The organism is Streptomyces cyaneofuscatus (assembly GCF_033109485.1).
Taxonomy (GTDB): Bacteria; Actinomycetota; Actinomycetes; order Streptomycetales; family Streptomycetaceae; genus Streptomyces; species Streptomyces cyaneofuscatus.
In genome coordinates, this window is record NZ_CP137002.1 from 6,815,343 (window position 1) to 6,870,737 (window position 55,395).

54 protein-coding genes and 1 tRNA gene (2 of these 55 running past the window's edge) are annotated in these 55,395 nt (G+C 71.9%); 34 read left to right on the plus strand and 21 right to left on the minus strand.

The annotated features are described in order from the left end of the window. From R2B67_RS30040 to hmgA, 3 genes are all read right to left on the minus strand, one after another. On the minus strand, positions 1 to 1,294 hold the 5' portion of the coding sequence (locus R2B67_RS30040) for a type ISP restriction/modification enzyme (protein WP_317822394.1). Its footprint begins 29 nt before the window's first position; 1,294 of the gene's 1,323 nt are visible here — the first part of the coding sequence; its start codon is at positions 1,292 to 1,294; its stop codon lies beyond the left edge, outside the window. A gap of 71 nt (positions 1,295 to 1,365) precedes the next feature. Then, a complete protein-coding gene (locus R2B67_RS30045; protein WP_317822395.1) occupies positions 1,366 to 2,220 on the minus strand; it encodes a GntR family transcriptional regulator in 855 nt (284 codons plus the stop codon). Positions 2,221 to 2,297: 77 nt separating this feature from the next. After that, the gene (gene hmgA, locus R2B67_RS30050) at positions 2,298 to 3,617 is read right to left on the minus strand and encodes a homogentisate 1,2-dioxygenase (protein WP_317822399.1); all 1,320 of its coding nucleotides are present in this window, start codon (positions 3,615 to 3,617) and stop codon (positions 2,298 to 2,300) included. A gap of 229 nt (positions 3,618 to 3,846) precedes the next feature. Between hmgA and R2B67_RS30055 the strand changes: the two genes are divergently transcribed. The 7 genes from R2B67_RS30055 to R2B67_RS30085 all read left to right on the plus strand — a co-directional run bounded on the left by R2B67_RS30055 (position 3,847) and on the right by R2B67_RS30085 (position 13,937). Then, positions 3,847 to 4,467, plus strand: a complete 621-nt coding sequence (locus R2B67_RS30055; protein WP_030570011.1) for a TetR/AcrR family transcriptional regulator — start codon at positions 3,847 to 3,849, stop codon at positions 4,465 to 4,467. Between the two features lie 129 nt (positions 4,468 to 4,596). After that, complete coding sequence (locus tag R2B67_RS30060; protein ID WP_317822400.1) at positions 4,597 to 6,780, plus strand: molybdopterin-dependent oxidoreductase; 2,184 nt, start codon at positions 4,597 to 4,599, stop codon at positions 6,778 to 6,780. Positions 6,781 to 6,955: 175 nt separating this feature from the next. Then, positions 6,956 to 8,377: a CitMHS family transporter gene (locus R2B67_RS30065; protein ID WP_317822401.1), complete on the plus strand. Its 1,422-nt coding sequence runs from the start codon at positions 6,956 to 6,958 to the stop codon at positions 8,375 to 8,377. Then, entirely contained in the window at positions 8,377 to 9,660 is a 1,284-nt protein-coding gene (locus R2B67_RS30070) for an MFS transporter (protein WP_317822403.1), read from the plus strand. The genes R2B67_RS30065 and R2B67_RS30070 overlap by 1 nt, the downstream gene beginning before the upstream one ends. Before the next feature lie 166 nt (positions 9,661 to 9,826). Next, positions 9,827 to 11,200 carry an ABC transporter ATP-binding protein gene (locus R2B67_RS30075; RefSeq protein WP_317822405.1) on the plus strand — a complete coding sequence of 458 codons (1,374 nt, stop codon included), beginning with the start codon at positions 9,827 to 9,829 and terminating at the stop codon, positions 11,198 to 11,200. Positions 11,201 to 11,422: 222 nt separating this feature from the next. Then, positions 11,423 to 12,817 (plus strand): aldehyde dehydrogenase family protein, encoded by a 1,395-nt coding sequence (locus R2B67_RS30080; RefSeq protein WP_317822407.1) that lies wholly within the window; start codon positions 11,423 to 11,425, stop codon positions 12,815 to 12,817. 40 nt (positions 12,818 to 12,857) lie between these two features. After that, positions 12,858 to 13,937, plus strand: a complete 1,080-nt coding sequence (locus R2B67_RS30085; protein ID WP_317822409.1) for a Zn-dependent alcohol dehydrogenase — start codon at positions 12,858 to 12,860, stop codon at positions 13,935 to 13,937. A gap of 64 nt (positions 13,938 to 14,001) precedes the next feature. On the opposite strand, the gene R2B67_RS30090 is transcribed toward R2B67_RS30085, so the two are convergent. Together R2B67_RS30090 and R2B67_RS30095 are read right to left on the minus strand one after the other, a co-directional pair. Then, on the minus strand, positions 14,002 to 14,979 hold the full coding sequence (locus R2B67_RS30090) for a DMT family transporter (RefSeq protein ID WP_317822411.1): 978 nt from the start codon (positions 14,977 to 14,979) through the stop codon (positions 14,002 to 14,004). A gap of 274 nt (positions 14,980 to 15,253) precedes the next feature. Next, positions 15,254 to 15,931 carry a TetR/AcrR family transcriptional regulator gene (locus R2B67_RS30095; RefSeq protein WP_317822412.1) on the minus strand — a complete coding sequence of 226 codons (678 nt, stop codon included), beginning with the start codon at positions 15,929 to 15,931 and terminating at the stop codon, positions 15,254 to 15,256. A 92-nt stretch (positions 15,932 to 16,023) separates the two neighbouring features. Between R2B67_RS30095 and R2B67_RS30100 the strand changes: the two genes are divergently transcribed. The 4 genes from R2B67_RS30100 to R2B67_RS30115 all read left to right on the plus strand — a co-directional run bounded on the left by R2B67_RS30100 (position 16,024) and on the right by R2B67_RS30115 (position 19,453). After that, positions 16,024 to 17,175, plus strand: a complete 1,152-nt coding sequence (locus R2B67_RS30100) for an acyl-CoA dehydrogenase family protein (protein WP_317822413.1) — start codon at positions 16,024 to 16,026, stop codon at positions 17,173 to 17,175. 98 nt (positions 17,176 to 17,273) lie between these two features. Further along, positions 17,274 to 17,564, plus strand: a complete 291-nt coding sequence (locus R2B67_RS30105) for a YiaA/YiaB family inner membrane protein (protein ID WP_010070249.1) — start codon at positions 17,274 to 17,276, stop codon at positions 17,562 to 17,564. An 88-nt stretch (positions 17,565 to 17,652) separates the two neighbouring features. Further along, a complete protein-coding gene (locus R2B67_RS30110) occupies positions 17,653 to 18,282 on the plus strand; it encodes a TetR/AcrR family transcriptional regulator (RefSeq protein ID WP_018515422.1) in 630 nt (209 codons plus the stop codon). A 43-nt stretch (positions 18,283 to 18,325) separates the two neighbouring features. Next, the gene (locus tag R2B67_RS30115; RefSeq protein WP_317822418.1) at positions 18,326 to 19,453 is read left to right on the plus strand and encodes a substrate-binding domain-containing protein; all 1,128 of its coding nucleotides are present in this window, start codon (positions 18,326 to 18,328) and stop codon (positions 19,451 to 19,453) included. On the opposite strand, the gene R2B67_RS30120 is transcribed toward R2B67_RS30115, so the two are convergent. Beyond that, complete coding sequence (locus R2B67_RS30120) at positions 19,410 to 19,895, minus strand: MarR family winged helix-turn-helix transcriptional regulator (RefSeq protein ID WP_317822419.1); 486 nt, start codon at positions 19,893 to 19,895, stop codon at positions 19,410 to 19,412. The two genes, R2B67_RS30115 and R2B67_RS30120, sit on opposite strands and share 44 nt — an antisense overlap. 401 nt (positions 19,896 to 20,296) lie before the next feature. Between R2B67_RS30120 and urtA the strand changes: the two genes are divergently transcribed. From urtA to urtE, 5 genes are read left to right on the plus strand one after another with little or no spacing between them, the layout of a single operon-like run. After that, positions 20,297 to 21,544: an urea ABC transporter substrate-binding protein gene (urtA, locus tag R2B67_RS30125; protein WP_317822421.1), complete on the plus strand. Its 1,248-nt coding sequence runs from the start codon at positions 20,297 to 20,299 to the stop codon at positions 21,542 to 21,544. Beyond that, complete coding sequence (gene urtB, locus R2B67_RS30130; protein ID WP_018515418.1) at positions 21,541 to 22,425, plus strand: urea ABC transporter permease subunit UrtB; 885 nt, start codon at positions 21,541 to 21,543, stop codon at positions 22,423 to 22,425. The genes urtA and urtB overlap by 4 nt, the downstream gene beginning before the upstream one ends. Continuing rightward, entirely contained in the window at positions 22,422 to 23,585 is a 1,164-nt protein-coding gene (gene urtC / locus R2B67_RS30135) for an urea ABC transporter permease subunit UrtC (RefSeq protein ID WP_317822423.1), read from the plus strand. Before urtB ends, urtC begins: the two co-directional genes overlap by 4 nt. Further along, the gene (gene urtD, locus R2B67_RS30140) at positions 23,582 to 24,385 is read left to right on the plus strand and encodes an urea ABC transporter ATP-binding protein UrtD (RefSeq protein WP_317822424.1); all 804 of its coding nucleotides are present in this window, start codon (positions 23,582 to 23,584) and stop codon (positions 24,383 to 24,385) included. The genes urtC and urtD overlap by 4 nt, the downstream gene beginning before the upstream one ends. Before the next feature lie 5 nt (positions 24,386 to 24,390). Further along, a complete protein-coding gene (gene urtE, locus R2B67_RS30145) occupies positions 24,391 to 25,089 on the plus strand; it encodes an urea ABC transporter ATP-binding subunit UrtE (RefSeq protein ID WP_317822426.1) in 699 nt (232 codons plus the stop codon). A gap of 84 nt (positions 25,090 to 25,173) precedes the next feature. On the opposite strand, the gene R2B67_RS30150 is transcribed toward urtE, so the two are convergent. Continuing rightward, a complete protein-coding gene (locus tag R2B67_RS30150) occupies positions 25,174 to 25,635 on the minus strand; it encodes a MaoC family dehydratase (protein ID WP_026242090.1) in 462 nt (153 codons plus the stop codon). 135 nt (positions 25,636 to 25,770) lie between these two features. On the opposite strand from R2B67_RS30150, the gene soxR reads away from it, so the two are divergent. Further along, positions 25,771 to 26,259, plus strand: a complete 489-nt coding sequence (gene soxR / locus R2B67_RS30155; RefSeq protein WP_018515413.1) for a redox-sensitive transcriptional activator SoxR — start codon at positions 25,771 to 25,773, stop codon at positions 26,257 to 26,259. A 21-nt stretch (positions 26,260 to 26,280) separates the two neighbouring features. On the opposite strand, the gene R2B67_RS30160 is transcribed toward soxR, so the two are convergent. Together R2B67_RS30160 and R2B67_RS30165 are read right to left on the minus strand one after the other, a co-directional pair. Beyond that, positions 26,281 to 27,003 (minus strand): 3-keto-5-aminohexanoate cleavage protein, encoded by a 723-nt coding sequence (locus tag R2B67_RS30160; protein WP_317822427.1) that lies wholly within the window; start codon positions 27,001 to 27,003, stop codon positions 26,281 to 26,283. 63 nt (positions 27,004 to 27,066) lie between these two features. Further along, positions 27,067 to 27,690, minus strand: a complete 624-nt coding sequence (locus R2B67_RS30165; RefSeq protein WP_317822429.1) for a hypothetical protein — start codon at positions 27,688 to 27,690, stop codon at positions 27,067 to 27,069. A 279-nt stretch (positions 27,691 to 27,969) separates the two neighbouring features. Here R2B67_RS30165 and R2B67_RS30170 point away from each other — a divergent pair, with 279 nt between their 5' ends. Beyond that, the gene (locus R2B67_RS30170; RefSeq protein ID WP_317822430.1) at positions 27,970 to 28,452 is read left to right on the plus strand and encodes a GNAT family N-acetyltransferase; all 483 of its coding nucleotides are present in this window, start codon (positions 27,970 to 27,972) and stop codon (positions 28,450 to 28,452) included. A 77-nt stretch (positions 28,453 to 28,529) separates the two neighbouring features. Here R2B67_RS30170 and R2B67_RS30175 read toward each other — a convergent pair whose 3' ends face one another. Further along, on the minus strand, positions 28,530 to 29,795 hold the full coding sequence (locus tag R2B67_RS30175) for an exo-beta-N-acetylmuramidase NamZ family protein (RefSeq protein WP_317822431.1): 1,266 nt from the start codon (positions 29,793 to 29,795) through the stop codon (positions 28,530 to 28,532). A gap of 199 nt (positions 29,796 to 29,994) precedes the next feature. Between R2B67_RS30175 and R2B67_RS30180 the strand changes: the two genes are divergently transcribed. The 4 genes from R2B67_RS30180 to R2B67_RS30195 all read left to right on the plus strand — a co-directional run bounded on the left by R2B67_RS30180 (position 29,995) and on the right by R2B67_RS30195 (position 34,711). Further along, positions 29,995 to 30,768: an SDR family oxidoreductase gene (locus R2B67_RS30180; RefSeq protein WP_317822433.1), complete on the plus strand. Its 774-nt coding sequence runs from the start codon at positions 29,995 to 29,997 to the stop codon at positions 30,766 to 30,768. After that, positions 30,765 to 32,450 carry an AMP-binding protein gene (locus R2B67_RS30185; protein WP_317822435.1) on the plus strand — a complete coding sequence of 562 codons (1,686 nt, stop codon included), beginning with the start codon at positions 30,765 to 30,767 and terminating at the stop codon, positions 32,448 to 32,450. Before R2B67_RS30180 ends, R2B67_RS30185 begins: the two co-directional genes overlap by 4 nt. A gap of 49 nt (positions 32,451 to 32,499) precedes the next feature. Continuing rightward, entirely contained in the window at positions 32,500 to 33,093 is a 594-nt protein-coding gene (locus R2B67_RS30190) for a TetR/AcrR family transcriptional regulator (RefSeq protein WP_018515406.1), read from the plus strand. Between the two features lie 280 nt (positions 33,094 to 33,373). Beyond that, positions 33,374 to 34,711 (plus strand): M28 family metallopeptidase, encoded by a 1,338-nt coding sequence (locus R2B67_RS30195; protein WP_317822436.1) that lies wholly within the window; start codon positions 33,374 to 33,376, stop codon positions 34,709 to 34,711. Positions 34,712 to 34,766: 55 nt separating this feature from the next. On the opposite strand, the gene R2B67_RS30200 is transcribed toward R2B67_RS30195, so the two are convergent. After that, positions 34,767 to 35,981, minus strand: coding sequence for an acyl-CoA dehydrogenase family protein (locus tag R2B67_RS30200; protein ID WP_317822438.1), 1,215 nt, complete (start codon positions 35,979 to 35,981; stop codon positions 34,767 to 34,769). Between the two features lie 6 nt (positions 35,982 to 35,987). Next, positions 35,988 to 37,010: a phosphotransferase family protein gene (locus R2B67_RS30205; RefSeq protein ID WP_317822439.1), complete on the minus strand. Its 1,023-nt coding sequence runs from the start codon at positions 37,008 to 37,010 to the stop codon at positions 35,988 to 35,990. A 144-nt stretch (positions 37,011 to 37,154) separates the two neighbouring features. Between R2B67_RS30205 and R2B67_RS30210 the strand changes: the two genes are divergently transcribed. Next, entirely contained in the window at positions 37,155 to 38,447 is a 1,293-nt protein-coding gene (locus tag R2B67_RS30210) for a glucarate dehydratase family protein (RefSeq protein ID WP_317822440.1), read from the plus strand. A gap of 56 nt (positions 38,448 to 38,503) precedes the next feature. Beyond that, the gene (locus R2B67_RS30215) at positions 38,504 to 39,439 is read left to right on the plus strand and encodes an NADP-dependent oxidoreductase (protein WP_317822441.1); all 936 of its coding nucleotides are present in this window, start codon (positions 38,504 to 38,506) and stop codon (positions 39,437 to 39,439) included. A 17-nt stretch (positions 39,440 to 39,456) separates the two neighbouring features. Here R2B67_RS30215 and R2B67_RS30220 read toward each other — a convergent pair whose 3' ends face one another. Genes R2B67_RS30220 through R2B67_RS30230 form a run of 3 tightly spaced genes read right to left on the minus strand, consistent with a single transcriptional unit; the run spans position 39,457 to position 40,694 of the window. Continuing rightward, positions 39,457 to 39,774: a DUF202 domain-containing protein gene (locus R2B67_RS30220; protein ID WP_317822442.1), complete on the minus strand. Its 318-nt coding sequence runs from the start codon at positions 39,772 to 39,774 to the stop codon at positions 39,457 to 39,459. Then, positions 39,771 to 40,166 (minus strand): YidH family protein, encoded by a 396-nt coding sequence (locus tag R2B67_RS30225; protein ID WP_018515399.1) that lies wholly within the window; start codon positions 40,164 to 40,166, stop codon positions 39,771 to 39,773. Before R2B67_RS30225 ends, R2B67_RS30220 begins: the two co-directional genes overlap by 4 nt. A gap of 18 nt (positions 40,167 to 40,184) precedes the next feature. After that, positions 40,185 to 40,694 (minus strand): NUDIX hydrolase, encoded by a 510-nt coding sequence (locus R2B67_RS30230; RefSeq protein ID WP_317822445.1) that lies wholly within the window; start codon positions 40,692 to 40,694, stop codon positions 40,185 to 40,187. Positions 40,695 to 40,813: 119 nt separating this feature from the next. Here R2B67_RS30230 and R2B67_RS30235 point away from each other — a divergent pair, with 119 nt between their 5' ends. After that, positions 40,814 to 42,466 carry an FAD-binding dehydrogenase gene (locus R2B67_RS30235; RefSeq protein ID WP_317822446.1) on the plus strand — a complete coding sequence of 551 codons (1,653 nt, stop codon included), beginning with the start codon at positions 40,814 to 40,816 and terminating at the stop codon, positions 42,464 to 42,466. Positions 42,467 to 42,571: 105 nt separating this feature from the next. Here the strand turns inward: R2B67_RS30235 and R2B67_RS30240 are convergent, their stop codons facing one another. Next, positions 42,572 to 43,015, minus strand: coding sequence for an ASCH domain-containing protein (locus R2B67_RS30240; RefSeq protein ID WP_317822447.1), 444 nt, complete (start codon positions 43,013 to 43,015; stop codon positions 42,572 to 42,574). A gap of 204 nt (positions 43,016 to 43,219) precedes the next feature. Between R2B67_RS30240 and R2B67_RS30245 the strand changes: the two genes are divergently transcribed. Next, positions 43,220 to 44,191, plus strand: a complete 972-nt coding sequence (locus R2B67_RS30245; RefSeq protein WP_237325058.1) for a hypothetical protein — start codon at positions 43,220 to 43,222, stop codon at positions 44,189 to 44,191. Positions 44,192 to 44,243: 52 nt separating this feature from the next. After that, entirely contained in the window at positions 44,244 to 45,824 is a 1,581-nt protein-coding gene (locus R2B67_RS30250; RefSeq protein ID WP_317822448.1) for an APC family permease, read from the plus strand. Positions 45,825 to 45,902: 78 nt separating this feature from the next. On the opposite strand, the gene R2B67_RS30255 is transcribed toward R2B67_RS30250, so the two are convergent. Then, a complete protein-coding gene (locus R2B67_RS30255) occupies positions 45,903 to 47,300 on the minus strand; it encodes a GntP family permease (protein WP_317822449.1) in 1,398 nt (465 codons plus the stop codon). An 11-nt stretch (positions 47,301 to 47,311) separates the two neighbouring features. Further along, on the minus strand, positions 47,312 to 47,821 hold the full coding sequence (locus R2B67_RS30260; RefSeq protein WP_317822450.1) for a gluconokinase: 510 nt from the start codon (positions 47,819 to 47,821) through the stop codon (positions 47,312 to 47,314). 139 nt (positions 47,822 to 47,960) lie between these two features. Here R2B67_RS30260 and R2B67_RS30265 point away from each other — a divergent pair, with 139 nt between their 5' ends. From R2B67_RS30265 to R2B67_RS30275, 3 genes are all read left to right on the plus strand, one after another. Continuing rightward, positions 47,961 to 48,662: a FadR/GntR family transcriptional regulator gene (locus R2B67_RS30265; RefSeq protein WP_026242087.1), complete on the plus strand. Its 702-nt coding sequence runs from the start codon at positions 47,961 to 47,963 to the stop codon at positions 48,660 to 48,662. Positions 48,663 to 48,732: 70 nt separating this feature from the next. Next, positions 48,733 to 49,818 (plus strand): S-(hydroxymethyl)mycothiol dehydrogenase, encoded by a 1,086-nt coding sequence (locus R2B67_RS30270; protein WP_317822451.1) that lies wholly within the window; start codon positions 48,733 to 48,735, stop codon positions 49,816 to 49,818. Next, positions 49,818 to 50,447: an MBL fold metallo-hydrolase gene (locus tag R2B67_RS30275; RefSeq protein WP_317822452.1), complete on the plus strand. Its 630-nt coding sequence runs from the start codon at positions 49,818 to 49,820 to the stop codon at positions 50,445 to 50,447. Before R2B67_RS30270 ends, R2B67_RS30275 begins: the two co-directional genes overlap by 1 nt. A 12-nt stretch (positions 50,448 to 50,459) precedes the next feature. On the opposite strand, the gene R2B67_RS30280 is transcribed toward R2B67_RS30275, so the two are convergent. Beyond that, a complete protein-coding gene (locus R2B67_RS30280; RefSeq protein WP_317822453.1) occupies positions 50,460 to 51,404 on the minus strand; it encodes an RluA family pseudouridine synthase in 945 nt (314 codons plus the stop codon). A gap of 62 nt (positions 51,405 to 51,466) precedes the next feature. Further along, positions 51,467 to 51,554: transfer RNA gene (locus R2B67_RS30285), tRNA-Leu, on the minus strand. Positions 51,555 to 51,737: 183 nt separating this feature from the next. On the opposite strand from R2B67_RS30285, the gene R2B67_RS30290 reads away from it, so the two are divergent. From R2B67_RS30290 to R2B67_RS30300, 3 genes are all read left to right on the plus strand, one after another. Continuing rightward, on the plus strand, positions 51,738 to 53,072 hold the full coding sequence (locus tag R2B67_RS30290) for a M20/M25/M40 family metallo-hydrolase (protein ID WP_317822454.1): 1,335 nt from the start codon (positions 51,738 to 51,740) through the stop codon (positions 53,070 to 53,072). A 165-nt stretch (positions 53,073 to 53,237) separates the two neighbouring features. Beyond that, entirely contained in the window at positions 53,238 to 53,471 is a 234-nt protein-coding gene (chpH, locus tag R2B67_RS30295) for a chaplin ChpH (RefSeq protein ID WP_015607544.1), read from the plus strand. Between the two features lie 140 nt (positions 53,472 to 53,611). After that, a complete protein-coding gene (locus R2B67_RS30300; protein ID WP_317822457.1) occupies positions 53,612 to 54,427 on the plus strand; it encodes a chaplin in 816 nt (271 codons plus the stop codon). Positions 54,428 to 54,536: 109 nt separating this feature from the next. On the opposite strand, the gene R2B67_RS30305 is transcribed toward R2B67_RS30300, so the two are convergent. Further along, complete coding sequence (locus tag R2B67_RS30305) at positions 54,537 to 54,725, minus strand: DUF5703 family protein (protein WP_109977076.1); 189 nt, start codon at positions 54,723 to 54,725, stop codon at positions 54,537 to 54,539. Between the two features lie 47 nt (positions 54,726 to 54,772). On the opposite strand from R2B67_RS30305, the gene R2B67_RS30310 reads away from it, so the two are divergent. After that, positions 54,773 to 55,395 carry the 5' portion of a hypothetical protein gene (locus tag R2B67_RS30310; RefSeq protein WP_018515381.1) on the plus strand. 40 nt of this gene lie beyond the right edge of the window, so 623 of the gene's 663 nt are visible here — the first part of the coding sequence; the start codon lies at positions 54,773 to 54,775; the stop codon falls past the right edge of the window.

Consider the following 55,395-nt stretch of genomic DNA (forward strand, 5'->3'; position numbering starts at 1 on the left):
CCTCCTCCTGGTGGCCGAGGACCGAGGCGGGCCGCCGGAGGGACGCCGGGACCGGCAGCACCCCCGCCGCCCGCAGCTCGTCCCGGGAGATCAGGGGCGCCCGCTCCAGCCGGGCCCGCAACGCCTCCTGCCGGGGCCGCAGCCCGTCCAGGAGCGCCAGTACGGTGATGAGCTCCAGCAGCTCCGAGGTCCACTCCGGGGTCCACCCGCGCGCCCCGACCACCTCCAGCCCGTCCGCCTCCGCGCCCTCGGGAATCCCGCCCTCGGGAACCGCGCCCACCGCCGCCGCCGCCCGGCGGCCGAACCAGAGCTCCAGCACCCGTACACCGCTCACCGTGAACTCCCAGGCCCCCGCGGGCACCGGCGAGATCCGGCCATCGCCGATGACCAGGGCCTCGGCCTCCGCGTCGTACACGATCCCCGTGGGCCGGGCCGGGAGCGCCGCCCGCACATAGGGCCTGCGCCCGCCCGGCAGCCGGGGCCGCTCCCCGCCCCGGGCGCCCCGCAGCTGCACCCGCACCAGCTCCCGGCCGAGCTCCACCCCGGCCGCCCACACCTCGGCGTCGGCGGGCAGCGGGACCCGGCAGCCGGACGGGGAGGGCAGGGCGGCGGCCAGGATCCAGGCCAGCACGGACTCGGGGCCGGCCTCCTGAGGCCCCAGCCGCGTACGCACCACGTCCAGCAACCCCGGTGCCAGGTTGGGGTCGGTGGCGCCGGGCCGCCGGTACAGCGGCCGGATCCGGCCCGGCCGCCCGGCGGGGGAGTGGCCGTCGGGGAGCAGGTGGGTCACCGACAGGGCGGGCCCGGCGGCGGCCTGGGGCACGTAACCGTGCTCGACCGCGAAGAGCTGCCGCTCGTCGCCGACCCGCCACAGCTCCGGGCGGGCCGCGTCGATCAACCGGTGGTCGGGGAGCAGCCACTGCTCGTCGAACGGGCCGTGCAGGATGCGTACGGGGTCGGGGCAGGCACCCGGTTCGCGGGCGAAGCGTCCGGTGCCGGCGGCGGCACCGGCACCGGACGTGGACCGGCCGGGCAGTGCGGCGACCGGGGTGTGCGGCGTACGGGAGCGGCTCGGGCGGAACAGCCGCTCCTGCTCGGGGCCCTCGGCGGCGGCCAGCCGCTCCCAACGGGCCCGGAGGGCGGCGGGGTCGGGGCCGCTCACCCAGGAGCGTCCGGTTCTCAGCGGCCGGACCGACCAGGGCATCAGCTCGTCCAGCTCCAGGGACGTCGAGTCCTCGCCCGATCCGGCCGCCGTCGTCGCCGTCGCCGCCGCTGCGGTCCTGCGCGCTGCCACCGAGCCGTCCCTCCCCTGTCCGCCGTGACCGTTCGCATCGTAACGGCGGGCGGTCTTCCCGTGGGGCCGGGTCAGTGGGCCTCCACCGTCACCGAGAACGAGAACCGGTCGCCCCGGTAGCGGATCCGGGCCACATCCACGACGCGGCCCTCATCGTCGTACGTCACGCCCGTGTAGTGCAGGATCGGGCTGAGCAGCGGGACCTGGAGGAGCTCGGCGGTGACCGGGTCGGCGAGCCGGGCCTCCACCGTGTCGGTGATCCGGGAGATCCTGACCCCGACGCCGTCACGCAGCACCTTGGTCATCGGCCAGCGTTCGAGGTCGGCCACGTCGATCCGGGCGGCGATGTCGGGGCGTACCGCGTTCTCCGCCCAGTTGGTCGGCTCGTCGCTCTCGCCGTCACGGCGCAGCCGCCGGTAGCTGACGACCTCGCCGCAGTCCGGGAAGAACTCCGCGAGGTCACCCGGCACCGGCACCGCCCCGTGGCCGAGAACCGTCGTCGCCTCCCCGGACTGCTGGGCGACGATCGCGTCGACCGAGCCCAGCAGCCGGACCGGGGAGACCCGCCGGGCGCGCGGCTCGATGAACGTGCCGCGCCGCCGGTGCCGGCTGATCAGCCCCTCCGTCTCCAGCTCCTTCAGCGCCTGGCGCATCGTGAGCACGCTGACCCCGTAGTGCCCGGCGAGCTGTTCCTCGGTGGGCAGCCGGAGGGAGGCGTCCTGGGGGCGGCCGAGTATGGAGGCCCGCAGGGACTGGGAGACCTGGTACCAGAGCGGCAGCTTCCGGTTGAGGACGAGCGAGTCGGGGGCGAAGGCGGGCGGGTGCGCCCGGCCGGCGGAGCTCACCCCCGCCCGCTCCGCCGCGTCCCCGGCCGTCCCTGCCCCGGCAGCCCTCGCCTCGGTCGTCGTCTCATGGCTCTCTGTCATGTCGTCGTCCCCGTCCCGTCCCTCCGGGCCCCTCCGGCCGCCCGGCCCGTCTCCCCGCCCGTCTCCGCAGCGGCTCGCTACGGCCGGAAGTTGCGGCTCAGACCCTGCCACACGTCGTCGTAACCGCGCTGCAGATGGCCGGCTCCGGCCGCCTGCGGGGTCGCGATGATCGGCCAGCGGGTCTCGAACATGAAGGCCAGGCCGTCGTCGATCTTCTGCGGCTTCAGCTCCGCCGCGCTCGCCCGGACGAAGGTCTCCCGGTCCGGTCCGTGCGCCGACATCATGTTGTGCAGCGAGCCGCCCCCGGGGACGAAGCCGTCCGCCTTCGCGTCGTACGCGCCGTCGATCAGTCCCATGTACTCGCTCATCACGTTCCGGTGGAAGTACGGCGGCCGGAACGTGTCCTCGCCGACCAGCCAGCGCGGCGCGAAGACCACGAAGTCGACACCGGCCAGGCCGGGGGTGTCGGACGGCGAGGTCAGCACCGTGAAGATCGACGGGTCGGGGTGGTCGTAGCTGATCGACCCGATGACGTTGAACCGGTGCAGGTCGTAGACGTACGGCGTGTGGTTCCCGTGCCAGGCGACCACGTCGAGCGGTGAGTGGTCGTACGTCGCCGACCAGAGGTTCCCGCAGAACTTGTTGACCACCTCCACCGGCCGGTCCTCGTCCTCGTACGCGGCGACGGGGGCCAGGAAGTCCCGGGCGTGCGCCAGCCCGTTGGCGCCGATCGGCCCGAGGTCCGGGAGCACGAACGGGCGGCCGTAGTTCTCACAGACGTACCCGCGCGCGGTCTCCTCCAGCAGCTCCACCCGGAAGCGGACACCGCGCGGGATCAGCGCGACGTGGCCCGGTTCGGCGCGCAGCAGGCCCAGTTCGGTGCGGAGCAGCAGCCCGCCGTGGACCGGGACGATCAGCAGTTCACCGTCCGAGTCGCTGAACACCCGGTCGGTCATGGAGGAGTTGGCGTGGTAGAGGTGCACCGCCATACCCGTGCGCTGAGCGGCGTCACCGTTGCCGCCCAGGGTCCACAGCCCGCTGACGAAGTCCGTGCCGGGCGCCGGCTCGGGGAGCGGGTTCCAGCGGAGCCGGTTCGGGTCCGGCACGCTCTCGGTGAAGGGCGCGGTGCGCAGATCGCCGTTGTCGGTCCGGGTGAAGGCCGGGTGTACGGCGGAGGGGCGGATCCGGTAGAGCCAGGAGCGGCGGTTGTCGGCGCGGGGCTCGGTGAAGGCGGAGCCGCTCAGCTGCTCCGCGTAGAGGCCGAGGGGGGCGCGCTGGGGGGAGTTACGGCCGTGCGGCAGGGCCCCCGGCACCGCCTCCGAGCTGTGTTCGTTGCCGAAACCGGAGGAGTACGCCAGTCCCTCCGCCGTCTTCCTCGCCTGCTCGATGCCGCTCATCCCGCACTCCCGGTGACCGTGAAGCCCTTGGATCCGCCGGACAACGAATCCTATGGGACACCGTAGGAATAGGAGGCGGGCGCGTCAACGGCCTGGATCACGCCATTCGGGGGGTCCGGGCGCCGATCCCGGAGCGTGGGGTGGCATCCGGAGGGCGTGGAGTGGCTTCCGGGGGTGTGAAGTGGCTTCCGAGGGGCTTGCGGAGGGCGCCCGGGACGTGCACGGCATCATGGGTCCCGTGCCCCACCCGAACCCGAACCTCCGCCGCGCCCCCGTACAGCAGCGCAGCGCCGACCGGCTCGCCCGGATACTCGACGCCTGCGCCGGACTGCTCGACGAGACCGGCTACGAGCAGCTCTCCACCCGTGACGTCGCGTTGCGCGCCGAGGTGCCCATCGGCTCCGTCTACCGCTTCTTCTCCAACAAGCGGGCCCTGGTCGACGCCCTGGCGCTGCGCAATCTGGACCTCTACGCCGAGCGCATCACCGCCCGGCTCGGCTCCCTCCCCGCCGACGACTGGCGCGGGGCGATCGACGCGGTGCTGGACGAGTACCTGGCGATGAAGCGGACCGTGCCCGGCTTCGCCCTGGTCGACTTCGGGCCCCCGTCGCCCGCCGAGGACGCGTCGGACGACGCCAACCGCCGCCTCGCGGGCCGGCTCACCGACCTCCTCGCCGGACACCTCGGCCGCCATCCCGGCCCGGAGCTGCTGCGGGCCATCCTGGTGAGCGTCGAGGCGGCGGACGCGCTGCTCCAGCTCGCCTTCCGTACGGACCCGTCGGGTGACCCGGCGATCGTCGCCGAGACCCGGACGCTGGTACGGGCGTACCTCGCGCAGATCCTGGACTGAGGGCGCCGGGGGCCTCGCGGCGGCGGGCGTCACGTGCCCGCCGTCGACCCCCTCCCCGACATGCCTACCGGTCGGTATGCTCGCGGTGCCGTCCGAGTGCTGCCACCGCCGTCGCCCCGGGGAGGGCCCATGTCCCACGCATCCCGTACCGCACCGCGTATCTGCCCCCTCTGCGAAGCCACCTGCGGCCTCACCCTCACCATCGAGGGGGCCACCGTCACCGGTGCGCGCGGCGACCGCGACGACATCTTCAGCCGGGGCTTCATCTGCCCCAAGGGGGCGTCCTTCGGCGGCCTGGACGCCGACCCCGACCGGCTGCGCGTCCCGCTCGTGCGCGGGGAGGACGGGGAGCTGCGGGAGGCGACCTGGGACGAGGCGTTCGACCGGATCGCCGCCCGCGTACCGGCCCTCGTCGAGGCCCACGGTCCGCAGGCCGTCGGCGTCGTCCTCGGCAACCCCAACGTCCACACCATGGCGGGCTCCCTCTATCCGCCCCTGCTCCTCGCCGCCCTCCGTACCCGCAACGTCTTCACGGCCAGCACCCTGGACCAGATGCCCAAACACGTCTCCAGCGGGCTGCTCTTCGGGGACGCCAACGCCATCCCCGTACCGGATCTCGACCGCACCGACCACCTCCTCCTGATCGGCGCCAACCCGCTGGAGTCCAACGGCAGCCTCTGTACCGCCCCCGACTTCCCCGGCCGGCTCAGGGCGCTGCGGCGGCGCGGCGGCACCCTCACCGTCATCGACCCGCGCCGCACCCGGACCGCCCGCCTCGCCGACCGGCATGTGGCGATCCGGCCGGGAGCGGATGCGTTGTTGCTCGCCGCGATGGCCCACGTCCTGCTGGAGGAGAAGCTCACCGACCCCGGTGTGCTCGCCGAGCACCTGGAAGGGGCGGATGAACTCGCCTTCGCCCTCGCCGACTTCACCCCGGACGCGGTCGCCGCCGCCTGCGATGTGGACGCGGCCACCATCACCGCGCTCGCCCGCGAGCTGGCCGCGGCTCCGACCGCCGCCGTGTACGGGCGGATCGGCAGCTGCACCGTGGAGCACGGCACGCTCGCCAGCTGGCTGGTCGACGTCCTCAACATCCTCACCGGCAACCTCGACCGCCCCGGCGGCGCGCTGTTCCCGCTCTCCGCGACGGCCCGCGCACCGCGCGGAGCCGCCCCCGGCAAGGGCTTCGCGCTGGGCCGCTGGACGTCCCGGGTCTCCGGCCACCCCGAGGCCAAGGGCGAACTTCCCAGCGCCGCCCTGGCCGAGGAGATCGAGACCCCGGGCGAGGGCCGCATCCGCGCCCTGATCGTGCTCGCCGCCAACCCCGTCCTCTCCGCGCCCGACGGCGACCGGCTGGACGCGGCGCTCGCCGGGCACCTCGACTTCATGGTCAGCGTCGACCCGTACCTCAACGAGACCTCCCGCCACGCGGACGTCGTCCTGCCCCCGCCGCCCCCCTCGCAGAGCGCCCACTTCGACTTCGCGTTCAACTCCTTCGCCGTGCACAACCAGGTCCGCTACACCCGCGCCCCCATCCCCCTGGAGGACGGGCGGATGGACGAGAGCGAGATCCACGCCCGGCTGATCCTCGCGGTGAGCGGCATGCACGGCGCCCCGCCCTCCGCCGTCGACGACCTGGCCATCGCCACCGCGATCACCAAGGCGGGCGCCCCGAAGGAGCTGGCCGACGAGCTCACCGGCCGCAGTGGCCCCGAACGCCGCCTCGACCTCATGCTGCGGCTCGGCCCGTACGGGCTGACGCTGGAGCGGCTCCTCGCCCACCCGCACGGCATCGACCTCGGCCCGCTGAAGCCGCGCGTCCCGGAGATCCTGCGCACCCGCTCCGGCCGCATCGAACTGCTCCCCGCTCCGATCGCCGCCGACCTGCCGCGCCTGCGCCGGGCGCTGGGCGACCGCCCCGCCCCGCTCGTCCTCGTCGGCCGCCGCCATCTGCGTTCCAACAACAGCTGGATGCACAACGTCGTCTCGCTCAGCGGCGGTTCCAACGTCTGTACCCTCCAGGTCCACCCCGACGACGCGGCCCGGCTCGGGCTCGTGGACGGGGCCACCGTACGGATCGAGTCGGCGGGCGGCGGGATCGAGGCCCCCGCCGAGATCACGGACACCGTACGCAGCGGAGTGGTGAGCCTTCCGCACGGCTGGGGCCACAGCCGCCCCGGGACCCGGATGGCGGTCGCCGCCGCCCACCCGGGTGCCAATGTGAACCAGCTGCTGGACGGCACGCTGCTCGACCCGCTGTCCGGTACGGCCGTGCTGAACGCCATTCCGGTGACGGTGACCCCGTCCCCGTAGCTCTCCCCGTAGCGCACGCCGTAGCCCTCCCTGTAACACCACCGCGTTGACCTGGGGTTTTGCTCGTATTGCTCACGCGTCAACGTCTTGTTAACTCTTCGAGAGGGCCCCTAACGTCGTCCGGACCGACCGCCGAGACCGGTGGGAGTTCAAGGATGAACGTTAGGTATCCCCCATGCTGACAATCCTCGGCTTCGCCATGATCGCGACCTTCCTGGTCCTGATCATGACGAAGAAGATGTCGCCGATCGCGGCGCTGGTACTGATCCCCGCACTGTTCTGTGTCGCCGTCGGGCAGGGAGCGAAGCTCGGCGACTACGTCATCGAAGGCGTCGGCAACCTGGCGCCGACCGCCGCCATGCTGATGTTCGCCATCGTCTACTTCGGCGTGATGATCGATGTCGGCCTCTTCGACCCGATCGTCCGGGGCATCCTGCGGTTCTGCAAGGCGGACCCGATGCGGATCGTCGTCGGTACGGCGGTGCTCGCCGCGATCGTCTCGCTCGACGGCGACGGCTCCACCACCTTCATGATCACCGTCTCGGCGATGTATCCGCTCTACAAACGCCTCAAGATGAGCCTCGTCGTCATGACCGGTGTGGCGGCCACGGCGAACGGCGTCATGAACACCCTGCCCTGGGGCGGCCCCACCGCCCGCGCCGCGACCGCGCTCAAGCTGGACGCCTCCGAGATCTTCGTCCCCATGATCCCGGCGCTGGCCGTCGGCCTGCTCGCCGTCTTCCTGCTCTCGTACGTGCTGGGTCTGCGCGAGCGCAAGCGCCTGGGCACGCTCACGCTGGACGAGGCGCTGGTACGGGAGCCGGAGCAGGAGACCGTCCTGGCAGGGGCGGGCGGTCCGGGCGAGGACCGGCTGCGCAAGGGCCCCGGCGGCACGGGCTCGGCGGACCTCACGCGGGACGGTGACGATGACGAGGACGGCGAGGACGAGGAGGAGTTCAAGGGCCTCGACCCCAACCGCTCCACCCTGCGGCCCAAGCTCTACTGGTTCAACGCCGGTCTGACCATCGCCCTGCTGACCGCGATGATCATGGAACTGATGCCGATCCCGGTCCTCTTCCTCCTCGGCGCCGCCCTCGCGCTCACGGTCAACTTCCCCCACATGCCTGACCAGCGGGCCCGGATCGCCGCCCACGCCGACAACGTCCTCAACGTCTCCGGCATGGTCTTCGCCGCCGCCGTCTTCACCGGCGTCCTCACCGGCACCGGTATGGTCGAGAACATGGCCGACTGGGTGGTCGGGGCCGTCCCCGACGCGATGGGCCCGCACATGGCCATCGTCACCGGGCTGCTCAGCCTGCCGCTCACCTACTTCATGTCGAACGACGGCTTCTACTTCGGCGTCGTCCCCGTCCTCGCCGAAGCCGGCGCGGCCCACGGCGTCTCCCCGCTGGAGATCGCCCGCGCCTCCCTGGCCGGCCAGGCGCTGCACATGTCCTCGCCGCTGGTGCCCGCCGTGTACGTGCTCGTGGGCATGGCGAAGGTGGAGTTCGGCGACCACACCCGGTTCACCGTCAAGTGGGCGGTGCTGACCTCGCTGGTGGTGCTCGGGGCGGGCATCCTGTTCGGCACGATCTGATGTCACGCGCGCGAGGGCCCGGGGCCGGGCCCGGCAGGGGCTGGCTGCTGCGCCTCGTCATCGCCTTCGCCTTCGCGCAGGGGGCGGTGTCGATGGCGCGGCCCGCCGTCTCCTACCGGGCCCTCGCGCTGGGCGCGGACGAGACCGCCGTCGGCGTCATCGCCGGGGTCTACGCGCTGCTGCCGCTGTTCGCGGCCGTCCCGCTCGGCCGCCGCACCGACCACGGCCGGTGCGCGCCCCTGCTGCCGCTCGGCGTGGTGCTGATCTCCGGCGGCTGCGCGCTCAGCGGGGTCGTCTCCTCGCTGCCCGCGATGGCCGCCTGGAGCGGGGTGATGGGCCTCGGCCACCTCTGCTTCGTGATCGGCGCGCAGTCGATCGTGGCGCGGCAGTCCGCCCCGGCCGAACAGGACCGCAACTTCGGCCACTTCACCATCGGCGCCTCGCTCGGCCAGCTGGGCGGCCCGATCGCGGCGGGAGCGCTGATCTCCGGTGAGAGCGGTGCTCTGGGGCGTACGAGCGCCCTCGCGCTCCTCGTCTCGGCAGGGGTCTGCGCGGTCGCGCTCACCTCGCTGTGGCGCATCGAGCACCGGCGTACGCCGGGCTCCCGTGCCGTGAAGCAGTCCGCCAAGGTCCCGGTCACCAGGATCCTCGGCGCTCGGGGCGTCCCGGCCGGGATCTTCATCAGCATGGCGGTCCTGTCCTCCACCGACATCCTCACCGCCTATCTGCCGGTGGTCGGCGAGCACCGGGGGATCGCCCCCGCCACGGTCGGGCTGCTGCTCAGCCTGCGGGCCGCCGCCACCATCGCCTGCCGTCTGGTGATGACCCCGATGCTGCGGCTCCTCGGCCGGACGGCCTTGCTGACCACCAGCTGCCTGCTGGCCGGCCTGCTCTGCGCGGGGATGGTCCTCCCGGTCCCCGTCCCGGTGCTCGCCGTCATGCTGGCCGCCCTCGGGTTCTGCCTCGGCGCCGGCCAGCCGCTGTCGATGACCACGGTGGTCCAGGCCGCCCCCGCCGAGGCCCGGTCCACCGCACTGGCCCTGCGCCTCACCGGCAACCGGCTGGGCCAGGCCGCCGCCCCCGCCGCCGCGGGCCTGATCGCGGGTACGGCGGGGGCGGCGGCCCCGTTCGCCCTGCTCGGGGCCCTGCTGCTGGCGGCGGCGGGGCTGGGCCTGCGCGGCGGACGGGCGCCCCGGGCCTCCTCCGTACCGCCGGAGCCCACGCCCGTACGCGACCGGGAGCAGGATGACAGCATGCCCCTGGCCGACCGGAACCGCTCCTGAGGTACCGGCCCCACCCAACCCCGTACGCCCCACACATCCCCCACGTCTCCCACGTCCCAACCTTCGCGCGAGTCATTCCCTCACCCCGCCCGGTGGGCTAACTTCCCTCCACAGCCGCTCCCCACCGCGACGTACACCTCGTACACCTTGATCCCGGGGACACCTCATGACGCGCGCCATCTCCCTGCACCACGTCAGCAAGAGCTACGGCCGGGACCGGCGGGCCGTCGACCGGTTCACGCTCTCCATCGAACCCGGCGAGTTCGTCGTTCTGCTCGGCCCCTCCGGCTGCGGCAAGTCGACCGTGCTGCGCATGATCGCGGGCCTGGAGGAGATCAGCGAGGGTGAGCTGCTGCTCGACGGCGAGTTCGCCAACCACATCCCGCCGCGGGAACGCGGCATGGCGATGGTGTTCCAGAACTTCGCGCTGTACCCGAGCATGACGAACCGCGCCAACATCGGCTTCCCGCTGAAGCTGGAGAACCCGCGCGAGGACAACAGCGCACGGATCGAGGCCACGGCCCGGATGCTCGGCATCGAGCACGTACTCGACCGCTACCCCGCTCAGCTCTCCGGCGGTGAGCGCCAGCGGGTGGCGATGGGCCGGGCCATCTCCCGCAGGCCCTCCGTCTTCCTGATGGACGAGCCGCTCTCCAACCTGGACGCCAAGCTCCGCAGCCATCTGCGCGCCGAGATCGCCCTGCTGACGAAAGAACTCGGCGTCACGACTGTCTATGTGACGCATGATCAGGCCGAGGCGATGTCCCTCGGGGACCGGGTGGCGGTGATGCGCGGCGGCGTCCTGCAACAGGTCAGCCCGCCCCGGGAGGTCTACGCGCTGCCGGAGAACGTCTTCGTGGCCGCGTTCATCGGCACCCCGCGGATCAACCTCCTCCAGGCCGTCGTCCACGCCCCGCTGGAGGGGCGGATGTCGATCGACCTCGGCCGCCAGCGGCTCGCCCTGCCCGAACCCCTCAGCCCCGACCACCAGTTGCTCCGTATCCAGCAGGGCCGCCGGATCATCGTCGGGCTGCGTTCGGAGGCGGTCCGGATCGCTCCGCCCAGCCATGCCCGCCCCGGTGAGGTGGCGCTCAGCGGGATCGTGGAGCACGTCGAGTACCAGGGGCACGAGGCGCTGGTGCACCTCAACACCGGTTCGCGGCCCGCCGTCGTCCCGGACCTCGAATCGGCCCAGCCCCGGCCCATGCCCCGCCGCCGCCGAGCTGCCGCGGGCCGCACCGGAGGCAGCACACAAGGCGCGCTCGGCGTCCTGGACCGGCTGAAGGGGCGGGCCGGTGCGCGGATCAGCGGCCCGGTCGTCACCCTCGACGACCCCGCCCCGGACCCCACGGCGGTCCGCACCCCGGACCGGCCCTCCGTCATCTCCGGCGACCTGGTGGTGCGCACCGGCCCCGACATGCGGCTGCGGACCGGCGGCCAGGTGCCGCTGCTGGTGGACCTGGCGCACCTGTACGTCTTCGACCACTACGGCCGCCGCATCTGCCCGCTGCCGCAGGACGTGCCCGGGCTGGACGGCTGAGGGTCCTGGGCTCTCCCGGGCTGGACGGACGCGGGTCCTGGGCTCTCCCGGGCTGGACGGCCGAGCCTTTCCCCTTCGGCCCCGGCGCACGCCTCCCGGCGTGACCGGCGTCTCCGGAAGCTCCCTGGCGCCGGAAAACTAACGGCGCTAGTTTGGGGCGGGGTGCGAGGGCGCCTCGCACCCGCCAGAGCGCCGGCACAGCCCGTCCGGGAGGAAACAGCCATGAAGGCCCACGACCAGATGTACATCGGCGGCGCGTGGCGGCCCGCCGTCGGCCAGGACACGATCGCGGTCGTGAACCCGGCCGACGAGCAGCTCATCGGCCACGTGCCGGCGGGCACGGCCGAGGACGTCGACGCGGCGGTGAAGGCCGCGCGCGCCGCGTTCCCCGGCTGGGCCGCCACCCCGCCCGCCGAGCGCGCCGCCCGGCTCTCCGCGCTGAGCGACGCGCTGGCCGCCCGCAAGGACGAGCTGGCCGAGACGATCACCGCCGAGTTGGGCGCGCCGCTGCCGCTCTCGCAGATGGTCCACGCCGCCGTGCCGGTCATGGTCGCCGCCTCGTACGCCGAACTGGCCGCCTCCTACGCCTTCGAGGAGCGGATCGGCAACTCCACCGTCCTGCTGGAGCCGGTCGGGGTCGTCGGCGCGATCACCCCCTGGAACTACCCGCTCCACCAGATCGTCGCCAAGGTCGCCCCCGCCCTCGCCGCCGGCTGCACGGTCGTCCTCAAGCCGGCCGAGGACACCCCGCTCACCGCCCAGCTCTTCGCCGAGGCCACCGAGGCCGCCGGGCTGCCCGCCGGGGTCTTCAACCTCGTCACCGGCCTCGGCCCGGTCGCCGGCCAGGCCCTCGCCGAGCACGAGGGCGTCGACCTGGTCTCGTTCACCGGATCGACCGCCGTCGGCAAGCAGATCGGCGCCACCGCCGGAGCCGCGATCAAGCGCGTCGCCCTCGAACTCGGCGGCAAGTCCGCCAACGTGATCCTGCCCGGCGCCGACCTCGCCAAGGCGGTCAACGTCGGCATCGCCAACGTGATGACCAACTCCGGCCAGACGTGCAGCGCCTGGACCCGGATGCTGGTCGACTCCGAGCGGTACGACGAGGCCGTGGAGCTCGCGGCGCGGGCCGTGCTCAAGTACGCGCCCGGCGAGCGCGTCGGCCCGCTGGTCAACGCCAAGCAGCAGGCCCGGGTGAGCGGTTACATCCAGAAGGGGATGGACGAGGGCGCCCGGCTGATCGCCGGAGGCCCCGCCGCGCCCCTGCCGACCGGCTACTACATCAGCCCCACCGTCTTCGCCGACGTCACCCCGGACATGACCATCGCCCAGGAGGAGATCTTCGGCCCGGTGGTCTCGATCCTCCGCTACGAGGACGTGGACGACGCCCTCCGTATCGCCAACGGCACCGTGTACGGGCTCGCGGGAGCCGTGTGGGCGGCCGACGACGAGGAAGCGGTGGCCTTCGCCCGCCGGATGGACACCGGACAGGTGGACATCAACGGCGGCCGGTTCAACCCCCTGGCCCCCTTCGGCGGTTACAAGCAGTCCGGGGTCGGCCGCGAGCTGGGTCCGCACGGTCTGGCGGAGTACCTCCAGACGAAGTCGCTCCAGTTCTGACCCCCCGTAACCCCTTCCTTTCCTTCTGAGGAGTCTGTTCGTGGTCCGCGCCGCCGTACTGCCCGCCGTCGGAGCTCCGCTGGAGATCACCGACATCGTCCTGCCCGAGCCCGGCCCCGGCCAGGTGCGCATCGCGCTCGCCGCGGCGGGGGTCTGCCACTCCGACCTGTCCCTGTCCAACGGCACCATGCGGGTGCCGGTGCCCGCCGTCCTCGGCCACGAGGGCGCCGGCACGGTCCTGGCGGTCGGCGAGGGCGTCACCCATGTCGCCCCCGGTGACGGCGTGGTCCTCAACTGGGCGCCCTCCTGCGGTGCTTGCTTCCACTGCGGGATCGGCGAGGTCTGGCTCTGCGCCGACGCCCTGAAGGGGACCGCCAACCTCCACGCCCGTACGGCCGACGGCACCGACCTGCACCCCGGCCTCAACGTGGCGGCCTTCGCGGAGGAGACCGTCGTCGCCGCGAACTGCGTCCTCCCCGCCCCCGACGGCATCCCGCTCACCGACGCCGCCCTCCTCGGCTGCGCGGTCCTCACCGGGTACGGGGCGATCCACCACAGCGCCAAGGTCCGCGAGGGCGAGAGCGTGGTCGTCTTCGGGGTCGGCGGCGTCGGCCTCGCCGTGCTCCAGGCGGCCCGGATCGCGGGCGCCTCCCGGATCATCGCGGTCGACGTCTCCCCGGCCAAGGAGGAGCTGGCCCGACAGGCCGGGGCCACCGACTACGTCATCGCCTCCGCCACCACCCCGCGCGAGATCCGCAAACTCACCGGCGGCCAGGGCACGGACGTCGCCGTGGAGTGCGTCGGCCGGCCCGCGACCATCCGGGCCGCCTGGGAGTCCACCCGGCGCGGCGGCCGTACGACGGTCGTCGGGATCGGCGGCAAGGACCAGGAGGTCACCTTCAACGCCCTGGAGATCTTCCACTGGGGCCGGTCCCTCACGGGCTGCGTCTACGGCAACAGCGACCCGGCCCGCGATCTGCCCGCCCTGGCCGACCACATCCGCGCGGGCCGCTTCGACCTGTCGATGATGGTCACCGAACGCATCGCGCTGGACGGCATCCCGGCCGCCTTCGACAACATGATCGCGGGCAAGGGCGGCCGGGCGCTGGTGGTGTTCTAGACGCTGGCCCAGGTGGCCCGGCGACCTGGAGGTCACCGGGCCACCGGTCACCGGCCGGGCGACGTCACGGTCGCCGCGCGCTCCGCCGCTCCGCGTCGGGACGGTGCTCCACCACCGGCAGGGCCGGAGCCGCCGGAGCGGGCCGCTGACGGCTCCGGGAGACCGCCACCCCGGCCAGGCAGAGCAGCCCGCCGAGAACGCCGAGGGGGGTCGGCACCTCGTCCAGCAGCACCCACGCCATGAGCACCACGATCGCGGGGACCGCGTACGTGGTGGCGCCCATCCGGCCCGCGGTGGTCCGGGCCAGCGCGTAGCCCCAGGTGGTGAAGGCCAGCGCGGTCGGAAAGACGCCCAGGTAGATCATGTTCAGCGTGGCGGACATCGGCGCGTCGGCCGCCTCGGAGATCAGCACCCCGGTGAACGGCAGGCAGGCGACGGCGCCGATCAGGCAGCCGAAGGTGTTGATCTGGAGCGAGGAACCGTACGCGAGCGCCGGCTTCTGGCTCACCACGCCCAGCGCGTACACCACGGCGGCCAGCAGGCAGAGCGCCACGCCCAGCACGGACGAGCTGCCGTGCCCGGACATGGCGAGGCCGACGACGACGGCGCCCGAGAACGAGATCCCCATCCCCAGCAACAGCCGGCGCGGCAGCCCCTCGCCGAGCATCCGGGCGCCCATCAGGGCCATCAGGATCGGCCCGATGTTCACGAGCATCGCGGCGGTCCCGGCGTCGACCTCCTGCTCGCCCCAGTTGAGCGCCACCATGTAGAGCCCGAACCAGAGCACCCCGGACGTGATGATCCCGCGCCAGGCCCCGCGCCCCGGAAGCCCTTCCCGCCGTACGAGGAGGATCGCCCCGAGCACCAGCACGCCCGCCAGCAGCCGCCCGAGGGCGAGAGCACCGGGGGAGTAGGCCTCGCCCGCACTGCGGATGGAGACGAAGGCGGAGGCCCACAGGACCACGGTGGTGCAGGCGGCGGCGGTGGCACGCCAGGATCGGGCGGGGGTTGGGGTGGCCGGGCCGGCCGGGGTCGTCGTCATGGCCACGACCGTAGGCCCGAATCGCTTCGTCCCCCACCGAATTGTCACCAGCCGTCAATCGACGGGAGGCCCCCTCCACCCCGTCCGCGCACTTCCATCGCGCCCGTGCGCCCCCAGCCCGTCCAGCGCTTGAGGACGGAACCGTGCACCCACCCAGCCCGTCCGGCGTTTGAGGACGGAACCGTCGCGGTGGCACCGGGCAACCCCTCCGTGTCCGGAAAGCACAGGCGCCGCCCATCCCAGGCAAGGGTTCCGTCCTCAAACGCCGGACGGGCTAAGGATGCTTCGGCGCCCGCCGAACCGTTTCCGTGGGCCGCGCGTACTCCTCGTACTGGAGCGCCAGCCCGTCCAGCAGCGCCCGCAGCCCCACCTCGAAGGCCCCCTCGTCCACCTCCCGCCCCCGCTCCGCCAGGAGATGCGCCTGGCCCAGATGCGGGTAGTCGGCCGGGTCGTACGCGCTCTCGTCGTCCACGAACCCCCCGGCGAAGGACCCCAGCGCCGACCCGGTGATGAAGTACCGCATCAGCGCCCCGATCCGAGTCGCCTGCGCGGGCGGCCACCCCGCCCCCACCATCGCCCCGAACACCGCGTCGGCGACCCGCAGCCCCGCCGGCCGCCGCCCCGGCCCCCGGGCGAGGACCGGCACGATGTGCGGGTGCGCGGCGAGGGCGGCCCGGTAGGAGAGCGCCCAGTCGTGCAGGGCCTCCCGCCAGTCGCGGGCGTCCGACGCCTCGAACATCGACAGATCGACCTGTACGGAGACGGCGTCGGCGACCGCGTCGAGGATCTCGTCCTTGTTGCGGAAGTGGTTGTAGAGCGAGGGCCCGCTGACCCCGAGGACGGCCGCCAGCCGGCGCGTGGAGACGGCGTCGAGCCCCTCGGCGTCCACGAGGGCGCTCGCCGCTTCCACGATGCGGTCTCTGCTGAGGAGGGGCTTGCGCGGTCGGGCCATGCGGCTCATAGTAGGCGCTGCGAACCAGAAACTAGCAGTGCTAATTAATCGGCGCACGGGAAAGCGGTGTGCGAGAAGGTGGGTGGCGCGCGATGAACCTGGAGCTCAGCCAGGAGCAGGAAGCCGTCCGGCGGCTGGCCGAGGAGTTCGTGGCCCGTGAGGTCACGCCGCACGTCGTCGCGTGGGACCGGGCCGAGAATGTCGACAGGTCGATCGTGAAGAAGCTCGGCGCGCTCGGCTTCCTCGGCCTCACCGTCCCCGAGGAGTACGGCGGCTCCGGCGGCGACCACCTCACGTACTGCCTGGTCACCGAGGAGCTCGGCCGCGGCGACTCCTCCGTGCGCGGGATCGTCTCCGTCTCGCTCGGCCTGGTCGCCAAGACCGTCGCGTCCTGGGGGAGCGAGGAGCAGAAGCGCCAGTGGCTGCCCCGGCTCACCTCCGGCGAGGCGATCGGCTGCTTCGGCCTCACCGAGCCCGGCACCGGCTCGGACGCCGGCAACCTCGCCACCCGGGCCGTACGCGACGGCGGTGACTACGTCATCAACGGCACCAAGATGTTCATCACCAACGGCACCTGGGCCGACGTCGTCCTGCTCTTCGCCCGCACGAACGACGCCCCCGGCCACCGCGGCGTCTCCGCCTTCCTCGTCCCCGCCGACACCCCCGGCCTCACCCGCCGCACCATCCACGGCAAGCTCGGCCTCCGCGGCCAGGCCACCGCCGAACTGGTCCTGGAGGACGTCCGGGTCCCCGCCACCACCCTCCTCGGCCCCGAGGGCAAGGGCTTCACCGTCGCCATGTCGGCCCTCGCCAAGGGCAGGATGTCCGTCGCGGCGGGCTGCGTCGGCATCGCCCAGGCCGCCCTGGACGCCTCCGTGCGGTACGCCGGTGAGCGCGAGCAGTTCGGAAAGGGCATCGCCGGACACCAGCTCGTCCAGGAGCTGCTCAGCGACATCTCCGTGGACGTCGAGGCGGCCCGGCTGCTCACCTGGCGGGTGGCCGACCTCGTCGACCGGGGCCAGGAGTTCGCCACCGCCGCCTCCCAGGCCAAGCTGTACGCCTCCGAGGCCGCCGTCCGCTGCGCCAACAACGCCATCCAGGTCTTCGGCGGCTACGGCTACATCGACGAGTACCCGGTCGGCAAGCTGCTCCGCGACGCCCGCGTGATGACGCTCTACGAGGGCACCAGCCAGATCCAGAAGCTCATCATCGGCCGCGCGTTGACGGGCGTCTCCGCCTTCTGACCACGACGGCTGCCACCTCGGCTCGTACGCGTGTCTGAGTACATGGCTGAGTACGGGCGCGGATGTGGCCCGCACCACATCGGGCGGATGCTGGGCCCATGAGTGACACGACATCGGTCAAGCAGCAGAGCACCGCAGCCTTCTACGTCCAGGCCGTGGCCTCCTTCATGGTGGCCATCGGCGCGGTCGCCTTCGGTATCTTCTTCCTCGACGCCGACGCCTGGGTGCGTGGCTTCCTCGCCATCGGCGTGCTCTACCTGGTCACGTCCTGCTTCACGCTCGCCAAGGTGATCAGGGACCGCCAGGAGGCCGGGCAGATCCACAGCCGGGTCGACCAGGCCCGGCTGGAGAAGATCCTCGCCGAGCACGACCCGTTCCAGAAGCTCTGATCCCGTACCGCCTGCCGGACAGCCCCTAAGCGCTTGCTCAGGTTCGGGGTATGGTGTTCGTCCTGTTGACGGAGAGGGGCCCTGGGCGATGAGTACGGCGGAGGAGACGAGCGGCGACGACGCTCCCTGGGGCGAGGTCACGCCCGAGGCGGCCAGGCGGCTCCTCGTCGCCGCGGTCGACGCCTTCGCCGAGCGCGGGTACCACGCGACCACCACCCGCGACATCGCCGGCCGGGCCGGGATGAGCCCGGCCGCGCTCTACATCCACTACAAGACGAAGGAAGAGCTGCTCCACCGGATCAGCAAGATCGGCCACGACCGGGCGCTGTACGTCCTCCAGGCCGAGGCCGACCGGGACGGCACCGCCGCCGACCGGCTCGCCGGGGCCGTACGGTCCTTCGTCCGCTGGCACGCCGAGCGCCACACCACCGCACGCGTCGTCCAGTACGAGCTCGACGCCCTCGGCCCCGAGCACCGCACCGAGATCGTCGAGCTGCGCCGCAGGAGCGACGCGGTGGTGCGCCGGATCATCAGCGAGGGGGTGGCGGCGGGCGAGTTCGACGTCCCCGACATCCCCGGCACCACCCTCGCCGTGCTCTCCCTCTGCATCGACGTGGCCCGCTGGTTCAACGCCCAGGGCAGCCGCACGCCCGACGAGGTCGGCGCGCTCTACGCGGACCTCGTCCTGCGGATGGTCGGAGCCCCGCCCCAGCTCTGAGGGATGCCTTGGCCCGGGCGAGCGGTGGGGCAATCATGGGCGCATGTCACCGCCCCCGCCCCCGCGGCCGCACTTTCGTCCCCCCGAGTGGTTCACCGTGGACGCGTCGGCGCTGAACGTGGCGCTGGTGTATCCGATGCAGGGGCCGGCGGGGATCTTCGGGCCGGGGTGCGAGGCGTGCGCCCGGCTGGCCGTGGAGGAGGTCAACGCGGCGGGCGGGGTGCTGGGTCGGGAGCTGCGGCTCCTGGAGGTGGACGGCGGGGCGGAGCCGTCGAGGGTCGCCGCCGAGGTCGAGGCGCTGGTGGCGGCGGGGGCCGTGCAGGGGGTCACCGGCTGGCACATCAGCTCGGTACGGCAGGCGGTGGCACCACGGGTGGCGCACCGCGTGCCGTACGTCTACACAGCGCTGTACGAGGGCGGTGAGCGGACCGAGGGCGTCTTCATGACCAGCGAGACACCGGCGGGGCAGCTGCTCCCGGCGATGCGGATGCTCGCGCGGATCCGGGACGTGCGCCGCTGGTTCGTCGTCGGGAACGACTACATCTGGCCGCGCTGCACCGCCCGGGCGGCCCGCCGGTACGCGCGGGAGTCCCGGGGGCGGGTGTGCGGGGAGGCGTATCTGCCGCTGGGGACGGACGACTTCGCCGGTGTCCTGCGCCGGATCGAGCGCGCGGAAGCGGACGCCGTGCTGATGCTGCTCGTGGGCAGCGACGCGGTGCGGTTCAACCGGGCGTTCGCGGCGGCCGGGCTGGACGCCCGCTGTCTGCGGCTGAGCACGTTGATGGACGAGAGCATGCTGCTGGGCAGCGGCCCCGAGGCGACCGCCGACCTGTACAGCACGGCCGGGTTCTTCGCCTCGCTCGCCGACGGGCACAGCATGGACTTTCACGGCCGCTACGCCGCCCGCTTCGGCGCGGACGCACCGGTCCCCGGCAGCCTCGGCGAGTCCTGCTACGAAGGTGTGTTGCTGCTGGCGGCCCTCATCGAGCGGGCCCGGACCCTGGACGTGTCCGCCATCGGCGCGGCCGCCGAGCACGTCCGGTACGAGGGCCCGCGCGGCCTGCTCGGCCTGGACGGGCGGCATGTGCGCCAGCGCATCTATCTGGCGGAGGCGGACGGACTCGACTTCACCGTGCTCGCCCAACTGGACTCCCCGCAGCGGTTGTTGTAGCCCGCTCGTTGTCGCCCCCGTCGGCCAGCGCGCCCGACAGTCGGCTGAGCAGCGGCATCAGCTGATGCTCCTCGTCCTCCGTGAGCCCCGGGGGCGTCGGCCCCCACTCCGCCCGTACCGCACGGGAGAGCTGACGCCGCCGCCGTAGTCCCCGGGGGGTGAGCTGGACCAGGACCCGGCGGCGGTCGGCGGGGTCGACGCGGCGGAACACCAGGTTCTGGTCGACGAGTTGGTCGATGATCTTGGTGAGGGTCGGCGCGGGCAGGGCGGCGTCCTGGGCGAGGGCCGTCATGCTCCGGCCCTCGTCGCCCGAGAGCAGGTCGAGGACCCGCCACGCGTCGACGGAGCAGTCGTACGCGTCGAGCACCGACTGGATACGACGCGCCGCGAGGCGCTCGGCCCGGGTCAGCAGGTGGAGCAGGTCCTGGGGCTGCCTCGCCATCGCACTCCTCGGGGCTCACGTCTCCACGGCCCCCGTGGCGGGGGTGCGTCGGAGCCTACAACCGATCACCGGGCTCCCGGCAGACCGTATGCCGATTCTGATCCTTTCCGGTGGAAGTAATGAATACCCGCATCGCGAATTCGTTCCCCCATAGGCCGATTGACGTCAACTCGCATCAGTCCGAAACACGATTACTTCCGCCGGAAACTGTTCTTCAACTACGCGGCAACGCACCCGAAACAGTTCCGCCGCAGGCTGTGGACCACTTCAGAGACCAGCCCGGAGGCCACCCCGGAACGGCTGGGCCCTCCCCTTTCCCCTCCCTTCCTCCGCTCGCTCCCTCGCTCCCCCGCTCGGAGGAATCCGCTCGCACCCGCCCTTCGGGGCAAGGAGGTATTGCCATGTCCGGGCTCATCACCAGGCGCGGTCTTCTGGCCGGCATCTCCGCTCTCGGCGCCGGCGCGGCTCTCAGCGCCTGCGGCGCCAAGACCGGCAGCGACACGTCGAAGGCGGCCGGCGCGAAGGCCGACACCTCGGGCGACACCGTCAGGGTCGGCCTGCTGAACTCGCTCTCCGGCACGATGGCGATCAGCGAGGTGACCGTCCACAACGCGCTGCTCCTCGCGGTCAAGGAGGTCAACGCCGCCGGCGGCGTCCTCGGCAAGCAGCTCAAGCCGGTCAGTCAGGACGGGGCGTCCGACTGGCCGACCTTCGCCGAGAAGGCGCAGGCGCTCATCACGGACTCCAAGGTCGTCGCGACCTTCGGCTGCTGGACCTCGGCCAGCCGCAAGGCGGTAAAGCCGGTCTTCGAGCGGAACAAGTCGCTGCTCTTCTACCCCGTGCAGTACGAGGGGCTGGAGCAGTCCCCGTACATCTTCTACTCCGGCGCCACCACCAATCAGCAGATCGTGCCCGCGCTCGACTACCTCAAGAAGCAGGGCCTCACCAAGCTCTACCTCGTCGGCAGCGACTACGTCTTCCCGCGCACCGCCAACAAGATCATCAAGACGTACGCGAAGGCGAACGGCATGGAGGTGCTCGGCGAGGACTACGCGCCGCTGGGCTCCACGGAGTTCGCGACCATCGTCAACAAGGTCAGGAGCGCGGGGGCCGACGCGGTCTTCAACACCCTGAACGGCGACAGCAACGTGGCCTTCTTCAAGGAGTACAAGTCCGCGGGGCTGACCGCCAAGAAGCTGCCGGTGCTCTCCGTCTCCATCGCGGAGGAGGAAGTCAAGAGCATCGGAACGCAGTATCTGGAAGGGCAGTTGACGGCCTGGAACTACTACCAGACCACGCCCGGCGCGGCCAACGAGAAGTTCGTCGCCGCGTACCAGGCGGCGTACGGCAAGGACAAGCCGACCAGTGACCCGATGGAGGCCGCGTACATCTCCGTCCACCTGTGGAAGGCGATGGTCGAGAAGGCGGGGTCCTTCGACGTCGAGAAGGTGAAGGCGGCCTCGGACGGGATCACGTTCGACGCGCCGGAGGGCAAGGTGACGGTCGACGGCGCCACGCAGCACGTCCACAAGACCGCCCGCATCGGCAAGGTCACCGCGAACGGGCTCATCGAGGAGGTCTGGAACTCGGGCGGGCCCATCAAGCCCGACCCGTACCTGAAGGGCTACGACTGGGCGGCGGACCTGTGACGGTCATCCTCAACCAGTCCTTCACCGGCGTCAGCATCGGCGCCGTCCTCCTCCTCATCGCCCTCGGCCTGACCCTCACCTTCGGGCAGATGGGCGTCATCAACATGGCGCACGGTGAGTTCATCATGGCCGGCGCCTACACGACGTACGTGCTCCAGAAGCCGATCGGCGATGCCGGGATCTCGCTCCTCCTCGCCCTGCCGGTCGCCTTTCTCGTCGCCGGGTCGATGGGCGCGCTCCTGGAGTGGCTGCTGATCCGGCGGCTGTACACGCGTCCGCTGGACACCCTGCTGGTGACCTGGGGCGTCTCGCTGATGCTCCAGCAGTTGGCGCGGGACATCTTCGGCGCGCCGAACGTGCAGACGACCGCGCCGGGCCTGCTGACCGGGAGCGTCTCGGTCGCGGGGGTCAACCTGGCGAACAGCCGGCTGTTCATCCTCGGGTTCGCGCTGTTGTGCGTGGCCGGCCTGGCGGCGATCCTGCGGACCACACCGCTGGGCCGCCGGATCCGGGCGGTCGTGCAGAACCGGGACCTCGCCGAGGTGTCCGGCATCGCGACGGGCCGGGTGGACCGGACGACGTTCTTCATCGGCTCGGGTCTCGCGGGAATGGCGGGCGTCGCGCTGACCCTGATCGGCCCGATCGGGCCGACGACCGGGACCAACTACATTGTGGACGCCTTCCTGGTCGTGGTCGTCGGCGGCATCGGACGGCTCAGGGGCGCGGTCATCACCGCGTTCGTCCTCGGCCTGCTCCAGTCGGTCCTCGAATACTCCACGACCGTCAGCGTGGCGAAGGTGGTGGTCCTCGTGGGGATCGTGGCCTTCCTCCAGTGGCGGCCGCAGGGCCTGTACACCGTGCGCACCAGGAGCCTGGTATGACGACGACGAGCACCCCTCCGACGACGGCCGCCCCGGCCACCGAACCTCCGGCCGGGCCGCCGAAGACCCCCTTCCTCAGCCGCTTTCCGGGCCGCTTCCGTACCCCCGCCGCCTTTCTGCTCGGCGCGGTGCTGCTGGTGGGCGTCGCCCCGCTGGTCCTGTCGGACTTCCGGCTCGGCCTGCTCGCCAAATACCTCTGCTACGGGATCGTCGCGGTCGGCGTCAGTCTCGCCTGGGGCCGGGGCGGGCTGCTGGTGCTCGGGCAGGGGGTCTTCTTCGGCCTCGGCGGTTACGCCATGGCGATGCACCTCAAGCTCGCCGACGCGGCGGCGACCGGGGAGACCCTGCCGGACTTCATGCTGCTGTACGGGACCGAGGGCGGGCTGCCCTGGTGGTGGCAGCCCTTCGCCAACCCGGCCTTCGCGCTCGCCATGACGGTCGTGCTGCCGATGGCCGTCGCCGCTCTGCTCGGCGCGCTCGTCTTCCGCCGCCGGGTGAAGGGCGCGTACTTCGCGATCCTCAGCCAGGCGCTGGCGGCCGCGCTCGCGATCTGGCTGGTCGGCCAGCAGGCCACCACGGGCGGCACCAACGGCCTGACCGACTTCCAGGGCTTCTTCGGCTACGACCTCAACGACCCGGTCAACCAGCGGATGGTCTACGTCATCATCGCGGTCGCCCTGCTGCTCCTGATGGCCGCCGCCCGGCAGCTGTTCGTCAGCCGGTACGGCGAACTCCTCATCGCCGTACGGGACTCCGAGGAGCGGGTGCGCTTCCTCGGGTACAACCCGGCCAACGTCAAGCTGGTGGCGTACGTGGTCGCGGCCGGCATGGCGGGCCTGGCCGGTGCGCTGTTCGTCCCGGCGGTGGGGATCATCTCCCCGGCGCTCATCGGGATCGTGCCCTCCATCGGCTTCGTCATCGGCGCGGCGGTCGGCGGGCGGGCGTCGCTGGTGGGCGCGGTGCTCGGGGCGATTGCGGTGGCCTGGGCGCAGAGCACGCTCTCGGACGCGTGGCCGGCCGGGTGGACGTACCTCCAAGGGCTGCTGTTCGTCGTCGCGGTCGGCTTCCTGCCCGGCGGGCTGGCCTCGCTGCGGACGGTGCTGCGCAGGCGGCGGACCTCCTCCGACCGAGTCGGTGCAACGAAGGGAGTGACCACATGAGCGGCGAGGGACTGACCGTCCGCGACCTGCGGGTGACGTTCGACGGGGGCGTCACCGCCGTCGACGGCGTCGACCTGGACATCGGGCCGGGCGACCTGCGTTTCCTGATCGGGCCGAACGGCGCCGGCAAGACGACCCTGGTCGACGCCGTCACCGGCCTGGTGCGGGCGAGCGGATCGATCCGCTTCGGCGGCGAGGAGATCATCGGCGAGCCCGTGCACCGCATCGCCCGCCGGGGCATCGGCCGCACGTTCCAGACGGCGACCGTCTTCGAGCAGCTGACCGTCGAGCAGAACCTCGACATCGCCGCCGGGGCCGGCCGCGGCGCGCTGACCCTGCTCCGGCGGCGCCGGAACGTCCCCGACTCCGTGGGGAAGGCGCTGGAGACCACCGGGCTGACCGGGCTCCGCCACCGCCCGGCCGGGGTGCTGGCCCATGGCCAGAAGCAGAGCCTGGAGATCGGCATGCTGCTCGTCCAGGACGTGAAGCTGCTGCTGCTCGACGAGCCCGTCGCCGGGATGAGCCACGACGAACGTGAGGCAGCCGGCGCGCTGCTCCAGCGGGTCAGCGAGGACCGCACCGTCGTCGTCATCGAGCACGACATGGACTTCATGCGCTCGTTCGCCCGCAGCGTCAGTGTCCTGCACGCGGGCAAGGTCCTCAGCGAGGGGACGGTCGCCCAGGTCCAGGCCGACGCCAAGGTCCAGGAGGTCTACCTCGGCCGTGCCTCCGAGCCGGAACCGTCGGCGGCCGTTCCCGTCCCCGCCCCTGTCCCCGCCCCCGTCCGCGAAGAGGTGTGACCGCCGTGCTGGAGATCAACGACGTCCGCGCGGGCTACGACCGCACCACCGTCCTGCACGAGGTGACCGTGGCGGTGCCGCACGACGGCGTCGCCGCCGTCCTCGGCCACAACGGCGCGGGGAAGAGCACCCTCCTGCGCACCGCCATGGGCCTCATCAGGCCATTGCACGGGACGGTTCTCCTCGACGGCGAGGACATCACCCGCCTGGCGCCCCATCAGCGCGTGGCCCGTGGCATGGCGTACGTCCCCCAGGGCCAGCAGTCCTTCCCTCATCTGACCACCGCCGAGAACCTCCGGCTCGTCGCCGACGGCTCCCCACGCGGCGGCGGCCGCGACGCCATCGCCGAGGCCCTCGACCTCTTCCCGGTCCTGCGCGAACTCTCCCACCGCCGGGCCGGACTCCTCTCCGGCGGCCAGCGCCAGCAACTCGCCATCGCCCGCGCCCTCGTCACCCGCCCCCGGATCCTTCTCCTCGACGAACCGACCGAGGGCATCCAGCCCTCCGTCGTCGCCGAGATCGAGACCACGGTCCTCTCCCTGGCCGCGCGAGGCGGCCTCTGTGTCCTCCTCGTCGAGCAGCACGTCGGCTTCGCCATGCGGCCGGCCGAGCGCTACTACGTCCTGGAGGCGGGCCGGGTCACGTCGTCGGGGGAGGGCGGAACGGGTGCGGAGCGGACGGTCCGGGAGGCGCTGAGCGTGTGAGCCCTCCCGGGCCTTCCGCGGCGCGGAGCAGAAGCAGCGGCGCGGAGCAGAAGCAGCGGCGCAGGTCAGAAGTGGCGGCGCGGGTCAGAAGTAGTAGCGCGACACCGACTCGGCCACGCACGCGGGCTTCTCGCTGCCCTCGCGCTCGACCGTGACGAGCGCGGTGATCTGCACACCGCCCCCGGCCTCCTCGACGCTCGTGAGCACGGCGGTGGCCCGCAGCCGTGAGCCGACCGGGACGGTGGAGGGGAAACGGACCTTGTTGGTCCCGTAGTTGATGCCCATCTTCATGCCCTCGACCCGCATCACCTGCGGCACCAGCGCGGGCAGCAGCGAGAGCGTCAGATAGCCGTGCGCGATGGTCGTGCCGAACGGCCCGGCCGCCGCACGCTCCGGATCCACATGGATCCACTGGTGGTCGCCGGTCGCGTCGGCGAACAGGTCGATCCGCTTCTGGTCGACCTCCAGCCAGTCACTGTGCCCGAGCTGCTCGCCCACTCCGTCGCGCAGCTCCTGTGCGGACGTGAAGATCTTCGGCTCTGCCATGTTCCGGGTCCCTGCCTTCCGGCTCGCCGCGCCGTCCGGCGCGATGTCTAAGCGCTTGCTCAGCATCGTTGCGCGGTGGCTTCCTGTCAACGATTCCGGGGTGGCGTCCGCCGGGGGAGCAGTAGGGTCTGAGGAGTGCCACAGATCCCACAGACACTCCACGAACTCTCGGTCGGCCAGCTCTCGGCGCGCAGCGGCGCCGCGGTCTCCGCTCTGCACTTCTACGAGTCCAAGGGCCTGATCAGCAGCCGCCGCACCAGCGGCAACCAGCGCCGCTACTCGCGTGACGCCCTGCGCCGCGTCGCTTTCGTACGGGCGGCGCAGCGGGTCGGTATCCCGCTGGCCACGATCCGGGACGCCCTCGCCGCACTGCCCGAGGAGCGCACACCGAACCGGGAGGACTGGGCCCGCCTCTCGGAGGCCTGGCGCCGGGAACTCGACGAGCGGATCACGCAGTTGCACCGGCTGCGCGACCATCTCACCGACTGCATCGGCTGCGGCTGCCTGTCGCTGGAGACCTGTGTGCTGTCCAACCCCGACGACATCTCCGGCGAGCGGATCACCGGCTCGCGCCTGATGCCCGAGCGCAGGCAGGACCCGGCGGAGGAGCAGGAGCACGGCTGACCCGGAGCCCTCCGGCCTGGATCAGGCCGTGCTCGTCCGCCGTAACCGCACCGCCGCGGTGACCAGTTCCGCGTTCGACCGCGCGGGGCGGCCGTCCGGCAGCACCGTCACGTCCTCCGCGCCGATCCGTGTCGCCAGGCCGAGCCGGAAGGCCAGCGCCGCCACCGGCCACGCGCCGCCGTCCTCCCCGTGGAGCAGCACCGGGCGGCCGTGCGCGGTGCCCACCTCGGCGAGGAGCAGCCGGGCCGAGCCGGTCGCCGTGGCCGGGTCGGTGTCGGTGACCTCGGCCAGCACCCGCAGGACCCGGGACGCCAGGGGGGACCGGCGGAAGAGGCGGTGCCCCTCCGTGCCCGACCAGAGCCCGGCCTCCACGCCCACGCCGCGCTCCAGCAGTGCGGCGGCCAGCTCCTCGGCGCCCGGCTCGTGCCAGTTGACCGAGGCGTGGTCGGGCAGCACCGACCACTCCCGTACGCGCTCGACCCGGCGCCGCGGATCCGGCTCGGCCCAGGCGCCCGTCGTCACCCCGACCGGGACGCGCACCGCCGCCCGTATCGCCGTCAGCGTCGCGGCCACCACCCGGGGCGAGAGCGTGTCCTGCCCGCAGGGGGTCCGCGGATGCACATGGATGTCGGTGGCACCGGCGGCGACGGCCTCGGCCGCCGACCGGGCCAGCGCTTCGGGGGACAGGGGTACGGCCGCCGAGGCATCCGCACCACGCCGGCCGTTCAGGCAGACCTGGATCATGTCCCCGATGGTGACATCCGCCACTGACAACGGGCCTGGGCGCGTCCACAGGGGCTCGGAGCCCTACGCCGCTGCCGCCGCGGCGAGCCTCCGGTGCCGTACCAGCCGGGCCCTGGCCAGCGTGCGGTCCGTCAGCACCGGCTGCGGCACCGCGATCCCGCACGCCGTGCACACCGGACCGGACCACGGTTCGTGCCCGCGCTGCCGCTCCTGGCGCCACTCGATCCCGGTGTCCGCACAGACCGGGCAGGTGGAGCCGGGCCCGGAGCCGAGCGCCGTGATCAGCCGGCGCAGCACCTCGGCGAGCGGCTCGCTCGGGTGCACCTCCGGATCCGCGCAGCGCGCCACCCCGTGGCCGCCCCAGGTCCGGCGGTGCCAGTCGTCGAAGGCACCGGGCCGCCGCAGGCCCTCGTGCTTCTCGCGCCGCCGCCGCTCGGCGAACCCCGCCTCGTAGGCGAGCCAGATCGCCCGCGCCTCCTCCAGCTCCTCCAGGGCGCCCAGCAGGCGCGCCGGATCGGGTGCCCGGTCCTCGGGATCGATCCCGTGCCGGGCGCACAGATGGTCCCAGGTTGCCCGGTGACCGTAGGGGGCGAACCTCTCCAGGCACTTGCGCAGCGAGTACCGCCGCAGTGCCAGATCACCCAGTGGATCGCGGACCTGTCTCGCTAGACTCCGGAATCCGGCCATGTCTGCCACCTCCGTCGTTCGTCCATCGGCGTCAAGGAGTGGACGTACGCCTGCCCGTTTCGGCTCCATCGAAAGATGGAAACCGTCCATTGGCTGAGACTGCCCATGTCGGACGGGGACGGCGGACGGAAGCGGAACGGCGCGCGGACGGGTGGTGCGAGGGCGCGCGGCCGTGCGAGGGCCTGTCGGCGCTCCGGCACCCGGAGACCGTTCGCCCCGCCATCCCCTGACCGGGAAATGGGTGGCAGAAGCCCAGGCGGGTGCGGTTGGGTTCCCCGTATGACAGCAGTCTCCCCCCACCTGGAAAAGGTCACGGCCGACACGGTGCTCGACGCCTGTCGGCTGGAAGTCGCTCCCGCGCAGCGAAAGTTCGTCTCGCCGGTCGCGCAGTCCTTGGCCGAGGCCTATGTGCATCCCGATGTCGCCTGGCCCCGGCTGATCTGTGACGGTGACCGCATCGTGGGCTTCGTGATGGCCTTCTTCGACGCCACGTTCGACTATGACGCCGGTGTTCCGGACGCCCCGAAGCGCTCCGGCCTCTGGCGGCTGGCCATAGCCGCCGGGGAGCAGGGCCGGGGGTACGGGCGGTTCGCCGTGGGCGCGGTGAACGAGGAGATCCGCCGCAGGGGCGGGACGGTCTCGACCGTGACCTGGCATCCCGGCGAGGGCGGCCCGGAGGAGTTCTACCTCAAGCTCGGCTACCGCAAGCGGGGCCTGACCGACGACGGCGATTACCTCGGCGACATGGACCTCACGGGCTGAGAGGGGCAGGCCGGGGCGCGTTCGTGCGATCGCCCCGGCCCCGCCCGCGCTACGGGGGAGCCCCGGCCCCGCCCGCGCTACCCCCCGTACCGCAGATACCTCCGCCGCTTCGCCCGGAACGCCGACAGGTCCCGCTGCCAGGCCTGTACGACCGCGTCGGTGTCCGCGCCCGCGTCGATCATCGTGCGGACCCGGGTGTTCCCGGTGAGCTTGTCGATCCAGTTGTCCGGCCGCCAGGCGAACCCGCTCCACGTCCGCTTCGCCGTCACCAGCAGGGCGATCCCGGTCCGGACCGGGTCGAAGACCTCGCGGTCCTGGACGTGCACCTGCACCCCGCCCACCGTCTTCCCCTGGAACTTGGAGAACGTCGGCGCGAAGTACGCCTCCCGGAAGGCGACCCCCGGCAGCCGCAGCGCGTTCACGGCGGCCGCCCAGCGGTGGTCGATGCCCTCCGCGCCCAGCAGCTCGAAGGGGCGTGTGGTGCCCCGGCCCTCGGAGAGGTTCGTGCCCTCGAAGAGACAGGTGCCGGAGTAGACGAGGGCCGTCTCCGGCGTCGGCATGTTCGGGCTCGGCGGCACCCACGGCAGCCCGGTGTCGTCGAAGAAGTCCGAGCGCCGCCACCCCGACATCGTCACCACCTCAAGCCGCGCCGGGTTCGCGTGCAGGAACTCCGTGTTGAAGAACAGCGCCAGCTCCGCCACCGTCATCCCGTGCGCCTGGGCGATCTCCCGGCGGCCGACGAACGTGGCGAACGCCGGATCCAGCACAGGCCCCGACGCCGCCCGCCCGGTCACCGGGTTCGGCCGGTCCAGCACCACCAGGCGCTTGCCCGCGAGCGCGGCCGCCTCCATGCAGTCGTACAGCGTCCAGATGTACGTGTAGAAGCGCGCGCCCGCGTCCTGGATGTCGAAGAGCACCGTGTCCACGCCCGACGCGGTGAAGATGTCCGCGAGCGGCTGCCCGCTCTTGAGGTACGTGTCGAAGACCGGCAGCCCGGTGGCCGGGTCGTCGTACCGCCCCTCCGAGCCGCCGGCCTGCGCGGTGCCCCGGAAGCCGTGCTCGGGGCCGAAGACGGCGGTCAGGTTCACCCGGTCGTCGGGGTGCATCACGTCGACGATGTGCCGGACGTCGACGGTGATGCCGGTCGGGTTGGTGACGACGCCGACCTTCTGGCCCCGCAGCAGCCGGTAGCCGTCGGCCGCCAGCCGGTCGAATCCGGTACGGACCCGGCCGCGCCCGGATCCCCGTGCGGCAGCGGCGGCTCCACCGGTGCCGGCCGCCGTCGCCGCGAGCGCTCCCACGGCGCCTCCCGCGGCCAGCACACCACGTCGGGACAGGCTCATTCCGCTACCTCCATGATCGCGCCGACTGTCATGGCCACGCACGCTAGCGCGGGCGCGGGCCGCACGGAACGACCCGGGCCGCGCCGATTCCGCGAGCCGGACGGCGCCCCGCGCCCACCTGCCCCGGAGCCCTTCCCGACCCTTCCCCCATCACATACCGACCGGTTAGTCTGCCGGTGCAGACGGACCGAGAGGCGGGATGGCGATGGATACGGTGCAGGACGCCGGCGTGGTGGTCACGGGAGCCGGAGGCGGCATCGGCGCCGCTCTGGCCCGCAGGTTCGCCGAGCAGGGCGCGCGGGTCGTCGTCAACGACCTCGACCTCGCGCGCATCGAGCCGCTCGCGAAGGAGATCGGCGGCCTCGCCGTCGCCGGGGACGCCTCGGGCGTCGTGGAGGCGGCCCGGGACGCGCTGGGCGGCACGGTGGACGTCTACTGCGCCAACGCCGGACTCGCCTCGCCCGGTGACGCGTTCGCCGACGAGGAGATCTGGGCCGCCGCCTGGGACGTCAACGTGATGGCCCACGTCCGGGCGGCCAGGGCCCTGCTGCCGCAGTGGCTGGAGCGCGGCAGCGGGCGCTTCGTCACCACCGCCTCCGCCGCCGGACTGCTGACGATGATCGGCGCGGCCCCCTACAGCGTCACCAAGCACGGGGCGGTCGCCTTCGCCGAGTGGCTCTCGCTCACCTACCGCCACCGCGGCATCAAGGTGCACGCCATCTGCCCGCAGGGCGTACGGACGGACATGCTCACCGCCGCCGGTTCGGCCGGTGAGCTGGTGCTCGCCCCCGGGGCGATCGAGCCGGACGCCGTCGCCGACGCGCTGTTCGACGCGATGGCGGCCGACCGCTTCCTGGTCCTGCCGCACCCGGAGGTCGCCGGCTACTACCAGGCGCGCGCCGCCGACCCCGACCGGTGGATCGGCAACATGAACCGCCTCCAGCAGAAGTGGGAGGAGGTGAGCGGCGCATGACCGACACCGGGTCCGCCCCCTCCCACTACGCCGCCCAGCCCTGGCTCGCCCTCCTCAGCGACGCCCAGCGCGCCGAGGTGCACCCCGCCGAGACCGTGCTCCACGCCTTCCGGGACACGGTCGCCCGGGCCCCCGAGGACCACCCCGCCCTCGCCTACTTCGACGGCCGCCTGACCTACCGCGAGACCGACACGCTCTCCGACTCGGTGGCCGGACACCTCGCCGCCCGGGGCCTGCGGCGCGGCGACCGGGTCGCGATCATGCTCCAGAACAGCCCGCACTTCGTCCTCGCGCTCCTCGGCGCGTGGAAGGCCGGGGCCACCGTCGTACCGCTCAATCCGATGTACAAGTCCGGCGAGGTCGGGCACGTGCTGAAGGACGCCGGGGTCACCGCGCTGATCTGCTCGGACCGGGCCTGGGCGGCGTATCTGCGGGAGACCGCCGAAGCCGCCCCGGACCTCACCATCGCCCTGACCGCCTGCGAACTGGACCTCCAGAGCGTCGACGACCCCCGCGTCCTCGGCTTCGAGCGGCCCCCCGCCCCCGGCCCCGACGACCTCGCCGACGACCTGCTCACCGTCGCCCGGGCCGGCCACGCGCCTCCGGGCGGCCGGGAGCTCACCGCCGGCGACGTGGCGCTGATCAGCTACACCTCCGGGACCAGTGGCACCCCCAAGGGCGCCATGAACTCCCACGCCAACATCATGGTGAACGCCGAGCGGCAGCGCACCGGGCACCCCGTCGCCGAGGGCTCCGCCTACTTCGCGCTCGCCCCGCTCTTCCACATCACCGGCATGGTCTGCCAGCTCGCCGCCTGTATCGCCAACGCGGGCACCCTGGTCCTGGCCTACCGCTTCGAGGCGGGCGTCGTCCTCGACGCCTTCGCCGCCCACCGCCCCGCCTACACCGTCGGCCCCTCCACCGCCTTCATGGCCCTGGCCGCCCACCCGGACGTCACCCCGGACCACTTCGCCTCCTTCCAGGTGATCTCCTCCGGCGGCGCCCCGCTGCCGCCCGCACTGGTGGAGAAGTTCCGCGCCGGCTTCGGCCCGTACATCCGCAACGGCTACGGCCTCACCGAGTGCACCGCCCCCTGCGCCTCCGTCCCGCCCGAGCGCGAGGCCCCGGTGGACCCGGTCTCCGGCACCCTCTCCGTCGGCGTGCCCGGCCCCGACACCGTCGTACGGATCCTCGACGAGAGCGGGCAGGAGGTGCCCTTCGGGGAGCAGGGCGAGATCGCGGTGCGCGGCCCCCAGGTCGTCTCCGGCTACTGGAACCTCCCCGAGGCCACCGAGGCCGCCTTCCCGGACGGCGAGCTGCGCACCGGTGACATCGGGTTCATGGACGCGGCGGGGTGGCTCTACGTCGTCGACCGCAAGAAGGACATGATCAACGCCTCCGGGTTCAAGGTCTGGCCCCGCGAGGTGGAGGACGTCCTGTACACCCACCCGGCGGTGCGCGAGGCGGCCGTCGTGGGCGTGCCCGACGCGTACCGGGGGGAGACCGTACGCGCCTATGTCAGTCTGCGTCCGGGCACAACCGTCGAACCGGGCGAGCTGGGGACGTACTGCAAGGAAAGGCTCGCCGCGTACAAGTATCCGCGCGAGGTGGAGATCCTGGCCGAGCTGCCGAAGACGGCGAGTGGGAAGATCCTCAGGCGGGAACTGCGTTCCTCCCGTTAGAACCTCGTCGAAACAGCGAACGCACGGTATGAAAGGCAGGTGGCGGCTCATGGCCAAGGCGACGGAGCAGAACGGCACGCCCGTCCCCCAGAGGCTGCTGGCCGCCGCCACCCGGCTCTTCGCCGAGCGCGGGTACGACCGCACCTCGGTGCAGGAGATCGTCGAGGCGGCGGGCGTCACCAAGGGGGCGCTCTACCACTACTTCGGCTCCAAGGAGGACCTCCTCCAGGAGGTCTACGCCCGGGTGCTGCGGCTCCAGCAGGAGCGGCTCGACGCCTTCGCGGACGCCGACGCCCCCGTCGAGCAGCGGCTGCGCGACGCGGCCGCCGACGTGGTCGTCACGACCATCGACAACCTGGACGACGCCGCGATCTTCTTCCGCTCCATGCACCACCTGAGCCCGGAGAAGAACAAGCAGGTACGGGTGGAGCGCCGCCGCTACCACGAGCGGTTCCGGGCGCTGATCGAGGAGGGCCAGCGCAGCGGGGTGTTCTCCACCGCCACCCCCGCCGACCTGGTGGTCGACTACCACTTCGGCTCGGTCCACCACCTCTCCACCTGGTACCGCCCGGACGGCCCGCTCAGCCGTGAGCAGGTCGCCGGCCACCTCGCGGATCTGCTGCTGCGGGCCCTGCGCCCGTAACACCGCCCTGGCGCCCGTAACACCGCCCTGTTCGACACCGCCCTGTTCAGGGCCGGTTGAACACGTCCAAACGCCGATATGTGTTCGTTAATGGAACTGACATGTCCGCTTTCCGCTCTTGACGGAACACTGTCACCTCATTGACCATCGGTCACGCATCGCACGGGCCACCGGCCCCGCGGTGCGCACCACCAGCTCCAGGACCCGGCCGTACGTTCCACGCGGCCGGGTGCCCCCCGCACGTTCCGTCAGTCCCCGAACGGAATCCGGAGCCCCATCGATGAGACCGAACCGACTCACCCTGCGCAGATCCCCGGCGGCCGTCGCCGCCGTCGCCCTCGCAGCCCTTCTCGGGACCGCCGCGCCCACCGCGCAGGCCGCCCCGGCGACGACCACGGCGACCGCCGCCGTCGCAGCACCCGACATACCCCTGGCCAACGTCAAGGGCCACCTCACGCAGTTCTCGACGATCGCCGCCAACAACGGCGGCAACCGCGCCCACGGCCGCCCCGGCTACAAGGCGTCCGTCGACTACGTGAAGGCCAAGCTCGACGCGGCCGGATACACCACGTCCATCCAGCAGTTCACCTCCAGCGGCGCCACCGGCTACAACCTGATAGCCGACTGGCCCGGCGGCGACCCGAACAAGGTCGTCTTCGCCGGAGCCCACCTGGACTCCGTCTCCTCCGGCGCCGGGATCAACGACAACGCCTCCGGCTCGGCCGCCGTCCTGGAGACCGCCCTCGCCGTCTCACGCGCCGGCTACCAGCCCGACAAGCACCTGCGGTTCGCCTGGTGGGGTGCGGAGGAGCTGGGCCTGATCGGCTCCAAGTACTACGTCAACAACCTGCCGGCCGCCGAGCGTTCGAAGATCTCCGGCTACCTCAACTTCGACATGATCGGCTCGCCGAACGCGGGCTACTTCGTCTACGACGACGACCCGGTCATCGAGAAGACCTTCAAGGACTACTTCGCGGGCATCGGCGTGCCCACCGAGATCGAGACCGAGGGCGACGGCCGCTCCGACCACGCCCCGTTCAAGTCGGCGGGCGTCCCCGTCGGCGGCCTCTTCACCGGCGCCAGCCGCACCAAGACCGCGGCCCAGGTGCAGAAGTGGGGAGGGACGCAGGGCCAGGCCTTCGACCGCTGCTACCACTCCTCCTGCGACACCACGGCGAACATCAACGACACCGCCCTGGACCGCAACAGCGACGCCGCCGCCCACGCCATCTGGACCCTCTCCGCGGGCTCCACGGGCGAGCCGCCCACCGGCACCGTCTTCTCCAACGACGCCGACGTCGCCATCCCGGACGCCGGGGCGGCCGTGACCTCCTCGGTCACCGTCTCCGGCCGGACCGGCAACGCCCCCGCCGCACTCCAGGTCGGCGTGGACATCAAGCACACCTACCGCGGTGACCTCGTCATCGACCTGCTGGCACCGGACGGCGCCGCCTTCCGGCTGAAGAACTCCAGCAGCGGTGATTCGGCGGACAACGTCATCACGACGTACACCGTCAACGCCTCCGCCAAGGCGGCCAACGGCGTCTGGAAGCTCCGGGTGCAGGACATCGCCCGGCAGGACACCGGCTACATCGACAGCTGGAAGCTCACCTTCTGACCCTCACGTGACACCGGTGCGGCCCGCTCCCCAGGAGCGGGCCGCACCCGGTTTCTCACACGTACCGCTTGATCTCCCGCCGGGCCAGCGACCGCTGGTGCACCTCGTCCGGCCCGTCCGCCAGCCGCAGCGTCCGCGCCGACGCCCACAGCTCCGCCAGCGGGAAGTCCTGGCTCACCCCGCCCGCCCCGTGCAGCTGCACCGCGGAGTCCAGGATCTCCACCACCGCGCGCGGGGTGGCGATCTTGATGGCCTGGATCTCGGTGTGCGCGCCCTTGTTGCCCACCGTGTCCATCAGCCAGGCCGTCTTCAGCACCAGCAGCCGCAGCTGCTCCACCGTCACCCGGGCGTCCGCGATCCAGTTCTGCACGACGCCCTGCTGGGCGAGCGGCTTGCCGAACGCCGTACGGTCCACCGCCCGGCGGCACATCAGCTCGATGGCCCGCTCCGCCATCCCGATCAGCCGCATGCAGTGGTGGATCCGCCCCGGACCCAGCCGCGCCTGCGCGATGGCGAAACCGCCGCCCTCCTCACCGATCAGGTTCGCCGCGGGCACCCGTACGTCGTGGAAGACCACCTCGGCGTGGCCGCCGTGGGAGTGGTCCTCGTACCCGTACACCTGCATGGCGCGCCGCACTTCGAGACCGGGGGTGTCGCGCGGCACCAGGATCATCGACTGCTGGCGGCGGAGGTCATCGCCGTCCGGGTCGGTCTTGCCCATCACGATGAAGACCGCGCAGTCCGGGTTCATCGCCCCGGAGATGTACCACTTGCGGCCGTTGATGACGTACGAGTCACCGTCCCGCACGATCCGGGTCTCGATGTTCGTCGCGTCGGAGGAGGCCACATCCGGCTCCGTCATCGCGAAGGCGGAGCGGATCTCCCCGGCCAGCAGCGGCTCCAGCCACTGCTTCTTCTGCTCGTCGGTGGCGAACTGGAAGAGCACCTCCATGTTCCCGGTGTCCGGGGCCGCGCAGTTCAGCGCGGTCGGCGCGAGGTGCGGGGCGCGGCCGGTGATCTCCGCGAGCGGCGCGTACTGGAGGTTCGTCAGCCCGGCCCCGTACTCCGCGTCGGGCAGGAAGAGGTTCCACAGTCCCTGCCGCCGCGCCTCGGCCTTCAGCTCACCGACCACGGCCGGGGTGTCCCACGGCGAGGCGAGCAGCGCCCGCTGTTCGTGGTCGGTCTTCTCGGCCGGGTAGACGTAGTCGTCCATGAAGGCGAGCAGCCTGCTCCGCAGCTCCTCGGTACGGGCGTCGAATGCGAAGTCCATGGGGGGTCAGCCTTCCTGGAGGGTGGTGAGGCCGTGCTCGATGAAGACCGGGACCAGATCGCCGATCTGGTCGAAGCCCGCGCCGACGGTCTGGCCGAGGGTGTAGCGGTAGTGGATGCCCTCCAGGATCACGGCGAGCTTGAACCAGGCGAACGCGGTGTACCAGGAGATGGCGGAGGTGTCCCGGCCCGACCCGGCGGCGTACCGCTCGATCAGCTCGGCGGGGGAGGGGTGCCCGGCGGCGCCGCTGGTGGTGGAGACGGGGGAGTGCGGCAGATCGAGGTCGGAGCTGTACATCACGAGGAGCCCGAGGTCGGTCAGCGGATCGCCCAGGGTGGACATCTCCCAGTCCAGGACCGCGTTGATGCGGTCGTCCGGGCCGAGCAGGACGTTGTCCAGGCGGTAGTCGCCGTGGACGACGGTGGGTGCGGGGGAGGCGGGCAGCTCACGGCCCAGCGATGCGTGCAGCTCGTCGATGCCGGCCAGGTCGCGGTTGCGGGAGGCGTCCAGCTGCTTGCCCCAGCGCCGCAGCTGCCGGTCCAGGAACCCTTCCGGCCGCCCGAAGTCCCCGAGCCCCACCGCTTCCGGGTCCACCGCGTGCAGGTCGACCAGTGTGTCGACGAGGGCGAGGACGGCGGCCCGGGTGCGCTCGGGGCCCAGCGGGGCGAGCTGTTCGGCGGTGCGGTACGGGACGCCCTCGACGTGCTCCATGACGTAGAAGGGCGCCCCGAGCACCGCGTCGTCCTCGCAGAGGAGCACCGGCTCCGGCACCGGGACGGCGGTGGGGTACAGGGCGCTGATCACCCGGTGCTCGCGCTTCATGTCGTGCGCGGTGGCCAGCACATGGCCCAGCGGCGGTCTGCGCACCACCCAGCGGCCGGTCCCGTCGGTGACGGTGTACGTCAGGTTCGAGCGGCCGCCCTCGATGAGCCGCGCTTCGAGGGGTCCGCTCACCAGCCCCGGCCGCTCGCGGTCGAGATGGCCGCGCAGCAGCTCCGGGTCGAGACCTGGCGGGGGGACTGGGCTCATGGTGGCGTACCTCCGGGCGACTACGGACTGGTCGGAACCATGATGCCGACCAGTCGGTATGTCGTCCAGTGCCCTTCGGGATCTGCCGCCCCGGAAGCCGTCCGGACCCTGGTAATGAAACGCACCTCTGAATACAGTTCACGTATGAACACAGCTCTGGCGATCGAAGACATCCGGCTCACCCCGGTCCTCGTGTCCGATCCGCCTCTGCTGAACACGCAGGGCGTCCACCAGCCGTACACCCCGCGCCTGATCGTGGAGGTCGTCACCCGGGGCGGAACCACCGGCGTGGGGGAGACGTACGGCGACGGCGCCTACCTGGAGCCCGCGCGTTCCCTCGCCGAGGCGCTCCCGGGCCGTGCGGTCACCGATCTGAACGGGCTGTTCGCCCTGGCCGACGAGGTGTGCGACGGATCGCATGCCGCAGTCGACGACCGGGTGGACGCCGGCGGGCTGCGCGGCGTCAGGAACGCCGGGAAGATCCGCCTCTCCGTCGTCTCCGCCTTCGAGGTGGCCTGCCTGGACGCCCTCGGCAAGACGCTCGGCCTGCCCGTGCACGCCCTGCTCGGCGGGAAGGTCCGTGACTCCGTCGAGTACAGTGCGTACCTCTTCTACCGCTGGGCCCACCACCCGCAGGGCGGCGAACGCGACGACTGGGGCGCGGCCCTCGACCCGGCGGGCATCGTCGCCCAGGCCCGCCGCTTCGCGGACACGTACGGCTTCGCCTCCTTCAAGCTCAAGGGCGGTGTCTTCCCGCCCGACCAGGAGATCGCCGCGATCCGCGCCCTGGCCGAGGCCTTCCCTGGCCGCCCGCTCCGCCTGGACCCCAACGGCGCCTGGTCCGTCCCCACCTCGCTGTACGTGGCCGACCAGCTCACGGGCGTCCTCGAATACCTGGAGGACCCCACCAGCGGTACGGAGTCCATGGCCGCCGTCTCCGCCGCCACCGACGTCCCGCTCGCCACCAACATGTGCGTCACCACCCTCGCCGAGGTCCCGGAGGCCTTCGCCACCGACGCCGTACAGATCGTCCTCGGCGACCACCACTACTGGGGCGGCCTCCACCGCACCCGCGAACTCGCCGCCCTGTGCCGTACGTTCGGCGTCGGGCTCTCCATGCACTCCAACACCCACCTCGGCATCAGCCTCGCCGCGATGACCCACGTGGCCGCCACCGTGCCCGGCCTCGCGTACGCCTGCGACAGCCACTACCCCTGGCAGACCGAGGACGTCATCACCGAACGCCATACCTTCACCGACGGCCGGCTCCCCGTCTCCGACGTGCCCGGCCTCGGCGTCGAGCTGGACCGCGACCGCCTGGCCGCCCTGCACCGCCGCTGGCTGGAGGACGACGGCACCCACCGCGAGCGCGACGACGCGGCCGCGATGCGCAGGGGCGACCCGGAGTGGGTGGCGCCGGCGATCCCCCGCTGGTGAGGGAGTGGCCCGCGCTCTGAGTTGCGGCGACCCTGACCTGCGCCGAAGGTCGAGGGATGAAGGCGATCAGCTACAGCGCGTACGGCTCGGCCGATGTCCTGGAGTACGGCGAGCGGCCCGACCCCAAGGTCGGCCCCGACTCCGTGCTGGTGAAGGTGCGGGCGGCCGCCGTCAACCCGGTCGACTGGAAGGCCCGCGAGGGCTACCTCCAGGGCGGCCTCGACGCCGTCTTCCCGGTGATCCCCGGCTGGGACGTCTCCGGGGTGGTCGTGCAACCGGGCATCGCCGTCGACGAGTTCGGGGTCGGGGACGAGGTGATCGGCTACGTCCGCGAGGACTTCCTCTCCCGCGGTACGTTCGCCGAGTACGTCGCCGCCCCCGTCCGCACCCTCGCCCGCAAGCCCCTCTCCCTGAGCTTCGAGGAGGCCGCGGGCCTGCCGCTGGCCGGGCTCACCGCGTACCAGGTGCTGCACCGCACCCTGAAGATCCGCGACGGCGACACCGTCCTGGTCCACGCGGCGGCGGGCGGCGTCGGCTCGCTCGCCGTGCAGATCGCCCGCCACACCGGCTGCCGGGTCGTCGGCACCGCGAGCGCCCGCAACCACGACCACGTACGGAGCCTCGGCGCCGAACCCGTGGAGTACGGGGACGGACTCGCCGACCGGCTGCGGGAGCTGGTCCCCGAGGGCTTCGACGCGGCCTTCGACACGGTGGGCGGCGAGGCGCTGCGGGTCTCGGCCGAGACCCTCGCCGAGGGCGGCCGGCTCGCCTCGATCGCCGACAGCGAGGTCTTCTCCTACGGCGGCCGCTACGCCTTCGTCCGGCCCGACGCCGCCGACCTGGCGCAGCTCGCGGAGCTGGCCGAACGGGGCATCGTCACCGTCCATGTGGACCGGGTCTTCCCGCTGGAGCAGGCGGCCGAGGCGTACCGCCTCAACCAGGAGGGACGTACGCGCGGCAAGATCGTGGTCAGGGTGGACTGGGACGGCTGAGAGAGCACGGGCCGCGCTCAGAACAGCATGGCCACCGCGAACACCGCGAACGCCACCGTGCACAGCGCCGCCGCCAGCGCCCCGCGCGGCGCGAGCGGCTCCGGCCGCGCGACCCCCAGCCGCCGAACCCTCAGGTGCGCCACCGCCAGGAGCCCCAGCCAGGCCACCGCCGTCAGCGCCACCGCCACCAGCACGGCCGGGGACACACCGCTGTGCAGCGCCTGCCGCCCGGCGAGCAAAGCCACCACCGTGGCGGACAGCGTCGTACGCCGCCACGCGAGCCGGGTCCGCTCGGGCTGGAGCCCGGGGTCCCGGTCGTGTACCGCCGCCGTCACCGGCCCTCCCAGCCGAAGAGGACCACCACCACCATCGCCACGGCCACGACCGCCACCACGATCCCCAGCACCGTCGGGAACCGGGAGACCGGCAGATCCTCCCCGCGCCGCATCGCCCGCTCGCACCGCACCCAGTGGTTGACCGCCCGCAGCGCGCACAGCACCCCCGCGGCGAGCAGCCCCAGGGCGAGCCCCGCCCGGACGCCCCAGGCCAGCTCCGGCAGGAACTGGTCCACGGCGAAGCCCCCGCCGATCAGGGCCAGCGCGGTCCGGATCCAGGCGAGGAACGTCCGCTCGTTGGCCAGGGAGAACCGGTAGTCGGGAGTGGCCCCCTCGTCCCGGATCCGCTGCGGCGCGAACCACAGGCGTACGCTCTGCGCGATCTTGTTCACACAGGGCACCTTACGAGGTCAGAGCGCCCGGAACTCCTTCAGCCGCCGGTACGCCTCCACCCCGTCCGGCACCCACGGCCACGCACCGAGACGCTCCTCCAGCTCCTTCTCGTCCAGGAAGGCGTGCCAGGCGACCTCCTCGGCCTGAGGGGCCACCGGAAGCTCGCACCGCACCTGGTAGACGGCCGACCACCAGGAGTGCTTCTCATCGGTGTAGAGGAACCGGAACAGCGGCTCGGGCATCGGCAGCCCCGAGACCCCCAGCTCCTCCTCCGCCTCGCGCAGCGCCGCCTCGTCGTAGGACTCGCCCGCGCCCACCACCCCGCCCACGAACATGTCGTAGTGCGAGGGGAACAGCAGCTTGCTTGCCGTCCGGCGGTGGACGAAGAGACGCCCCTGCGCATCGCGCGCCTCGATGAAGACACAGCGGTGGCGCAGGCCCCGCGCGGTCGCCTCGCCGCGCGGGGCCTGCCCGATGACCTCGTCTCTCTCGTCGACGATGTCCAGGATCTCGTCAGAAGGCGTCATGCGTTTCATCCAACAGCACCGGGGTGGTTGACGTGGCAGCGGCCGGTACCCAAGATCTGACGCACGGGTAACTTGAACGTTTCTCACCCCCCTGAGCCTCCCCGAACAGGATGGAACCCATGGCGTACGACGCTGATGTGATCGTGATCGGGGCAGGGCTCGCCGGACTCGTGGCCACCGCCGAACTGGTCGACGCCGGCCGTTCCGTGATCGTTCTCGACCAGGAGCCCGAGCAGTCCATCGGCGGGCAGGCCCACTGGTCCTTCGGCGGCCTCTTCCTCGTCGACTCGCCCGAGCAGCGCCGGCTGCGGATCAAGGACAGCCGCGAACTGGCCCTCCAGGACTGGTACGGCACCGCCGGGTTCGACCGCAAGGAGGACCACTGGCCGAAGAAGTGGGCCGAGGCCTACGTCGACTTCGCGGCCGGCGAGAAGCGCTCCTGGCTGCACCAGCAGGGGCTGCGGATCTTCCCGGTGGTCGGCTGGGCGGAGCGCGGCGGCTACGACGCGACCGGCCACGGCAACTCCGTACCCCGCTTCCACATCACCTGGGGCACCGGCCCCGGCGTCGTCGCCCCCTTCGAGCGGCGGGTCCGCGAGGGCGTCGCCAAGGGGCTCGTCCAACTGAGGTTCCGCCACCGCGTCACCGGCCTGGGCCGCACCGCCGGGGCGCTGGACACGCTCACCGGCGAGATCCTGGAGCCGAGCGCGGCCGATCGAGGCACCGCCAGCAGCCGTGAGGCCACCGGCACCTTCGAGCTGAAGGCCCAGGCGGTGATCGTCACCTCCGGAGGCATCGGCGGCAACCACGACCTGGTCCGCTCCCAGTGGCCCGAGCGCCTCGGCACCCCGCCCGAGAAGCTGCTCTCCGGCGTTCCCGCCCATGTCGACGGGCTGATGCTGGGCATCGCCGAGGAGGCGGGCGCCCACCACATCAACCGGGACCGGATGTGGCACTACACCGAGGGCATCGAGAACTGGAACCCGATCTGGTCCAAGCACGCCATCCGCATCCTGCCCGGCCCCTCCTCCCTCTGGCTGGACGCCCGCGGCAAGCGGCTGCCGGTCCCGCTCTTCCCCGGCTTCGACACGCTCGGCACCCTCGAACACATCATGCGCTCCGGCCACGGCTACACCTGGTTCGTCCTCAACCAGCGGATCATCGGCAAGGAGTTCGCCCTCTCGGGCTCCGAGCAGAACCCGGACCTGACCGGCAAGTCGGTACGTGACGTGATCGGCCGGGCCCGCGCGGACGTGCCCGCACCGGTGAAGGCGTTCATGGACCACGGCGCGGACTTCGTGGTGGAGAAGGACCTCGACGCCCTGGTCCGGGGCATGAACGCGGTCAGCGGCGACGGCCTGATCGACGCGGCCGAGCTGCGCCGTGAGATCACCGCCCGGGACCGCGAGATCGCCAACCCCTTCACCAAGGACCTCCAGGTCACCGCGATCTACGGCGCCCGCGCCTACCTCGGCGACCGCCTGATCCGTACGGCGAAACCGCACCGCATCCTGGACCCGGCGGCGGGCCCGCTCATCGCCGTACGCCTCAACATCCTGACCCGTAAGTCCCTGGGCGGCCTGGAGACGGACCTCTCCTCCCAGGTCCTGACCGCGGACGGCACCCCGCTCCCCGGCCTGTACGCGGCGGGCGAGGCGGCGGGCTTCGGCGGCGGCGGAGTCCACGGCTACCGCTCGCTGGAGGGCACGTTCCTGGGCGGCTGCATCTTCTCGGGCCGAGCAGCGGGAAGGGCGGCGGCGAAAGCCCTCTGAGCCCCTGCGGCTCGTTCAAGCCCCTCCGGCGATTGAGGAGCGGGGCCCGGGGCAGCGCCCCGGAGCTTCACCCGGCCGAAGGCCCGCCCGCGCACCCCCGGGGCCTCACCCGCAGGAGGCCCCACCCTCCAACACCTCCACCACCCGAAACCGCTCGGCCACGATCATCGTCCCGTCATCCACCGTGAACGACGGATCCCCCATCGCCTCCCGCATCTCCTCCCCGTGCCAGAACGCCTCGTGCCCCGCACGCCATTCGGCCACCGACCGGTACCCCTCGCCCTCGTCCAGCGCATGCTGGAGATCGACCTCCCCGAGCGGCAGCACCCGCACCTCGGTCAACTCCACCACCGCCACCTCCCGCCCCTCCGAGTCGATCAGCGCGGACCGTTCGCCCACCGGCGGAAGCTCCTCGCCCTCCAGCTCGTACTCGGCCAACAGCCCTGAGGTGGACACCTTTTCACCGGAGAGGACCGCCGCCACCAGCCGGTCGCGCAACGGGCCGGGAAAGGCGAGAAGGAAGGGGGCGAGAGGTTCGCGAGGTTCCATACCCTCAGTGTGTCAGGCGTCACTCCGCACCCGCCCACCCCACCCGCACGCTGGGCAAACACCTCTCCCAGCCCGACGACTTCCGGCCAACTATCCGGAAAGGGAGAGCAGTTGGTAGAGACCACCTCTTGACTCGGAGCATTCCCTACCGCTTTGCTGTGCGCGATCATCTGCTCGCACACCGCGTCGAAAGAAGTCTGCGGCATGTCCCCGCCTCCGCCGCCCCTGGGCCGCTCCCGCCGCCGGGGCGGCCGCTCGGACCACGCCTTCGACCCGGCCCTGGACGACCGCGAACTCATCGACGCCCGCAGCCAGTTCACCCAGGGCCGCTGGGGCGACGCCCGCGCCCTGCTGGTGACCACCGGGAACGACTGGGACCGCCGGGGACACCGCGTCCTGGGCCTCGCCGAGATCCCCTCCGCCGTGGACTGGGCCAGCGACTGGCTGCTCGCCGAACCCGAGAGCGCCGACGCCTCCACCCTCCTCGGCTGCGCCTGTGTCGTACGGGCCCTGCGCCCCAAGGCCAAGGCCGACGACGCCGCCCGCGCCCGGCAGGCCTGTCTCGCCGCCGCCCGGATCACCCCCGACGACCCCACCCCGTGGCTGGCCCTGCTCCTCCTGGACCGGGGCCGCGACGACGGCGGTGACGAGACCGGCCGGCTCTTCGAGGAGGTCCGCTCCCGTCACCCCGAGCACCACCACGCCCACCACGTGATGACCGCGCAACTGGCCGAGAGCCGCCCCGAAAGCGGCCAGGACCCGCTGCACGAGGTGTACGACTTCGCCGCCTGGGCCGCCGAACAGGCCCCGGCCGACTCGCCGCTCGCGGTGCTCCCGGTCGTCGCCCACGCCGAGCGCTACCGCGTACTCGTGGCGGCCGGCAGCGAACCGGACGACCCGGTGGCGTCCGGGCACTGGTCGGGGCGGCGGGCCCGGCAGGTGATGAAGGCGGCCTTCGACTGGTGGCTGGAGTGGGAGCGCGAGGACCACCCCCGCCACCGCGTCGACCTCAACTTCCTGGCCCACGCCAAGGTCTGCGAGGGCCGGACCGCCGAGGCCGCCGCCCTCTTCCACCGCATCGGCCCGCACGCCACGGCCGCCCCCTGGTCGTACTCCGGCCGCGACCCGTACGCCGCGTTCACCGCCGCCCGGGACCACGCACTCGGCACCCCCTGACGCACCCACGCACGCCCGAGAACCGAAGACCGAAGAAGGGACCACCCCCGCCATGTCGACGGGCAGTTCATTTCCAGGCAAGACCCGGCAGACCGGCACCACCAGGCTGACGGGCGATACCGGCGGGATCAACACCTACAAGGGTGAGGAACGCGCCCTGCGGGCGAACCGCCTCGGCACCCCCGGCCTGCTCCTCTCCGTGCTCGCCGCCAGCGCCCCCCTGATGGTGGTCGCCGGAGTGATGCCCACGGTCTTCGGCGTGATGGGCATCGTCGGCCAGCCCCTGCTCTTCGTGATCCTCGGCGCCGTCCTGATGCTGTTCAGCTTCGGTTACGCGGAGATGAGCCGGCACGTCCACAACGCGGGCGCCTTCTACGCGTACATCGCCCGCGGCCTCGGCCCGACCGCCGGTGCCGGAGCCTCGCTGGTGGCGCTGGTGGCGTACAGCGCGATGCAGGTCGGCATCTACGGGATCCTCGGCTTCGAGGTCTCCGTCATCCTCTCCACGTACGCCGGCATCGACGTGCAGTGGTGGATCCCCGCACTGATCTCGGTGGTCGTGGTCGGCATCCTCGGCTGGCTGAAGATCGACCTCAACGCCAAGGTGCTCGGTGTCCTGCTGGTCATCGAGTGCCTGCTCGTCGTGATCTTCGACATCGCCGCCGTCTCCGAGCCGGGCCCCGAGGGGCTGTCGTTCGCGGCGTTCAACCCGCAGACCCTCACCGGCGCCGGGCTCTCCACCGCGCTCTGCTTCTGCATCGCCGCGTTCGTCGGCTTCGAGCAGGCCCCGGTCTACGCCGAGGAGACCAGCCGCCCGCAGATCGTGGTCTCCCGCGTGATGTTCCTCGCGGTGGGCTACGCGGCGCTGTTCCTCGCCATCAGCTCCTGGGCCCTGACGGTCGCCGCCGGACCCGGCTTCATCGCCGACACCTCCCTGAAGGAGGGCCCGGGCATGCTGTTCGGCCTGACCGAGGAGCGGCTCGGCTCGACCTTCACCGACGTCCTGCACATCCTCTTCGTCACCGGCATGTTCGCCGCGCTCCTCAGCTTCCACAACGTGGTCGCCCGCTACGCGTTCGCCATGGGCCGCGAGGGCCTGCTGCCCGCCCGCTTCGGCCGTACCAACCGCGCGAGCGGCGCCCCCGGCATCGGCTCGCTGCTCCAGTCCGTCATCTCCGTCGTCATCGTGCTGGCCTTCGCCTTCAGCGACGACAACCACATCGGCGACCCCACCGTCCCCGTCCTGCGCCTGTTCACCTGGATGGGCAACGTCGGCGCGCTCGGCGTCATCCTGCTGATGGCCGCCGCCTCCTTCGCCGTCATCGCCTTCTTCGTCAAGCGCGGCGCGGGCCGCGCCCAGGCCCCGCGCCTGGTCGCCTCCGGCCTCGCCGGGATCGCGCTGCTGTCGATCGCCGTCTTCACCGTCCGCGACTTCGACGTCCTCGTGGGCTCCGGCGACGGATCTGCCCTCAACTGGCTGCTGCCCGGAGTGATCGTCCTCGCCCTGATCGGCGGGCTCGTCTACGGAGCGGTCCTGCGCAAGGCCAAGCCCGAGGTGCACGCCCGAATCGGCCTCGGCAACGAGGCGTTCCAGCTGGAGAAGGCGGCCGAGAGCGATTCCACCCGCCGCTGACCACCTCGTACGTACGTGAGAGCGCCCGCCCCGGTACGGAACCGGGGCGGGCGCTCTCCCTCTGAGCGGGGGAGGGGGCTACAGCAACAGCGACAGCGGCAGGATGAAGGCGATCGCGACCACCGAGATGATGGTCTCCATCACCGACCAGGTCTTCACGGTCTGGCCGACGTCCATCCCGAAGTACTCCTTCACCAGCCAGAACCCGGCGTCGTTCACATGGCTGAAGAAGAGCGAACCGGCACCGATGGCCAGCACCAGCAGAGCCGCGTGCGAGGTCGACATGTCGGCCGCGAGCGGGGCGACCAGACCGGCGGCGGAGATCGTGGCGACCGTGGCCGAGCCGGTGGCGAGGCGGATCGCGACGGCGATCAGCCAGCCGAGCAGCAGGGCGGGGATCGACCAGTTCTCGGAGAAGTCCAGGATCATCTGGCCGACCCCGGCGTCGATCAGCGTCTGCTTGAAGCCACCGCCGGCGCCGACGATCAGCAGGATCCCGGCGATCGGGGCGAGCGACTTCTCCACCGTCCCGGCGAGCCTGCCCTTGGTGAACCCGGCGGCCCGGCCGAGGGTGAACATCCCGAGCAGGACGGCGGCGAGCAGGGCGATAAGCGGCGAGCCGACCACATCCGTCACCCGCTGGACGCTGTTCTCCGGGTCGTCGACGACGATCTCGACGAGCGCCTTCAGCAGCATCAGCACGACCGGCAGCAGGATCGTCACCAGCGTGGCGGCGAAGCTGGGACGGCGGTCCAGCTCCTCGGACGGCCGCTGCGGGATCATCTTCTCCGGCGGCTCGATGTCCACCCAGCGCGCGGCGTACCGGGCGAAGACCGGTCCGGCGATGATCACGGTCGGGATGGCGACCAGCACACCGAGCGCCAGCGTCACACCGAGGTTGGCGTCCAGCGCGTCGATCGCGACCAGCGGGCCGGGGTGCGGCGGGATGAGCCCGTGCATCACGGAGAGTCCGGCCAGCGCCGGGATGCCGATCCGCATGAGGGAGAAGTTGCCGCGCTTGGCGACGAGCAGCACCACCGGGATCATCAGCACGATCCCGACCTCGAAGAAGAGCGGCAGCCCGATGATCGAGGCGATGAGGACCATCGCCCACGGCATGGCCCCCCGGCTCGCCTTCGCCAGGATGGTGTCGACGATCTGGTCGGCCCCGCCGGAGTCGGCGAGCAGCTTGCCCAGGATGGCGCCGAGGGCGATGAGGACACCGACGCTCGCGACGGTGGAGCCGAGGCCCGCGGTGAAGCTGGCGATCGTGTCGGCCGGGGCCGCTCCCGCGAAGGAGCCGAGCGCCAGCGAACCGATGGTCAGCGCCAGGAACGCGTGCATCTTGAGCTTGGTGATCAGGAGAACGATGACGGCGATGCCCGCCAGTACGGCGATGCCCAACTGCGCGTTGCCTGCCGAAGTGATCGGTTCGGCGGCGTCCGCTGCCAGCATCTCGACGCTGAGACTGGTCACGGTGATGATCCTTAGGTGTCGAGCCGGCGCAGTGCCGCGACGGCTCGCTGGGTGATTTCCGTAGGTGTGCCGGACACGTCGACGTCCACCCCGGCCTCATCGGCCTGGAGCGGCTGCAACGTCGCGAACTGGGAGTCGAGCAGCGCGGTGGGCATGAAGTGGCCCTTGCGGTCCGCCATCCGCTCCTCGATCAGCGCCCGGTCGCCGGTCAGATGCAGAAACAGGGCGTCGGGCGCCCCGGCCCGCAGCCGGTCCCGGTAGGACCGCTTGAGGGCCGAGCTGGAGACGACCCCGCCGAGCCCCGCCCGCCCCTGCGCCCACTCACCGATGGCGTCCAGCCAGGGCCACCGGTCGTCGTCGTCCAGGGGGGTGCCGGCCGACATCTTCTCGATGTTGGCCGGGGGGTGGAAGTCGTCGCCCTCGGCGTACGGAACGCCGAGTTCGGCGGCGAGCAGGGGACCGATCGTGGTCTTGCCGGTTCCTGCTACGCCCATCACCACGACGACGTGGGGGGTGCTCATGGGGTGCCTCGCTGTCTCGCTGTCGTCTTCGACATCGGTCCGTCGCGCTACTGAAACCTATTAGGTACGACTTATTCAAGAGTCTGTGACACATACGTCGTACTTTTTGTTCCCGAGGGCCGCCCCGTAGGCTTGACCCATGACCACACAGAGCCAGGGGCTGCATACACATGTGCTGGACACCCTGGGTCTGGAGATCTCCTCCGGCCAGTGCCCGCCGGGCAGCGTCCTACGCACCGACGAGCTGGCCCAGCGCTTCGACGTCTCCCGTACGGTGATCCGCGAAGTGATCCGGGTCCTGGAATCGATGCACCTGGTCGAGTCCCGCCGCCGCGTCGGTGTGACGGTCCGCCCCACCGAGACCTGGAACGTCTACGACCCGCAGGTCATCCGCTGGCGCCTGGCCGGCTCCGACCGCCCCCGCCAGCTGCGCTCCCTCACGGTCCTGCGCTCCGCGATCGAACCGGTGGCCGCCTCCCTCGCCGCCCGCCACGCCACCGCCGAGCAGTGCGCCGAGCTGACCGAACGCGCCCTCGGCATGGTCGCCACCTCCCGCGGCCAGCAGCTGGAGGGCTATCTCGAACACGACATCGCCTTCCACCGGATCGTCCTCAACGCCTCCGGCAACGAGATGTTCGCCCGGCTCGGGGACGTCGTCGCCGAGGTCCTGGCGGGCCGCACCCACCACCAGGTGATGTTCGAGGACCCCGACCCGGCCGCCGTCACCCTCCACGTACGCCTCGCCGAAGCGGTCCGCGAGGGCGACCCGGAGGCGGCCGAGCGAATCACCAAGGAGATCGCGGTGGGCGCCCTGCACGAACTGGACGTGCTCGCACCGTAGAGGGTGCTCCGAGGCGTACGGTGGTCGGCGTTCGATCTTCGCGAAGCGCGGGAGCAGGGAGACCAGGGTTATGCCACAGCAGGTGCAAGGGGTCATCGCACCAGGGAAGAACGAGCCGGTGCGGGTCGAGACGATCGTCATCCCCGACCCCGGCCCCGGAGAGGCCGTCGTCAAGATTCATGCGTGCGGCGTCTGCCACACCGACCTGCACTACAAGCAGGGCGGCATCAACGACGAGTTCCCCTTCCTCCTCGGCCATGAGGCGGCGGGCGTCGTGGAGTCGGTCGGCGAGGGCGTCACGGACGTCGCCCCCGGCGACTTCGTCATCCTCAACTGGCGTGCGGTGTGCGGCCAGTGCCGCGCCTGTCTGCGCGGCCGCCCCTGGTACTGCTTCGACACCCACAACGCCAAGCAGAAGATGACCCTGCTCGACGGCACGGAGCTGTCGCCCGCCCTCGGCATCGGCGCCTTCGCCGAGAAGACCCTGGTCGCCTCCGGCCAGTGCACCAAGGTCGACCCCGAAGTGGCCCCCGAGGTCGCCGGACTGCTCGGCTGCGGCGTCATGGCGGGCATCGGCGCCGCCATCAACACCGGCCAGGTCGGCCGCGGCGACTCGGTCGCCGTCATCGGCTGCGGCGGCGTCGGCGACGCGGCCATCGCAGGGTCCCGGCTGGCCGGAGCGGCGAAGATCATCGCGGTCGACATCGACGACCGCAAGCTGGAGACGGCGAAGAAGATGGGCGCCACCCACACCGTCAACTCCCGCTCCGCCGACCCCGTCGAGGCCATCCGCGCCCTCACCGACGGCAACGGCGCCGACGTCGTCATCGAGGCCGTCGGCCGCCCGGAGACCTACGAACAGGCCTTCTACGCCCGCGACCTGGCCGGAACGGTCGTCCTCGTCGGCGTCCCCACCCCGGACATGAAGCTCGAACTGCCGCTCCTGGACGTCTTCGGCCGCGGCGGCTCACTCAAGTCCTCCTGGTACGGAGACTGCCTGCCCTCCCGCGACTTCCCGATGCTCGTCGACCTCCACCAGCAGGGCCGCCTCGACCTCGCCGCCTTCGTCACCGAGACGATCGGCCTGGGCGACATCGAGCAGGCCTTCGCCCGGATGCACGACGGCGACGTCCTCCGCTCGGTGGTGGTCTTCTGATGACCGTCCGCATCGACCACCTGGTCACCTCCGGCACCTTCGCCCTCGACGGCGGCGAATGGGAGGTCGACAACAACGTCTGGATCGTCGGCGACGACACCGAGGCGATCGTCATCGACGCCGCCCACGACGCCGCCGCCATCGAGGCCGCGCTCGGCGGCCGTACGCTGCGCGCCATCGTCTGCACCCACGCCCACAACGACCACATCGACGCTGCCCCGGCCCTCGCCGATGCCACCGGCGCCCCGATCCTGCTCCACCCGGCCGACCTCCCGCTCTGGCTCCAGACCCACCCGGAGCGGACCCCCGACGGCCCCCTCGCCGACGGCCAGGAGATCACCGTCGCCGGCACCACCCTCAAGGTCCTGCACACCCCGGGCCACGCCCCCGGCTGCGTCTGCCTCTACGCCCCCGAGCTGGGGACGGTCTTCACCGGCGACACGCTCTTCCAGGGCGGCCCCGGCGCCACCGGCCGCTCCTTCTCGTCGTTCCCCACGATCATCGACTCGATCCGGGACCGCCTGCTCACCCTCCCGGGCGACACCAAGGTCCGCACGGGCCACGGCGACCCCACCACCATCGGCGCGGAGGCCCCGCAGCTCGACGACTGGATCAAGCGCGGCCACTGACGACCGCGTGACTCACCCCTCAGGCCAGGCGGAGAGCCGCAGCGCGCTCACGAAGCGGCGCGGCTCCCCGCTGACCGGATCGGTGAACTCCAGCCGCCGCGCCAGCAGCTGCAAGGGCCGGGAGAAGTCCTCCACCGCCCCCTCCGCCTCCGGCTCCACCACCGGATACAGCGGATCGTGGAGGATCGGCACCCCCAGCGCGTTCATATGCACCCGCAGCTGATGCGTACGCCCGGTGGCGGGCACCAGCCGGTACCGCCCCAGCCCGCCGCGCCGCTCCAGCAGCTCCACGTAACTCTCACTGTTCGCCTCACCCGGCTCCTCCCGGGCGGCGAGCACCCCACGCTCCTTCACGATCCGACTGCGTACGATCCGGGGAAGGGCCACCGACGGGTCGTACGCAGCCACCGCCTCGTACTCCTTGCTCACCAGCCGGTCCCGGAACAGCGTCTGGTACGCGCCCCGCTCCTCCGGCCGCACCACGAAGAGCACGAGCCCTGCCGTCAGCCGGTCCAGCCGGTGCGCGGGCTGGAGCGCGGGCGCCCCCAGCTCCCGCCGCAGCCGGGCCACCGCGGTCTCGGTGATGTGCCGCCCCCGGGGCGTGGTGGCGAGGAAGTGCGGCTTGTCGGCGACCACGAGATGCGCGTCCCGGTACACGATCCCGATGGGGAAGGGCACCGGCTCCTCGGCCGCGAAGTCCCGGTGGAACCAGAGCGACAGCCCGGCGGCGTACGGCTCACCGCCCCGCACAGCGCCCCCGTCGGCCCCCGCGAACCGCCCCGCGCCGAGCATCGCCGCGACCCGCTCGGCCCCGATCGCCCCACCGAACCGCGCGACGAGATACTCCCCGACGCATCCCCAGCGCCCCTCCGGATCCTCCGGCAGCCGCACCCGCACGGCATCGATCCCGTCCCGCTGGGGCAGCGGCCCGGCGGACGCCTTCCTGCGGCCCCTCATCCCCGTCCCTTTCCCGCCGAACCCGGTGACGCAAAAGAGCCCCACCGAAGTGGGGCTCCTGCTGGTGTCCGAGGGGGGACTTGAACCCCCACGCCCGATAAAGGGCACTAGCACCTCAAGCTAGCGCGTCTGCCATTCCGCCACCCGGACAAGGTGTCTGTCTCGCGGGCCGTGCCCGTTCCGACGTGGAAAACCATAGCAAACATTCGGGGGTGCTCGATCACGCCCCGATGGCTGTGAACGGTGCGTGACGGGGGGTGCACGGTCTTGGGTGTGGGCGGTGGGCGCGGGAGGATGGGGAGGAGCACCACAGCGACAGCGGAAGGAAGCAGCGTGAGCGAGAGCAGCACGGGCAGGGCCGTCGGCGGCGGCAACGCCGAGAAGGAGGTCGTGGACCTCTGTCGTGACCTCATCCGGATCGACACCAGCAACTACGGCGACCACTCCGGCCCCGGTGAGCGGCTCGCCGCCGAGTACGTGGCGGAGAAGCTCGCCGAGGTGGGTCTGGAGCCGCAGATCTTCGAGTCGCACAAGGGCCGTGCCTCCACCGTCGCCCGGATCGAGGGCGAGGACCCCTCCCGGCCCGCCCTGCTCATCCACGGGCACACCGACGTCGTCCCGGCCAACGCGGCGGACTGGACGCACGACCCGTTCTCCGGCGAGATCGCGGACGGCTGCGTCTGGGGCCGGGGTGCCGTGGACATGAAGGACATGGACGCGATGACCCTCGCGGTCGTACGCGAGCGGATGCGCACCGGCCGCAAGCCCCCGCGCGACATCGTGCTGGCCTTCGTCGCGGACGAGGAGGCGGGCGGTACGTACGGCGCCCGCTACCTGGTCGACAACCACCCGGGGCTCTTCGAGGGCGTCAACGAGGCGATCAGCGAGGTCGGCGGGTTCTCGTTCACCGTCAACGAGAAGCTGCGCCTCTATCTGGTGGAGACGGCCCAGAAGGGCATGCACTGGATGAAGCTCACCGTGGACGGCACCGCCGGGCACGGGTCGATGATCCACAAGGACAACGCCATCACGGAGCTGTCCGAGGCGGTCGGACGGCTGGGGCGGCACAAGTTCCCCGTCCGCGTCACCAAGACGCTGCGGCACTTCCTGGACGAGCTCTCCGACGCGCTGGGCACCGAGCTGGACCCGGAGAACATGGACGAGACGCTCGCCAAGCTGGGCGGCATCTCCAAGCTGATCGGGGCCTCCCTCCAGAACACCGCCAACCCCACCCAGCTCGGCGCCGGCTACAAGGTCAACGTGATCCCGGGCCAGGCCACCGCCCATGTCGACGGCCGTTACCTGCCGGGGTACGAGGAGGAGTTCCTCGCCGACCTGGACCGGATTCTCGGCCCCAACGTGAAGCGCGAGGACGTGCATGCCGACAAGGCCCTGGAGACCACGTTCGACGGTGCGCTGGTCGACGCCATGCAGACCGCGCTGGTCGCCGAGGACCCGATCGCCCGCGCCGTGCCGTACATGCTCTCGGCCGGCACCGACGCCAAGTCCTTCGACGACCTCGGTATCCGGGGCTTCGGCTTCGCCCCGCTGAAGCTGCCGCCGGAGCTGGACTTCGCCGGGATGTTCCACGGTGTCGACGAGCGGGTCCCGGTGGACGGTCTGCAGTTCGGCGTGCGGGTGCTCGACCGGTTCATCGACAACTGCTGACCGGGCCCGTACGAACCGCCGACCGGACGCGTGCGTAATTCGACTGCCTGTGCGTACGTGACCGAAAGGGTGAAACGCGCCGTTCATGCGTAGCCCCGCTCCACCCTCCTCGTTACAAGGTTTGCGGTCCGCGGCTGGGACCGCACTTTCCAACTAGGAGGAATCATGATCAAGAAGGTCGTCGCAGTTGCGGCTGCCACCGGTGGCCTCGTTCTCGCGGGTGCGGGCATGGCTTCCGCCGACGCGGGCGCCCAGGGTGCGGCCATCGGCAGCCCCGGCGTGCTCTCCGGCAACGTCGTCCAGGTCCCGGTCCACGTGCCGATCAACCTGTGCGGCAACACGGTCTCCGTGATCGGGCTGCTGAACCCCGCCTTCGGCAACACCTGCGTCAACGCCTGACGCTGGTCGTCAACCCGTTAAGGGTTTGAGCTCGGCCGGTCCCGGAGTGCGTGCCATGCACTCCGGGACCGTTCGGCATTCGGCTCCCGCACGGTCATGTCCGGGGGTTTTTCGGAAGGCAGAAGGCAGGAAACGAACCTATGCGACAGGTCACTCGTAAAGGCCTGATCACCATGGCGGCGGCGGGCGGGGTCCTCGCTCTCAGTGGCGGCTACGCCCACGCCGACGCCGGGGCGGCCTCGACGGCCACGGGCTCGCCGGGCGTGCTGTCCGGCAACTCGGTCTCGGTCCCGATCGACATCCCGGTCAACGTCTGCGGCAACTCGGTCACCGTCGGCGGTCTCATCAACCCCACCTTCGGAAACGACTGCGAGAACGGGTCGGCGCAGTCGCGCCAGGACTCCGGACCGCAGAACCGTATCGGCGGCGGCTCCGGCGAAGGCTCCCAGGCCGGCAACGGGGCGCAGGGCGGAAACGCGGCGCAGGCGGGGAACACCACCGCGACCGACCGGCACGGCGAGCCCGGCACGGGCCGCCACCGGGCCGGTGGCGCCGGTGCGGAGGGGGTCGCGCAGGGCTCGCCCGGCATCCTCTCCGGTAACGCGATCCAGGCGCCCATCAGCGTCCCGGTCAACGTCTGCGGCAACAGCGTCTCCGTGATCGGGCTGCTGAACCCGACCTTCGGCAACAGCTGCTCCAACGACGCCGAGCCGCCGCCGCCCCCGCCGCCGCCGGTGAAGCCCCCGGTCACGCCGGAGACGCCGGTGGACCCGCCGGTCGAGCCCCCGGCCAACCAGCCGCCCGAGCCGAATGTCCCCGGGCCCCAGCTCGAGCCGGAGGAGCAGCTCGCGCAGACCGGCGCGGGGGGCATGGAGATGCTCATCCCGGCGAGCGCCGGACTGCTGCTGGCCGGGATGGGATCGGTGCTCTACCGCCGCTCCCGCAGCGCCGCCTGATCCGGGCGCCCCACCGGTCGGCACGGCAGGACGAGAACAGCAGGACGAACACGGACGGGCCCCGCATCGGCGGGGCCCGTTCCGTGCTCTCAGGTGGCGCGTATCCCTGTCACCAGGTGGCTCGAAGCTGACGGATGATCCGTCGGCGCAGCCGCACCCTGCGGCTGCCGTCGCGGCGCAGCGTCAGGCGGTCCAGCTCCCAGTGTCCGTACTCGGCGTGGTCGGTCAGTAGTCGGGCCGCTTCCTTGCGGGAGACCCCGCGCGGCACATACACGTCGGCAAATTCGTATTCCGGCATCGCATCTATTGTGCGGGCAGAGCCCCGGTACGGATAGCGTCTGCACTATGTCTGATGCTGCGCAGCCCACCGCTGCCGAGGTACGTGCCGCCGCCGAGGCGGTCAAAGCCGCGATCGACCGTCACCTCGACGCGGTCGAACGCCGTACCGGGGACGACGACCCCGCCGTCTACGAAGCGTTCAACTCACTGGCCGCTGCGGCCGAGGTCTACGACGAGCTCCTCTACGACCGCTACGACGAGGTCACCCCCTTCGAGATCCCCGGCGCGGACGACTCCCTGCCGCCCTACGCCGGACCCGCCGAGCCCAGCGCGCTGAGCGTGCTGATCCGGCGCGACTACGCGGTCGCGGAGCCCCCGCGGCTGCTCGCCCAGGCCCAGCGCCTCGCCGACATCGACGCCGGACCCGGCGCGGACGGGTCCACGACCCCGGTGGTCGGCACCAGCGTCCACGCCGCGCTCGGCATGCTCTTCGGCGAGTACGAACCGGACGAGATCGCCTCCCGGCACAAGGAGTTCGGCCTGGAGGAGGGGGACTCCACCCTCTGGGTCTCGGCCGCCGACGCGCTGCCCGAGCCGGGGGAGTGGCTCGGCGCCCCGTTCGAGGACGCCGACCCGGAGCTGGTGGTGTGCCGCTTCGACGTCAGCGCCGTCTTCGACGAGGAGGAGCT

Coding starts and splice junctions, on each gene's coding strand:
- R2B67_RS30090 (WP_317822411.1), bottom strand. CDS start 14,979: ATGACGACGACCCCGGCCGGCCCGGCCACCCCAACCCCCGCCCGATCC.
- R2B67_RS30170 (WP_317822430.1), top strand. CDS start 27,970: ATGACAGCAGTCTCCCCCCACCTGGAAAAGGTCACGGCCGACACGGTG.
- R2B67_RS30195 (WP_317822436.1), top strand. CDS start 33,374: ATGAGACCGAACCGACTCACCCTGCGCAGATCCCCGGCGGCCGTCGCC.
- R2B67_RS30235 (WP_317822446.1), top strand. CDS start 40,814: ATGGCGTACGACGCTGATGTGATCGTGATCGGGGCAGGGCTCGCCGGA.
- R2B67_RS30110 (WP_018515422.1), top strand. CDS start 17,653: ATGAGTACGGCGGAGGAGACGAGCGGCGACGACGCTCCCTGGGGCGAG.
- R2B67_RS30180 (WP_317822433.1), top strand. CDS start 29,995: ATGGCGATGGATACGGTGCAGGACGCCGGCGTGGTGGTCACGGGAGCC.
- R2B67_RS30185 (WP_317822435.1), top strand. CDS start 30,765: ATGACCGACACCGGGTCCGCCCCCTCCCACTACGCCGCCCAGCCCTGG.
- R2B67_RS30115 (WP_317822418.1), top strand. CDS start 18,326: ATGTCACCGCCCCCGCCCCCGCGGCCGCACTTTCGTCCCCCCGAGTGG.
- R2B67_RS30270 (WP_317822451.1), top strand. CDS start 48,733: ATGCCACAGCAGGTGCAAGGGGTCATCGCACCAGGGAAGAACGAGCCG.
- R2B67_RS30260 (WP_317822450.1), bottom strand. CDS start 47,821: ATGAGCACCCCCCACGTCGTCGTGGTGATGGGCGTAGCAGGAACCGGC.
- R2B67_RS30210 (WP_317822440.1), top strand. CDS start 37,155: ATGAACACAGCTCTGGCGATCGAAGACATCCGGCTCACCCCGGTCCTC.
- urtA (WP_317822421.1), top strand. CDS start 20,297: ATGTCCGGGCTCATCACCAGGCGCGGTCTTCTGGCCGGCATCTCCGCT.
- chpH (WP_015607544.1), top strand. CDS start 53,238: ATGATCAAGAAGGTCGTCGCAGTTGCGGCTGCCACCGGTGGCCTCGTT.
- R2B67_RS30215 (WP_317822441.1), top strand. CDS start 38,504: ATGAAGGCGATCAGCTACAGCGCGTACGGCTCGGCCGATGTCCTGGAG.
- R2B67_RS30105 (WP_010070249.1), top strand. CDS start 17,274: ATGAGTGACACGACATCGGTCAAGCAGCAGAGCACCGCAGCCTTCTAC.
- R2B67_RS30300 (WP_317822457.1), top strand. CDS start 53,612: ATGCGACAGGTCACTCGTAAAGGCCTGATCACCATGGCGGCGGCGGGC.
- R2B67_RS30160 (WP_317822427.1), bottom strand. CDS start 27,003: ATGATCCAGGTCTGCCTGAACGGCCGGCGTGGTGCGGATGCCTCGGCG.
- R2B67_RS30165 (WP_317822429.1), bottom strand. CDS start 27,690: ATGGCCGGATTCCGGAGTCTAGCGAGACAGGTCCGCGATCCACTGGGT.
- R2B67_RS30100 (WP_317822413.1), top strand. CDS start 16,024: ATGAACCTGGAGCTCAGCCAGGAGCAGGAAGCCGTCCGGCGGCTGGCC.
- urtC (WP_317822423.1), top strand. CDS start 22,422: ATGACGACGACGAGCACCCCTCCGACGACGGCCGCCCCGGCCACCGAA.
- R2B67_RS30120 (WP_317822419.1), bottom strand. CDS start 19,895: ATGGCGAGGCAGCCCCAGGACCTGCTCCACCTGCTGACCCGGGCCGAG.
- R2B67_RS30075 (WP_317822405.1), top strand. CDS start 9,827: ATGACGCGCGCCATCTCCCTGCACCACGTCAGCAAGAGCTACGGCCGG.
- R2B67_RS30230 (WP_317822445.1), bottom strand. CDS start 40,694: ATGACGCCTTCTGACGAGATCCTGGACATCGTCGACGAGAGAGACGAG.
- R2B67_RS30200 (WP_317822438.1), bottom strand. CDS start 35,981: ATGGACTTCGCATTCGACGCCCGTACCGAGGAGCTGCGGAGCAGGCTG.
- R2B67_RS30190 (WP_018515406.1), top strand. CDS start 32,500: ATGGCCAAGGCGACGGAGCAGAACGGCACGCCCGTCCCCCAGAGGCTG.
- R2B67_RS30045 (WP_317822395.1), bottom strand. CDS start 2,220: ATGACAGAGAGCCATGAGACGACGACCGAGGCGAGGGCTGCCGGGGCA.
- R2B67_RS30175 (WP_317822431.1), bottom strand. CDS start 29,795: ATGAGCCTGTCCCGACGTGGTGTGCTGGCCGCGGGAGGCGCCGTGGGA.
- R2B67_RS30205 (WP_317822439.1), bottom strand. CDS start 37,010: ATGAGCCCAGTCCCCCCGCCAGGTCTCGACCCGGAGCTGCTGCGCGGC.
- R2B67_RS30080 (WP_317822407.1), top strand. CDS start 11,423: ATGAAGGCCCACGACCAGATGTACATCGGCGGCGCGTGGCGGCCCGCC.
- R2B67_RS30280 (WP_317822453.1), bottom strand. CDS start 51,404: ATGAGGGGCCGCAGGAAGGCGTCCGCCGGGCCGCTGCCCCAGCGGGAC.
- R2B67_RS30065 (WP_317822401.1), top strand. CDS start 6,956: ATGCTGACAATCCTCGGCTTCGCCATGATCGCGACCTTCCTGGTCCTG.
- R2B67_RS30265 (WP_026242087.1), top strand. CDS start 47,961: ATGACCACACAGAGCCAGGGGCTGCATACACATGTGCTGGACACCCTG.
- hmgA (WP_317822399.1), bottom strand. CDS start 3,617: ATGAGCGGCATCGAGCAGGCGAGGAAGACGGCGGAGGGACTGGCGTAC.
- R2B67_RS30070 (WP_317822403.1), top strand. CDS start 8,377: ATGTCACGCGCGCGAGGGCCCGGGGCCGGGCCCGGCAGGGGCTGGCTG.
- R2B67_RS30245 (WP_237325058.1), top strand. CDS start 43,220: ATGTCCCCGCCTCCGCCGCCCCTGGGCCGCTCCCGCCGCCGGGGCGGC.
- R2B67_RS30250 (WP_317822448.1), top strand. CDS start 44,244: ATGTCGACGGGCAGTTCATTTCCAGGCAAGACCCGGCAGACCGGCACC.
- R2B67_RS30305 (WP_109977076.1), bottom strand. CDS start 54,725: ATGCCGGAATACGAATTTGCCGACGTGTATGTGCCGCGCGGGGTCTCC.
- urtD (WP_317822424.1), top strand. CDS start 23,582: ATGAGCGGCGAGGGACTGACCGTCCGCGACCTGCGGGTGACGTTCGAC.
- R2B67_RS30060 (WP_317822400.1), top strand. CDS start 4,597: ATGTCCCACGCATCCCGTACCGCACCGCGTATCTGCCCCCTCTGCGAA.
- R2B67_RS30150 (WP_026242090.1), bottom strand. CDS start 25,635: ATGGCAGAGCCGAAGATCTTCACGTCCGCACAGGAGCTGCGCGACGGA.
- R2B67_RS30275 (WP_317822452.1), top strand. CDS start 49,818: ATGACCGTCCGCATCGACCACCTGGTCACCTCCGGCACCTTCGCCCTC.
- R2B67_RS30095 (WP_317822412.1), bottom strand. CDS start 15,931: ATGGCCCGACCGCGCAAGCCCCTCCTCAGCAGAGACCGCATCGTGGAA.
- R2B67_RS30240 (WP_317822447.1), bottom strand. CDS start 43,015: ATGGAACCTCGCGAACCTCTCGCCCCCTTCCTTCTCGCCTTTCCCGGC.
- R2B67_RS30055 (WP_030570011.1), top strand. CDS start 3,847: ATGGGTCCCGTGCCCCACCCGAACCCGAACCTCCGCCGCGCCCCCGTA.